The organism is Lysobacter soli, assembly GCF_009755585.1.
GTDB lineage: Bacteria > Pseudomonadota > Gammaproteobacteria > Xanthomonadales > Xanthomonadaceae > Lysobacter_J > Lysobacter_J soli.
Genome location: NZ_CP046603.1, coordinates 2,673,737 through 2,730,798 on the forward strand (window position 1 = coordinate 2,673,737; position 57,062 = coordinate 2,730,798).

Annotated in this window: 52 protein-coding genes and 2 tRNA genes (2 of these 54 running past the window's edge); 27 read left to right on the top strand and 27 right to left on the bottom strand. The window is 67.5% G+C overall.

Annotated elements, in window-relative coordinates; translation table 11 throughout:
• From argC to GOY17_RS12170, 6 genes are all read right to left on the bottom strand, one after another.
• On the bottom strand, positions 1-208 hold the 5' portion of the coding sequence (gene argC, locus GOY17_RS12145; protein ID WP_157030604.1) for an N-acetyl-gamma-glutamyl-phosphate reductase. Its footprint begins 761 nt before the window's first position; 208 of the gene's 969 nt are visible here — the first part of the coding sequence; its start codon is at positions 206-208; the stop codon falls past the left edge of the window.
• Positions 205-828, bottom strand: a complete 624-nt coding sequence (locus tag GOY17_RS12150; protein WP_157030605.1) for a GNAT family N-acetyltransferase — start codon at positions 826-828, stop codon at positions 205-207. Before GOY17_RS12150 ends, argC begins: the two co-directional genes overlap by 4 nt.
• Positions 829-835: 7 nt before the next feature.
• Positions 836-2,158: an acetylglutamate kinase gene (locus GOY17_RS12155; RefSeq protein WP_157030606.1), complete on the bottom strand. Its 1,323-nt coding sequence runs from the start codon at positions 2,156-2,158 to the stop codon at positions 836-838.
• 162 nt (positions 2,159-2,320) lie between these two features.
• Positions 2,321-3,409: an acetylornithine deacetylase gene (locus GOY17_RS12160; RefSeq protein WP_157030607.1), complete on the bottom strand. Its 1,089-nt coding sequence runs from the start codon at positions 3,407-3,409 to the stop codon at positions 2,321-2,323.
• Between the two features lie 82 nt (positions 3,410-3,491).
• Positions 3,492-4,688, bottom strand: coding sequence for an argininosuccinate synthase (locus GOY17_RS12165; RefSeq protein ID WP_157030608.1), 1,197 nt, complete (start codon positions 4,686-4,688; stop codon positions 3,492-3,494).
• 27 nt (positions 4,689-4,715) lie between these two features.
• Positions 4,716-5,726 (bottom strand): N-acetylornithine carbamoyltransferase, encoded by a 1,011-nt coding sequence (locus GOY17_RS12170; protein WP_157030609.1) that lies wholly within the window; start codon positions 5,724-5,726, stop codon positions 4,716-4,718.
• Between the two features lie 13 nt (positions 5,727-5,739).
• Here GOY17_RS12170 and GOY17_RS12175 point away from each other — a divergent pair, with 13 nt between their 5' ends.
• Positions 5,740-5,943, top strand: a complete 204-nt coding sequence (locus tag GOY17_RS12175) for a hypothetical protein (protein WP_157030610.1) — start codon at positions 5,740-5,742, stop codon at positions 5,941-5,943.
• A 141-nt stretch (positions 5,944-6,084) separates the two neighbouring features.
• On the opposite strand, the gene GOY17_RS12180 is transcribed toward GOY17_RS12175, so the two are convergent.
• On the bottom strand, positions 6,085-6,540 hold the full coding sequence (locus GOY17_RS12180; RefSeq protein ID WP_232338419.1) for a hypothetical protein: 456 nt from the start codon (positions 6,538-6,540) through the stop codon (positions 6,085-6,087).
• Positions 6,541-6,741: 201 nt separating this feature from the next.
• On the opposite strand from GOY17_RS12180, the gene cysS reads away from it, so the two are divergent.
• From cysS to GOY17_RS12200, 4 genes are all read left to right on the top strand, one after another.
• On the top strand, positions 6,742-8,109 hold the full coding sequence (gene cysS, locus GOY17_RS12185) for a cysteine--tRNA ligase (RefSeq protein WP_157030611.1): 1,368 nt from the start codon (positions 6,742-6,744) through the stop codon (positions 8,107-8,109).
• 80 nt (positions 8,110-8,189) lie between these two features.
• Complete coding sequence (locus GOY17_RS12190; protein ID WP_115844569.1) at positions 8,190-8,642, top strand: SufE family protein; 453 nt, start codon at positions 8,190-8,192, stop codon at positions 8,640-8,642.
• Between the two features lie 10 nt (positions 8,643-8,652).
• Positions 8,653-9,921, top strand: a complete 1,269-nt coding sequence (locus GOY17_RS12195) for an MFS transporter (RefSeq protein WP_396615201.1) — start codon at positions 8,653-8,655, stop codon at positions 9,919-9,921.
• A gap of 7 nt (positions 9,922-9,928) precedes the next feature.
• Positions 9,929-10,345, top strand: coding sequence for a GNAT family N-acetyltransferase (locus GOY17_RS12200; RefSeq protein ID WP_198173680.1), 417 nt, complete (start codon positions 9,929-9,931; stop codon positions 10,343-10,345).
• Here GOY17_RS12200 and GOY17_RS12205 read toward each other — a convergent pair.
• Together GOY17_RS12205 and dksA are read right to left on the bottom strand one after the other, a co-directional pair.
• Positions 10,342-10,800, bottom strand: a complete 459-nt coding sequence (locus tag GOY17_RS12205; protein ID WP_157030613.1) for a nucleoside deaminase — start codon at positions 10,798-10,800, stop codon at positions 10,342-10,344. The genes GOY17_RS12200 and GOY17_RS12205 overlap by 4 nt on opposite strands.
• Positions 10,801-10,981: 181 nt before the next feature.
• Positions 10,982-12,085, bottom strand: coding sequence for an RNA polymerase-binding protein DksA (dksA, locus tag GOY17_RS12210; protein ID WP_157030614.1), 1,104 nt, complete (start codon positions 12,083-12,085; stop codon positions 10,982-10,984).
• A gap of 276 nt (positions 12,086-12,361) precedes the next feature.
• On the opposite strand from dksA, the gene yidD reads away from it, so the two are divergent.
• From yidD to GOY17_RS12225, 3 genes are read left to right on the top strand one after another with little or no spacing between them, the layout of a single operon-like run.
• Positions 12,362-12,610 carry a membrane protein insertion efficiency factor YidD gene (gene yidD, locus GOY17_RS12215; RefSeq protein ID WP_157030615.1) on the top strand — a complete coding sequence of 83 codons (249 nt, stop codon included), beginning with the start codon at positions 12,362-12,364 and terminating at the stop codon, positions 12,608-12,610.
• Positions 12,595-13,941, top strand: coding sequence for a dihydroorotase (locus GOY17_RS12220; protein WP_157030616.1), 1,347 nt, complete (start codon positions 12,595-12,597; stop codon positions 13,939-13,941). The genes yidD and GOY17_RS12220 overlap by 16 nt, the downstream gene beginning before the upstream one ends.
• 35 nt (positions 13,942-13,976) lie before the next feature.
• Positions 13,977-14,810, top strand: a complete 834-nt coding sequence (locus GOY17_RS12225; protein WP_198173943.1) for a M23 family metallopeptidase — start codon at positions 13,977-13,979, stop codon at positions 14,808-14,810.
• Between the two features lie 331 nt (positions 14,811-15,141).
• On the opposite strand, the gene GOY17_RS12230 is transcribed toward GOY17_RS12225, so the two are convergent.
• The 7 genes from GOY17_RS12230 to efp form a co-directional block, all read right to left on the bottom strand.
• Positions 15,142-16,833 carry a GGDEF domain-containing protein gene (locus GOY17_RS12230; protein WP_181902879.1) on the bottom strand — a complete coding sequence of 564 codons (1,692 nt, stop codon included), beginning with the start codon at positions 16,831-16,833 and terminating at the stop codon, positions 15,142-15,144.
• Positions 16,834-16,976: 143 nt separating this feature from the next.
• Positions 16,977-17,909, bottom strand: a complete 933-nt coding sequence (folE2, locus tag GOY17_RS12235) for a GTP cyclohydrolase FolE2 (RefSeq protein ID WP_232338420.1) — start codon at positions 17,907-17,909, stop codon at positions 16,977-16,979.
• Between the two features lie 141 nt (positions 17,910-18,050).
• Complete coding sequence (locus GOY17_RS12240; protein ID WP_157030619.1) at positions 18,051-18,761, bottom strand: phytoene/squalene synthase family protein; 711 nt, start codon at positions 18,759-18,761, stop codon at positions 18,051-18,053.
• Positions 18,758-19,441: a phosphoglycolate phosphatase gene (locus GOY17_RS12245; protein WP_157030620.1), complete on the bottom strand. Its 684-nt coding sequence runs from the start codon at positions 19,439-19,441 to the stop codon at positions 18,758-18,760. The genes GOY17_RS12240 and GOY17_RS12245 overlap by 4 nt, the downstream gene beginning before the upstream one ends.
• Positions 19,441-20,166 carry a bifunctional 2-polyprenyl-6-hydroxyphenol methylase/3-demethylubiquinol 3-O-methyltransferase UbiG gene (gene ubiG, locus GOY17_RS12250; protein ID WP_386838428.1) on the bottom strand — a complete coding sequence of 242 codons (726 nt, stop codon included), beginning with the start codon at positions 20,164-20,166 and terminating at the stop codon, positions 19,441-19,443. The genes GOY17_RS12245 and ubiG overlap by 1 nt, the downstream gene beginning before the upstream one ends.
• Before the next feature lie 63 nt (positions 20,167-20,229).
• A complete protein-coding gene (locus GOY17_RS12255) occupies positions 20,230-21,573 on the bottom strand; it encodes a TRZ/ATZ family hydrolase (RefSeq protein WP_157030622.1) in 1,344 nt (447 codons plus the stop codon).
• A 226-nt stretch (positions 21,574-21,799) separates the two neighbouring features.
• Positions 21,800-22,366, bottom strand: coding sequence for an elongation factor P (gene efp / locus GOY17_RS12260; RefSeq protein WP_115844530.1), 567 nt, complete (start codon positions 22,364-22,366; stop codon positions 21,800-21,802).
• Positions 22,367-22,484: 118 nt separating this feature from the next.
• Between efp and epmB the strand changes: the two genes are divergently transcribed.
• Together epmB and GOY17_RS12270 are read left to right on the top strand one after the other, a co-directional pair.
• A complete protein-coding gene (gene epmB / locus GOY17_RS12265; RefSeq protein ID WP_157030623.1) occupies positions 22,485-23,510 on the top strand; it encodes an EF-P beta-lysylation protein EpmB in 1,026 nt (341 codons plus the stop codon).
• A 168-nt stretch (positions 23,511-23,678) separates the two neighbouring features.
• On the top strand, positions 23,679-25,751 hold the full coding sequence (locus tag GOY17_RS12270) for an EAL domain-containing response regulator (RefSeq protein ID WP_157030624.1): 2,073 nt from the start codon (positions 23,679-23,681) through the stop codon (positions 25,749-25,751).
• 79 nt (positions 25,752-25,830) lie between these two features.
• On the opposite strand, the gene htpX is transcribed toward GOY17_RS12270, so the two are convergent.
• Complete coding sequence (gene htpX, locus GOY17_RS12275) at positions 25,831-26,727, bottom strand: protease HtpX (RefSeq protein WP_157030625.1); 897 nt, start codon at positions 26,725-26,727, stop codon at positions 25,831-25,833.
• 107 nt (positions 26,728-26,834) lie between these two features.
• On the opposite strand from htpX, the gene gluQRS reads away from it, so the two are divergent.
• The 3 genes from gluQRS (at position 26,835) to phaR (ending at position 29,232) form a co-directional block, all read left to right on the top strand.
• Positions 26,835-27,725 (top strand): tRNA glutamyl-Q(34) synthetase GluQRS, encoded by an 891-nt coding sequence (gene gluQRS / locus GOY17_RS12280; RefSeq protein WP_232338421.1) that lies wholly within the window; start codon positions 26,835-26,837, stop codon positions 27,723-27,725.
• Positions 27,726-27,810: 85 nt separating this feature from the next.
• Positions 27,811-28,551, top strand: a complete 741-nt coding sequence (phbB, locus tag GOY17_RS12285) for an acetoacetyl-CoA reductase (RefSeq protein WP_115844518.1) — start codon at positions 27,811-27,813, stop codon at positions 28,549-28,551.
• Between the two features lie 186 nt (positions 28,552-28,737).
• Positions 28,738-29,232 carry a polyhydroxyalkanoate synthesis repressor PhaR gene (gene phaR, locus GOY17_RS12290; RefSeq protein WP_115844515.1) on the top strand — a complete coding sequence of 165 codons (495 nt, stop codon included), beginning with the start codon at positions 28,738-28,740 and terminating at the stop codon, positions 29,230-29,232.
• A gap of 177 nt (positions 29,233-29,409) precedes the next feature.
• On the opposite strand, the gene GOY17_RS12295 is transcribed toward phaR, so the two are convergent.
• Together GOY17_RS12295 and GOY17_RS12300 are read right to left on the bottom strand one after the other, a co-directional pair.
• Positions 29,410-30,351, bottom strand: coding sequence for a M48 family metallopeptidase (locus tag GOY17_RS12295; protein WP_115844512.1), 942 nt, complete (start codon positions 30,349-30,351; stop codon positions 29,410-29,412).
• Positions 30,352-30,410: 59 nt separating this feature from the next.
• Complete coding sequence (locus tag GOY17_RS12300) at positions 30,411-32,231, bottom strand: SUMF1/EgtB/PvdO family nonheme iron enzyme (RefSeq protein WP_484502628.1); 1,821 nt, start codon at positions 32,229-32,231, stop codon at positions 30,411-30,413.
• 149 nt (positions 32,232-32,380) lie between these two features.
• Here GOY17_RS12300 and rnd point away from each other — a divergent pair, with 149 nt between their 5' ends.
• Together rnd and GOY17_RS12310 are read left to right on the top strand one after the other, a co-directional pair.
• The gene (gene rnd / locus GOY17_RS12305) at positions 32,381-33,481 is read left to right on the top strand and encodes a ribonuclease D (protein WP_157030626.1); all 1,101 of its coding nucleotides are present in this window, start codon (positions 32,381-32,383) and stop codon (positions 33,479-33,481) included.
• Between the two features lie 124 nt (positions 33,482-33,605).
• Positions 33,606-33,681, top strand: a tRNA-Ala gene (locus GOY17_RS12310).
• A gap of 82 nt (positions 33,682-33,763) precedes the next feature.
• On the opposite strand, the gene GOY17_RS12315 is transcribed toward GOY17_RS12310, so the two are convergent.
• Positions 33,764-34,225, bottom strand: coding sequence for a hypothetical protein (locus GOY17_RS12315; RefSeq protein ID WP_157030627.1), 462 nt, complete (start codon positions 34,223-34,225; stop codon positions 33,764-33,766).
• Positions 34,226-34,406: 181 nt separating this feature from the next.
• Between GOY17_RS12315 and GOY17_RS12320 the strand changes: the two genes are divergently transcribed.
• The gene (locus tag GOY17_RS12320) at positions 34,407-35,399 is read left to right on the top strand and encodes a serine hydrolase domain-containing protein (protein WP_232338422.1); all 993 of its coding nucleotides are present in this window, start codon (positions 34,407-34,409) and stop codon (positions 35,397-35,399) included.
• Between the two features lie 4 nt (positions 35,400-35,403).
• Here GOY17_RS12320 and GOY17_RS12325 read toward each other — a convergent pair whose 3' ends face one another.
• The 5 genes from GOY17_RS12325 to GOY17_RS12345 form a co-directional block, all read right to left on the bottom strand.
• Positions 35,404-36,114 carry a M15 family metallopeptidase gene (locus GOY17_RS12325; RefSeq protein ID WP_157031717.1) on the bottom strand — a complete coding sequence of 237 codons (711 nt, stop codon included), beginning with the start codon at positions 36,112-36,114 and terminating at the stop codon, positions 35,404-35,406.
• Complete coding sequence (locus tag GOY17_RS12330) at positions 36,114-37,673, bottom strand: serine hydrolase (protein ID WP_157030628.1); 1,560 nt, start codon at positions 37,671-37,673, stop codon at positions 36,114-36,116. Before GOY17_RS12330 ends, GOY17_RS12325 begins: the two co-directional genes overlap by 1 nt.
• Positions 37,663-38,904, bottom strand: coding sequence for a diaminopimelate decarboxylase (gene lysA / locus GOY17_RS12335; protein ID WP_157030629.1), 1,242 nt, complete (start codon positions 38,902-38,904; stop codon positions 37,663-37,665). Before lysA ends, GOY17_RS12330 begins: the two co-directional genes overlap by 11 nt.
• Before the next feature lie 69 nt (positions 38,905-38,973).
• Positions 38,974-41,844 (bottom strand): TonB-dependent receptor, encoded by a 2,871-nt coding sequence (locus GOY17_RS12340; protein ID WP_483308157.1) that lies wholly within the window; start codon positions 41,842-41,844, stop codon positions 38,974-38,976.
• A gap of 71 nt (positions 41,845-41,915) precedes the next feature.
• Positions 41,916-43,388, bottom strand: coding sequence for a transglutaminase-like domain-containing protein (locus tag GOY17_RS12345; protein ID WP_157030630.1), 1,473 nt, complete (start codon positions 43,386-43,388; stop codon positions 41,916-41,918).
• Between the two features lie 318 nt (positions 43,389-43,706).
• Here GOY17_RS12345 and GOY17_RS12350 point away from each other — a divergent pair, with 318 nt between their 5' ends.
• From GOY17_RS12350 to GOY17_RS12400, 11 genes are all read left to right on the top strand, one after another.
• Entirely contained in the window at positions 43,707-45,107 is a 1,401-nt protein-coding gene (locus tag GOY17_RS12350) for a C40 family peptidase (protein ID WP_157030631.1), read from the top strand.
• 46 nt (positions 45,108-45,153) lie between these two features.
• Entirely contained in the window at positions 45,154-46,251 is a 1,098-nt protein-coding gene (locus tag GOY17_RS12355) for a dipeptide epimerase (RefSeq protein ID WP_157030632.1), read from the top strand.
• A 24-nt stretch (positions 46,252-46,275) separates the two neighbouring features.
• Entirely contained in the window at positions 46,276-47,127 is an 852-nt protein-coding gene (locus tag GOY17_RS12360) for a MurR/RpiR family transcriptional regulator (protein WP_157030633.1), read from the top strand.
• A gap of 13 nt (positions 47,128-47,140) precedes the next feature.
• Entirely contained in the window at positions 47,141-47,923 is a 783-nt protein-coding gene (locus tag GOY17_RS12365) for a L,D-transpeptidase family protein (RefSeq protein ID WP_157030634.1), read from the top strand.
• A gap of 80 nt (positions 47,924-48,003) precedes the next feature.
• Positions 48,004-49,263, top strand: coding sequence for a dicarboxylate/amino acid:cation symporter (locus tag GOY17_RS12370; RefSeq protein ID WP_157030635.1), 1,260 nt, complete (start codon positions 48,004-48,006; stop codon positions 49,261-49,263).
• A 137-nt stretch (positions 49,264-49,400) separates the two neighbouring features.
• Positions 49,401-49,477 (top strand) — tRNA-Arg (locus tag GOY17_RS12375).
• A 23-nt stretch (positions 49,478-49,500) separates the two neighbouring features.
• Positions 49,501-51,033, top strand: coding sequence for an L-piperidine-6-carboxylate dehydrogenase (gene amaB, locus GOY17_RS12380; protein WP_115844470.1), 1,533 nt, complete (start codon positions 49,501-49,503; stop codon positions 51,031-51,033).
• A gap of 69 nt (positions 51,034-51,102) precedes the next feature.
• Positions 51,103-52,161, top strand: coding sequence for a quinone-dependent dihydroorotate dehydrogenase (locus GOY17_RS12385; protein WP_115844467.1), 1,059 nt, complete (start codon positions 51,103-51,105; stop codon positions 52,159-52,161).
• 19 nt (positions 52,162-52,180) lie between these two features.
• Positions 52,181-53,221 carry a UDP-N-acetylmuramate dehydrogenase gene (murB, locus tag GOY17_RS12390; RefSeq protein WP_157030636.1) on the top strand — a complete coding sequence of 347 codons (1,041 nt, stop codon included), beginning with the start codon at positions 52,181-52,183 and terminating at the stop codon, positions 53,219-53,221.
• 54 nt (positions 53,222-53,275) lie between these two features.
• On the top strand, positions 53,276-54,145 hold the full coding sequence (locus GOY17_RS12395) for a DMT family transporter (RefSeq protein ID WP_157031718.1): 870 nt from the start codon (positions 53,276-53,278) through the stop codon (positions 54,143-54,145).
• 35 nt (positions 54,146-54,180) lie between these two features.
• The gene (locus GOY17_RS12400) at positions 54,181-55,305 is read left to right on the top strand and encodes a hypothetical protein (protein ID WP_157030637.1); all 1,125 of its coding nucleotides are present in this window, start codon (positions 54,181-54,183) and stop codon (positions 55,303-55,305) included.
• Positions 55,306-55,336: 31 nt separating this feature from the next.
• Here the strand turns inward: GOY17_RS12400 and GOY17_RS12405 are convergent, their stop codons facing one another.
• On the bottom strand, positions 55,337-56,050 hold the full coding sequence (locus GOY17_RS12405; protein WP_425482267.1) for a phosphatase PAP2 family protein: 714 nt from the start codon (positions 56,048-56,050) through the stop codon (positions 55,337-55,339).
• Positions 56,040-57,062: the 3' portion of a flavodoxin-dependent (E)-4-hydroxy-3-methylbut-2-enyl-diphosphate synthase gene (gene ispG, locus GOY17_RS12410; protein WP_157030638.1), read on the bottom strand. The gene runs 252 nt beyond the window's last position; the window shows 1,023 of its 1,275 coding nt (coding positions 253-1,275); its start codon lies off the right edge, out of view; the stop codon is at positions 56,040-56,042. Before ispG ends, GOY17_RS12405 begins: the two co-directional genes overlap by 11 nt.

Sequence of the window (57,062 nt, forward strand, 5' to 3'; positions counted from 1 at the left end):
ATCCCGGCAGCTCCTCGTTAGACGGCGCGACATAGCGCAGTTCGGGATCGATGCCTTCCACGCCTTCGAACTGATCGGCAACCCGCTGCCCGACCAGTTCGCGCGAGGACACGAACGCGAGTTCGAAATCCGGATGACCGGCGATGAGCCGGATGAGTTCGGCGCCCACGTAACCGCGCGCGCCTACGATGCCAACGGACTTGTTCACGTCCGGTCGCTCCCTTGTTCGTGTTGTTCAAGCCGGTGCCGGAGATTGCGCTTCACGGCCGGCCATTCGGATTCGATGATGGAAAACGCCACCGTGTCGCGCACGCTGCCGTCGGCGTGACGACGATGGCTGCGAAGCACGCCGTCCTGCTTCGCGCCCAGCCGCGCGATCGCGGTGCGGGACGCGTGGTTGAACCAGCTGGTCTCGAAGCCCACGCACACGCAGCCCATCGTCTCGAACGCATGCGTGAGCAGCAGCAGCTTCGCTTCGGTGTTCAGCCCGGTGCGCTGCACGCGCGGTGCGTAGAAGGTGTAGCCGATCTGCACCCGCGGCACCGCCGGATCGAGGTCGTAGAAGCGCGTGCAGCCGACGATCTCGCCGTTCGCATCATGCACCGCGAACACGAGCGCCTTGCCCTGCGCCTGCATCTCCAGCGCGGCGGCGATGTAGCCGTCGACATCGTTCGGCGCCGGCACGTTGGTGAACCACAGGCGCGACAGTTCGCCGTCGCCGAGCGCAAGGCGCAGGCCCGCCGCGTGGTCGGCACGCAGCGGTTCGAGCACGACGTGCTGGCCACGAAGGCTCGGCACGTGGGTCCAGTGGTCGACGTGTGCGCTCATCGCGTCCTCAGTCCTTCAGCGTCGCGGTACGCCCGCCGCTGTGCGCGACGCAGCGGGCGATCTGATCGAAGCTGTCCATGCCGTACCAGAACACCTTCCACTTCTCCTGCTTCAGGCAGCCATCGGATTCGGCGTAATAGAACGGATTGACCGGGTTGCCGTGGCGCGAGCGCCAGAACAGGCGCGGGTTCTGCTCACGCATTACCTGCCATACCGCGCGGCCGAGACCTTCGCCCTGCGCTTCGTCGAGCACGGCGAACTTGTCGAGGTAAATGCCGGCATCCTCGCTGGTGAGGATCACCGCGGCACGATAGTTCTCGCTGACGTAGGCGCGATGCAGCGTCGTGCGCTCGAAGTAATCGGGCAGCAGGCGACGGCCGAACGCCGATTCGATGAGCTCGCGCAGGCGTTCCAGATCGAGTTCGCTCCACTGCGACACCTGCAGCACGCGCTCGCCGCGGCGCACCAGCGTGCCCGAACCCTTGTGCGTGAACAGTTCCTTCGCCAGCTCCGACGGCTTGGTGATCGACACCGACGAAGTCAGCGGCAGCTTGTCCAGCAGGTCCTTGATCTGCTCGATCTTCACGCGCATGCCGCCGTTGATCCACGGCTGCGACATGAGGTGGTCGTATTCGGTCGACAGGTTGATCGAGTCGATCACCTTGCCGTTGTCGTCGAGCAGGCCGCCGGTGCCGGTGAGGAACACGATCTTGTACGGCTGCAACTTCTGCACCAGTTCATTGGCGGCGAAGTCGGCATTGACGTTGAGGATCTGGCCGGACGCGGTTTCGCCCAGGCTCGCGATGACCGGGATGGAACCGGCGCGCAGGCTGGCTTCGATCGGCGCGAGGTTCACGCGCTTCACTTCACCGACGAGGCCGTACGTGTCGCGATCCAGGTAATCGGCTTCGAACACGCCCGAGACAATGGACGTCGCGCGCGCATCGAAGGCCTGCAGCGCTTCGACCAGCTTCAGGTTCTGCGACTGGAACACGCGGCGCACGATGGCGAGCGCTTCGGGCGAGGTGACGCGCAGGCCGTTCACCGTCTGCTTCACGATGCCGGCGGCGGACAGCTCTTCATCGAGCTGCGGACCGGCGCCGTGGATGACGATGGGCGTGAGGCCCACGTCCTGCAGGAACGCGAGCGAGGATGTCAGCGCTTCGAGATCGTCTCGCAGCACCGCGCCGCCGACCTTCACCACGGCGAAGCGCTTGGCGTCCAGCTGCGAAAAGCGCTTGAGGTACTGCGAGATCTCCTTCGCGCTGGCCATGCTCGAAAGCAGGCGCACGATGGTTTGCCTCGTCTGGATGTCGCGGGTGTCGTTCATCTTTGAGCGGATCAGGTGTTGTTCTTGCAATGTCTTCGGGCCGACGGGCGTCGCATCGCGACACCCTCAGGGTCTAGCGCCACATCCCCGCCTCGCCGCTTCACGGCGAGGCCGCCCCCCCTGACTCGAGGGGGCTCCAAAAAGCGGGGGCTCAGGACGTCGTCATGCAGTTTCGAGGATGCGGGTTACCGATTCGGTGTAGCGCTGCAACTGCTCCAGCGCGACCCATTCGTCGGCGGTGTGCGCCTGCGCGATGTCGCCGGGGCCGTAGACGATCGCGGTGAGGCCGGCGGCGGAGAACAGCGAGGCTTCCGTCCAGAAGTCCACCGCGTTGCCGATCGGCAGGCCGAGGGCGTCGGCGAGGTCGCGCGCTTCCAGGCGGCGGTTCTCCGCATCGGCGACATCGCCCGACGGCAGCGACGGACCGCGGAAGGTTTCCTCGTAGCGCTCCACGGCGCCGGCTTCGACCAGCGTGCCGAAGCGTTCGTGCAGCGCGTCGATCGACATCGACGGCAGCGGACGGAAACCGAAGCGCAGCTCGGCGCTCGGCGCGATCATGTTCGCCTTGATCCCGCCTTCCACTCGTCCGATGTTGAAGCGCAGGCCGGTCAGGCCGCCGAAGCGCTGGTGCGCCTGGCTTTCGACGAAATCCAGCGCATGCCCGCCCCAGCGGATCGCCTGGTGCAGCGCACTGGCCTGCATCGCGTTCGCGCCCGACGCATGGCCGGCGACACCGCGGAAGCGCATCAGCACCGAGCTGATGCCGCGATGCGCGAGCACGGCTTCGCACTTCGTCGGCTCTGCGACGATGACGTCCTGGAACGAATGGCCGCTGGCGAGGAACGCCGCGATGCAGCGCGCATCGTTGGCTTCCTCATCGGTGGAGAACAGGAACGCGGCATCGCCGGTCGTGCGCGATGCGGCGGTGACCAGCCCCGCGGCCGCGCCCTTGATGTCGCATGCGCCCAGGCCGATCGCGCGATCGCCGGTGACGCGCAGCACGTGCGGATCGGCGCTCCACGCTTCCGACGAGGGCACGGTGTCCAGGTGCACGTTGAACAGGCGCGTCGGATTGCCACGCACGGCGAGCATCGACACGGCGCCGTCGCCGTGGTCGATCACGTCGATGCGGAAGCCGCACAGCTTCTGGCGCAGGTAGTCGAAGATGCCGCCGGTGCCGATGTCGCGCGGCGGATTGCGGGTATCGAATGACACCAGCGCTTCGAGGTGTTGGAGGGTCTGGTCGAGCATGTCGTCTACGCCGGAGTGAGTGGAGAGTAGTGAGGAGTGAGCATCGCTTAGCTCACTTCTCACTTCTGCAGTTGCCCGCTTCTCAACCCTTCCGGTTGACCTCGGCCCACAGCGTGCTGCTCATGCCGAACAGCTTGATGAAGCCTTCGGCCTCGGCCACGCCCCAGTCGGCCGCCTGCGCGTAGGTCGCGCCCTTGGCGTTGAGGATGTGCTTCGACTCGATGGCCACCGCCGTCACGGTGCCGCCGTTGGTTTCCAGCGTGACTTCGCCGTTCACGGTGGACTGGCTCGACTGCAGGAACGCTTCCAGGTCGGTCTTCAGCGGATCGTGGAAGAAGCCTTCGTACACCAGCTCCACCCACTTGCGCGCGACCTCGGGCTTGAAGCGGTTCTGCTGCTTGCTCAGCACCGCTTCCTCCAGCGCGCGATGCGCGGCGAGCAGCGCGGTCAGGCCCGGTGCTTCGAAGATGATGCGACCCTTCAGGCCGATCGTCGTGTCGCCGGTGTAGAGGCCGCGGCCCACGCCGTACTGCGCGAACAGGCCGTTGAGCCTGGCCAGCATCGTGTGGCCTTCGATCTTCTCGCCGTCGAGCGTCACCGCTTCGCCGTTGACGAAGCCGATCTTCACGCGCAGCGCCTGCGCCGGCCACTCGCTGCGCGGCTTGCACCAGCCCACGGCGCCTTCGCCCGGCGCCTGCCAGCGGTCGATCTCGCCGCCGGACATCGTCAGCCCCAGCAGGTTTTCGTTGATCGTGTACGCCTTCTGCTTGGCGCGCACGCCGAAGCCGCGGTCTTCCAGGTACTTCTGCTCGTAGGCGCGGACTTCGGTGTGCTCCTTCTGGATCTCGCGGATCGGCGCCACGATCTCGTAATCGCCCAGGGCCTTCACGGCCAGGTCGAAGCGCACCTGGTCGTTGCCCATGCCGGTGCAGCCGTGCGCGATGGCCTTCGTGCCCAGTTCGTCGCAACGCTTCAGCGCGGCATCGACGATGAGGTAGCGATCCGACACCAGCAGCGGGTACTGCGACTGGTAGCCCTCGCCCGCCCACACGAACGGCTTGACGAAGCCGTTCCAGATCGCCGGGCCGCCATCAACGGTAACGTGCGAGGCGACGCCCAGCTCGGCGGCGCGCTGTTCAATGAAGGCGCGTTCCTCCGCATCCACGCCGCCGGTGTCGGCGAACACGGTGTGCACGTTCCAGCCTCGCTCCTTCAGGTAGGGAACGCAGAAGCTGGTGTCGAGGCCGCCGGAGAAGGCGAGGACGATGTCTTTGCTCATGTGGGGATCTCTGTGGGGTTCTTCGAATCAGTTGCGGGCGAGCGCGGCCATGATGGCCTTCTGCACGTGCAGGCGGTTTTCGGCTTCGTCGATGGCGATGCACTGCGGCGAATCCATCACCGCGTCGGTGGCCTTCACGTTGCGGCGCAGCGGCAGGCAGTGGCTGAAGACGCCGTTGTTGGTCAGCGCCATCTTCTGCTCGTCGACGATGAAGTGCTTGTACTGGTCGCGGATGGGCTTTTCCGGTTCCCAGTTGCCGAAGAACGGCAGCGCGCCCCAGCTCTTGGCGTAGACGACGTCCGCGCCGCGGTAGGCGCTTTCGATGTCGTGGCTGACGCGGAACGAACCGCCGCTCTCGGCGACGTTATGCTCGGCCCAGCCGATGTAGCGCTCATCGAGCACGTACTGCGGCGTCGGGCACAGCAGCGTGACGTCCATGCCCATGCGCGTGGCGATCGTCAGCGCGGAGTTCGCCACCGCGGTGTTGAGCGGCTTGGGGTGATAGGTCCAGGTGAGCACGTACTTCCTGCCGCGCAGGTCGGACGTGCCGAAGTGCTCCTGCAGCGCGAGGATGTGCGCGAGCTCCTGGCAGGGATGCGTGATCGTCTCCATGTTGATCACCGGCACCGGCGAGTACTTCGCGAAGCTGTTGAGCACGATGTCCTGCCGGTCGTACCGCCAGTCGACGAACTTCGGGAACGCGCGCACGCCGATCAGGTCGACGTATCGCCCCAGCACCCGCGCGACTTCCGCGATGTGCTCCTCGGTGTCGCCGTCCATGACGGTGCCCAGGTTGAACTCGATCGGCCACGCGTCCTTGCCCGGCTGCAGCACCACGGCATGGCCGCCGAGCTGGAAGGCGCCCAGTTCGAAGCTGGTGCGCGTGCGCATCGACGGATTGAAGAACACCAGGGCGATCGACTTGCCCTTCAGCTGGTCGCCCAGCTTGCTGCGCTTGAACTCCGCCGCCTGCGCGAGCAGTGCGTCGAGGCCGTCGCGCGACCAGTCCTGGGTGTTGAGGAAGTGCTTGGGGGTCATCGACTGCGTTCCCGTGAAGAAGATCTCGAAGGAGGTTCGCTGGGCCGAAAAGCAAAAAGCCCAGCGCGTAGGCTGGGCTTTTCGTGTGTCACTTCGCCTGTTGCGAATGGCGCGTGCGACCGTCTACCCAGCGGATTGGCGGGTGTACGGTCGGCGCGCGCGCGAGGTCATCCCCGCCGCCATCCAGGCGGAGGTGAGCACGTCGGCGTCGGCGTAAAGGGCGTTCATGAGGGGGCGAATGCTCGCATGCGACCGGGGCGGGCGCAACCGATTTGTGACCCAACGTGCAAGGAATGGGTCCCCGCCTGCGCGGGGACGATGATCCGGCAAAGCCGCGCGCTTCGCGCCCGGGCCGGATCTATCGGCTCCGCGGCGGCTGCACGACCGGCGTCACGGAAACCCGGATCCGCAGCCGGTTGCCCGGATCGTCCGCCAGGCGCGAGCGGTACTTGGCGCCCTTGTAGGTGTAGTCCACGTCGTAGGCGATGGGACGACGGAACTCGCGTTCGACGGTGACCGGCTTGCAGTCGGGCGTGGCGGCGGGCTTGTCCTGCTTCTCCTCGCGGCCCAGCGCTTCCTTCACCGCGCCCAGGGCGCGCGACAGCTTGGAATCGCCCTTGGCCTCCTCGCACTGCTCCTCGACCGAGCTGGCCTTCAGCGTCTGGTAGACCGGCGTCACGCGCAGCACCTGCGCGTAGTCGAAGCGGACGTTCTCCGCCTGGATGACCGTGGTCTGCGTCGGAGCCTGCTGTTGCGCCTGTGCCGCCGCGGCCCAGAGGACCGCCACGGCCATCGCGGCGACGCGCCCGGACATCGGGGCTGCTTTCGCCGGCAGGGACGGAACTGGACGGGCCATCACGCTCGCAAGGTAGGGAAATGTTCAGAAAGTGTAAGCGGATACGGCGCCGTAGGTCTGAACCTCGCCTTTAGCTTGCCGGCATGCGGCGGCCCGACGGGTCGGGACGCGGCGCCCGGTGCTGCCGCTAGAATGGCCGGCACTTCCGGCGGTAACCCCATGAGCCTGCACCTTTTCAACAGCCTGACGCGACGGGTCGAGCCGTTCGCGCCCCTGAATCCCGACCGCCCGACGATGTACCTGTGCGGGCCGACGGTCTACAACTTCGTCCACATCGGCAATGCCCGCGGGCCGGTGGTGTTCGGCGTGCTGGCCGACGTCCTGCGCCGCCGCTACGGCGGCCTCGACTACGCCCGCAACATCACCGACATCGACGACAAGATCAACAACGCCGCCCGCGAACGCGGCGTGCCGATCGGCGAGATCACCGCCCGCTTCACCGCCGCGTACCTGGACGACATGGCCGCGCTGGGCGTGAAGCCGCAGAACATCCAGCCCGAAGCGACGGCGCACGTGCCGCAGATCATCGAGATGATCCAGCGCCTGATCGACGCCGGCCACGCCTACGAGGCCGAAGGCCATGTGCTGTTCGCGGTCGGCACCTTCGCCGGCTACGGCAAGTTGTCGCGCCGCGATCCGGAGGAACTGCTCGCCGGCGCGCGCATCGACGTGGCGCCGTACAAGCGCGACGCGGGCGATTTCGTGCTGTGGAAGCCTTCGACCGACGACCTCCCCGGCTGGGAATCGCCCTGGGGTCGCGGCCGTCCGGGCTGGCACATCGAATGCTCGGCGATGGCCGCCGCGCACCTGGGCGAAACCATCGACATCCACGCCGGCGGCGTCGACCTGCAGTTCCCGCACCACGAGAACGAGATCGCGCAGAGCGAGTGCGCGCACGGCGGCAGGATCTTCGCCCGCTACTGGCTGCACAACGGCATGCTGAATTTCGGCGGCGCCAAGATGGCCAAGTCGGTCGGCAACATCCAGCGGGTGCACGACCTGGTGCAGCAGTACCCGCCGGAGGCGCTGCGCTTCTCGCTGCTGTCGGCGCATTACCGCCAGCCGCTGGAATGGTCGGACGGTCTGATCGAGCAAAGTGTGCGCACGCTGGACCGGCTGTACGGCACCCTGCGCGACCTAGCCGACGTCGATGCCGAGCCCGCGATCCCCGCTACGGTCGAAGCCGCGCTGGACGACGATCTCAACACCCCGCAGGTAATGGCGGAGATCGCCCGCATCGCCGGCGATGCGCGCAAGGCAGTCTCGACCGACGAGAAGGCGCGCCTGAAGTCCGAACTGCTCGGTGCCGGCCTCGCGCTCGGCCTGCTACAGCAGGATCCGGCGGCGTGGTTCGCGCGCGGCACAGAGGAAGGCGACGATGCGCGCATCCAGGCCCTGATCGACGAGCGCCTCGCCGCGAAGAAGGCCCGCGATTTCGCTCGTGCCGACGCGATCCGCGACCAGCTCGCCGGCGAAGGCATCCTGCTCGAAGACACGCCGCAGGGCGTGCGCTGGAAGCGCGCCTGATCCACCGTCGTCATCCCGGCCCGCCGGGATGGCGACCGACTCACCGTGCCTTGCCGCACGCCGCGTAAAATCCCACTGCAATGAACGCCATCGCTGCCCCCACCAGCCCGTTTCCACTAGAAGCCAGCGCGCGCGACGCGCAGCAGGCGATCCGCGATGAGTTCGCCTTCTTCGGCGACTGGTCGGAGCGTTACCAGTACCTGATCGACCTCGGCCGCAAGCTGCCGGACCTTCCGCCGGAGTGGAAGACCGAAGAACACCGCCTGCACGGTTGCCAGTCGATGGTGTGGATCGTCGCCGAGGGCGATGCGGACCGCCTCGACTTCCACGCGATCAGCGACTCGGCCATCGTCTCGGGGCTGATCTACCTCGCCCTGCGCGTCTACTCGGGGCGCAGCGCGAAGGAAATCGTCGACACCAACGCCGACTACATCGCGGAGATCGGCCTGGCGAAGCACCTGTCGCCGACGCGCAGCAACGGACTGGCCGCGCTGCTCGGCTTCATCCGCGAACGCGCCCGGCAGGCGCTGTGAGCCCGCCCCGGTGAGCGAAGCCGCACCCGCCGACGCCCCCGTTCCGGGAATCGGCGACCTGCTGAGGAACCGCGGCTTCACCGGCCTGATGACGTATCGCCTGCTGGCGATGCTGTCGTACCAGATCGTTGCGGTGACCGTCGGCTGGCACGTCTACGAACTCACGCGCGACGCGTTCGCGCTCGGCCTGATCGGCCTGGCCGAAGTCATTCCCTACTTCTGCTTCGCGTTGTTCGCCGGCTACGCGGTGGATCACCTGCCCCGCCGCAAGCTCGGCATGGCAGCGTGCCTTGGACTGCTGCTGACGACGCTGACGCTTGCCGGCGTCGCGTCCGGCGTGCTGCCGGCGGGCACGTCGTCGTTCGGCACGCTGACCATCTACGCGGCGATCGCGGTGAACGGCGTGGTGCGCGCGTTCCTGGCGCCGGTGTACATGTCGCTGTTCGCGCGCGTGCTCAAGCGCGAGCAGTTCGTGCGCGGCGCGGGCGTGAGCAGCGTGGTGATGCAGTCGGGCCTGGTGCTCGGTCCCGCGGCGGGCGGCCTGCTGGTCGCATGGGGCGGAAAGAGCGCGGCGTACCTGGTCGCGGCTGCGTTCGCGGCGGCGGCATCGATCGCCGTCATCACGATCCGCGTGACCGAACCGCCGCTACCGGCCGAACGCGCGCCGATCTTCAAGAGCATCGGCGAGGGCCTGAACTTCGTCTTCAGGACGCAGGTCGTGCTGGGCGCGCAGGCGCTGGACATGTTCTCGGTGCTGTTCGGCGGCGCGGTCGCGCTGCTGCCGGCGTTCATCAGCGAAATCCTGCACTACGGACCCGAAGCGCTGGGCCTGCTGCGCGCCGCGCCGGCGGTCGGCGCGGTGCTGATGGGCGTATACCTCGCACGTCGCCCATTGCAGCGCCATGCCGGACGCATCCTGCTCATCGCGGTGGCGGGTTTCGGGCTGAGCATCATCGGCTTCGCCTTGTCGCGTGAGCTGTGGGTCTCGGCGCTGATGCTGATGCTGTCGGGCATGTGCGACGGCGTGTCGGTGGTGCTGCGCTCGACGATCCTCCAACTCGCCACGCCCGACCACCTGCGCGGTCGCGTGTCGTCGATCAACGGCATCTTCATCGGCTCGTCGAACGAGCTTGGCGCGTTCGAGTCGGGCGTCGCCGCGCGGCTGATGGGCCTGGTGCCGTCGCTGATCTTCGGCGGCTGCATGACGCTGGCGGTGGTGGGCGCCACGGCGAAACTCGCGCCGAAGCTGCGCCGGCTCGACCTTCGCGACCTGCACTGATATCCGCGTGTCCACGATCGCCGATTCCACCGTGGTGGAAACGCAGCGCATCTGCGTCGGCCTGCAGGCGTTCAACCGCGCCGCCGTCGGCGAGATCGAAAGCACGCCGATCCATCTGGCGGCGAAGGACGACGATGGCGAGCTGATCGGCGGCATCGTCGGCGACGTGCTGCTCGGCTGGCTCGAAATCCACGTGCTGTGGCTGCGCGAGGACGTCCGATCGCAAGGCCACGGCGCCGCGCTGCTGCACGCCTGCGAGCGGCGCGCGATCGAAATCGGCGCGCATTCGGCGCGGCTGGACACGTTCGACTGGCAGGCCGAGGCGTTCTATCGACGCCACGGTTACGAGCGCTTCGCGGTGCTCGACGGATACCCGGACACGCACGAGCGCATCTTCATGCGCAAGCGGCTGTCGACGCGCTAACCGCGCATCGCCTTCCACGCCTCGTACAGCCCGCCTTCGCCGTCCGGTCGCAGCGGCTCGACCGCGAGCGTCTGCCGCTCGGGCGGCAACGCCATCTGCGCATACACAGCCGCCGTGGACAGGCCGAACGGCTCGCCTTCCTCGTTCGAATACGCGTAGTACGCGCGCGTCACGCCGCACAGGTGCATCGCGGCCAGGCACATCGGACACGGATGGCCGCTGGCGTAGACGACGGCGCCGTCCAGCCGCGGCGATTCCGAACGCTGTGCGGCTTCGCGAATCGCCAGCAATTCCGCATGCGCGGTGGGATCGTTCGTCGCATGGATGCGATTGGCCGCGCACGCGAGCACCTTTCCATCGCGCACCAGCACCGCGCCGAACGGGCGGCCGCCTTCGGCCACGTTCGCACGCGCCAGCGTGAGCGCCTCGCGCATGAAGTCGATGGGTTCGGGCATGGCGGGCTCCGGAAGGCGGCGTGATGACGGCGGCCAGCATGCATCGCGCGCGACGCTGGCGCATGGACCGGATCGGTCCGCATCTCCGCTTCGATCCGGCAGTTCGAACCGGAGGGTGGAAAAGAAAAACCCGGCGCGAGGCCGGGCTTTTCGTGTCGCATCGAAAGCGGGGAGCGGTGGATCAGTCGCCCATCTGCTTCTGCAGGTGTTCCCAGCGCTCCTGCGCGTCGATGGTGCGCTCGGCGGTGAGGCGCGCTTCCAGGCGCTCCAGGCCGATTTCCTCGCCCGTGTCGACGCAGTAACCGTAGTCGCCCGAGTCCACGCGCTTGAGCGTGCTGTCGATCTTGCTGATCAGCTTGCGGTAGCGGTCGCGGGTGCGCAGTTCCAGCGAGTTTTCGGTCTCGCGGGTGGCGCGCTCGGCTTCGTCGCCGACATCGCGGACTTCGTCCTTGAGGTTCTCGATGGTCTGCTTGGATTCCTCGACCAGGTCGGTACGCCAGCCCAGCAGGCGCTGGCGGAAGTACTCGAGCTGGAGCGGGTTCATGTATTCCTCGTCGACCGTGGGCTTGTAACCCTGCGGGACGATCGGGCGGCCAGTGGCCTCATCTGTCTGGTACGGCACGACTTTGACCTTGCCTTTCGGCGCGGGAGCCTGCGGCTTTGCGACGACGGCCACGGCCACCTTGCCGGCCGGGCGCGGAGCGGTCTTGGTCGCGGGATTGCTTGCGGCCGCCGCTTTGGTTGCAGGCGCCTTGTTGGATACGGGTTGCGTCACTGGATTCTTTGCGACTTCTGGCTTGCTGGCGACCGGTTTCGCCGTCGGGGATTCGACGGCCGGGCGCGCTGCTGCGGGTTTCTTGACGACGGGCTTGCTCTCCGGCTTCGCAGCCGTGGGCTTGCCTTCCTGGGGGGCGGCCTTCGCCGGCGTGGACTTCACCGGGGGAGCGGCCTTCTTGGCGGGCGCCGGAGCCTGCTTGGCGACCGGCTTGGGCGCCGGTGCCGCCTTCTTGGCGACGACGGGCTTCTTCGTGCTGGCGGCCGGCTTGGCCGGTGCCTTCTTCGCCGCCGCAGCCTTCTTGGCGACCGGCTTGGTGGCGGGAGTCTTCTTTGCCGGAGCGGCCTTCTTGGCCACCGGCTTCTTGGCGGGCGCAGCCTTCTTCGCGGCCGGCTTCTTCACCGCAGTCTTCTTCGCTGCGGGTTTGCTGGACGCGGCCTTCTTGGCGGCCGGCTTGACGGTCTTCTTGACGGCCTTGGCGGCCTTCTTCGCGGTTTTTTTCACTGCCACGAGCGACGTGTCCTTCTGATCCCTGAGGACCTCCGGACGACGGGTCCGAAGGCGGTGTGGAGCACAGCATGCCCCACTTCGTGTCCGCGCAGCATGACATCGCATGCATGTGCCGGACACCGTCCGCGGAGCCTCGATCGTGCTGGTTCCGCGAAGGTCGGACGACCCGGAGATCGACCGAAAACTGGAGCCTTGTGACGGGAAAGCGCGCTGTTATACCCTGCCCCGGCACCTGCGGCAACCGCATATTCAGATGCCTGTCCGCATTAAGGAACCGTGATCGACCGTCTGCTCATCGTGCTGCTGCGAGGCTACAAGCGCTGGATCAGTCCGCTGCTTGGCCCGCGCTGCCGTTTCCATCCGACGTGCTCGGAATACGCCATGCAGGCCATCGCCCGTTTCGGCGCGTTCAAGGGCAGCTGGCTGGCGCTGCGGCGCATCCTGCGTTGCCATCCCCTTCACCCGGGCGGGATCGATCCCGTGCCGGAACCACCCTCCGGGAAAACCACATGCCATCGACACTGATCGTCAACGCCCGCCTGGTCAACGAAGGCCGCGAATTCGACGGCGACCTGCGCTTCGAGGACGGGCGTATCGCCCAGATCGGCACAGGCCTGTCGGCGCGCGCGAACGAATCGGTGATCGACGCCGATGGCCGTCGCCTGTTGCCGGGCATGATCGACGACCAGGTTCATTTCCGTGAGCCGGGCATGGAATACAAGGCCGACATCGCGACCGAATCGGCCGCCGCGGTCGCCGGCGGGCTGACGTCCTTCATGGACATGCCCAACACCAATCCGCCGACGCTCGACGCCGAAGCGCTGGAGAACAAGTACCGTCGCGCCGCGGGCCGCGCGTGGGGCAACTACGGCTTCTACATGGGCGCGAGCAACGACAACCTCGCCGCGATCCAGGCGCTGGATCCGCTCGCCGCGCCGGGCATCAAGGTGTTCATGGGCGCCTCCACCGGCAACATGCTCGTCGACAACCCGGAGATCCTCGATAGCATCTTCCGCGACGCGCCCACGCCGATCATCACGCATTGCGAAGACACGCCGATGATCGACGCCGAACTCGCCCGCTACAAGGCGAAGTACGGCGACGACATCCCGCCCGCGTGCCATCCCGACATCCGCTCTCGCGAAGCGTGCATGAAGTCGACGCAGCTCGCGCTTTCGCTGGCGCGCAAGCACGACACGCGCCTGCACGTTCTTCACATCAGCACGGCCGACGAACTGGCGCTGTTCGAAAAGGGGCCGATGATCCGCGCCGACGGCAGCCGCAAGCGCATCACGGCCGAAACGTGCATCCATTTCCTGCGCTTCGATCGCACCGACTACGCGCGTCTTGGCCACCTGATCAAGTGCAACCCGGCGATCAAGGACGCGAGCGATCGCGAAGCGCTGATCCAGGCGCTGACCGAGGACGTGATCGACGTGCTCGCCACCGACCACGCGCCGCACACGCTGGAAGAAAAGGCGCGTCCGTACACCGGTGCGCCCAGCGGCCTGCCGCTGGTGCAGTACGCGCTGGTCGCCGCGCTCGAACTGGTGCACGAAGGCCGCCTCACCACGTCGCAGGTCGTGCAGAAGTTCGCGCACGCGCCGGCGCAGCTGTTCGACGTGAAGGGGCGCGGCTTCCTTCGCGAGGGTTATGCGGCCGATCTCGTGCTGATCGACGACACGCCGTTTACCGTGCAGCGCGAGGACGTGCTGTCCAAGTGCGGCTGGTCGCCGTTCGAAGGCACGACCTTCCGTTCGCGCATCGCCTCGACGTGGGTCAACGGCGAACTCGCATGGGACGGCCGGCAACTGGTCGGCCAGCCGCGCGGCGAGCGTCTGGCGTTCGATCGATGAGGTTTGCGCAAGGCGTCGCGCTGTCGCTGCTGGCGATGGCGTCGGCGGGTTGTTCCGCTGCACCCGTGGCACCTGTCGCACCGAGCGTCGCGCAGGCGGCCACGGCGAGCGTCGACACGCGCGTGGTGTTCCCGACCTCCGTCCAGCAGGGCTCCCTGGTACTGGGCAAGGTGCCGGCCAATGCGACCGTGCGTTACGGCACGCGCGTGTTGCGTCCGACAAACTACGGCACAGTCGTGTTCGGCATCGGCCGCGATGCGACGGGGCCGGTCAGCGTCGATGTGACCACTGCCGACGGCCGCACGCAGACCGCGCGCATCGCCGTCACGCCGCGTGACTGGCCGGTCGAGAACGTCCGGGGCGTGCCGCCGAAGACGGTCGAGCCGCCGCCGGAAATCGCCGCACGCATCGAGCGCGAGCAGGCGCAGGTCACCGCCGCGCGTGCACGCGACGACGATCGCGCGGACTTCGCGCAGGCCTTCGTCTGGCCGGTGAAGGGCCGCATCAGCGGACGCTTCGGCAACCAGCGCGTCTACAACGGCACGCCGAAATCGCCGCATTCCGGCATGGATATCGCCGCGCCGACCGGCACGCCGGTGCTGGCTCCGGCATCGGGCGTGGTCACCTTCGCCGCGCCGGATCTGTACCTTACCGGCGGCACGCTGCTGCTCGACCACGGCCACGGCGTCAGCTCGAATTTCCTGCACCTCTCGCGCATCGACGTGAAGGTGGGCGATCGCGTGCAGCAGGGACAGGTGATCGGCGCAGTCGGCGCGACGGGTCGCGCGACGGGGCCGCATCTGCATTGGGGGATGAACTGGTTCGATGTTCGCGTCGATCCGCTGTTGGTTCTGGAGCGCACGCAGTAAGAGCCCGTTGTTTACCTGTGTGGCGCGCTGCGGCGCGTTCTTTTCAGCGGCAACTGCAGTGCATCGCGGCGCGGTTCGATGTGCGTGTCGATCCGTTTCTGGTTCTGGAGCGAACGCAATAGGAGCCAGTTGCTCACCTCTGTGGCGCGCTGCGGCGCGTTCCTTTCAGCGGCAACTGCAGTGCATCGCGGCGCGGTTCGATGTGCGTGTCGATCCGTTGCTGGTTCTGGAGCGCACGCAGTAACCACCGATGGTTCACGGTCGCGACGCGCTTCGGCGCGTTCTACCGTGCGCGAACAAAAGCGCCACGAGGCGCGCGGCACGGCAAGCGCTAGGTCACCGTGCTCGTTCCATGCGAGTTCGCCGTGTTCGACACCGGCGTTGCGGCCGTCGTGCGCAGACGCGAGGCCGTGTAGCCGGTCACGCGGTCGCGTCCGGCAGCCTTGCTCGCGTAGAGCGCCGCGTCCGCGCGTTCGAGCAGTTTTTCGACCGTCTCGCCGTAATGCAGTTCGGCCACGCCCAGGCTCAGCGTCGTGTTGAACAGGCGGTTCTCGATGGACAGCGGCCGGCAGTTCACCGCCGCGCGCAGGTTCTCGGCCACGCACAGCGCTTCGCGAAGCTGCGTGTCGGGAAGGACGACCAGAACCTCGTCGCCACCGTAACGTCCGAACAGGTCGTACGTGCGCAGTCGGTTGCGCGTTCGCAGCGCGACGATCCGCAGCGTCTGGTCGCCTACGCGATGGCCGTGCGCGTCGTTGATGCGCTTGAAGAAGTCGATGTCGAAGAACACCACCGACAGCGGCCGGCGCCCGCGGTGCGCGGCCTCGGCGAGCGCTTCCAGTCGTTCGTTGATCGCCGAACGCGTCAGCGCTCCCGTAAGCGCGTCGTAGGTCGCCAGGCGACTCGCGTGGTCGCGGTCGCGACGCATCTGGTGCATGTGGTCGGTCAGGCCGATGGTGAGCACGAGGCCGCCCATCGCAAGGCCGATCGGGAACGCGTATTCCATCCACTCGGGATTGCGCCAGCCGCCGAGCAGTTCGCCGAGTCGAAGCAGCACGAGCACGATCATCGGCGCCCATGAGAGCGCCATGAAGTACGCCTCGCGCTGACGTTCCCAGGCAGCGACCACGCTGGCGGCGAAAGTGGTCACGGCCGACACCAGGAAGACAGAATTCGCCACCCACGGCAGCCAGTTCGCGACGGTACCGAGGTTGGCCAGCAGCAACACCAGCAGTGCGGCGTTGCAGCCGTGGAGCACGCGCATGAAGCGCGGGTGGCGCTCGGGCAGGTTGAGATAGAGCGCGACGAAGCTGTTGCTCGCGACCACGCCCAGCAGGCCGAACATGCGACCGACGCGCGGATCGGCGCCGATCAGCTCCGCGAGCCAGGGCACGGCGCGCACCTCGCCACCGACCGAGGCGAGGTAGAACGCCTGTGCGGCGAGCGTCAGCGACAGGTACGCGTACGTCCGCTCGCCGATACCCACCCAGAAGCCCACCGCCAGCAGCGCGAGCACGACGAGCGTACCCAGCACGAAGGTGCGCAGCGCGACGTGGCGCAGATCCTGTCGATGCACGGCCGCGAGCGGTTCGACGTCGACCGACATGGCCGTCGGCGACAACGCGGTCACGCGGAGGTAGATCGATTCACCCGTCGCCAGCCCCTGCGGGAGCGGGATGACGAGGGCGCGCGTGGAGAACTCGGGGTCGGAATCGGCGCCGACCAGTGCCCGCCGCAGGGGAATCGCGTCGCCGGGACGCCAGACTTCCACGCGGTTGAGGTACGGGAACCGCAGGACGAGGTTCGGCGAATCGGCGGGTTGCACCGCCTGCCGGGCGGTCAGCCGCCACCAGCGCGGGCGTCGGGAGGTCTCGTGGATGGCCTGCCCTTCGACGCTGGCGAAGTCGGTCTGGTGCCGACCCGAGAGCACTTCCAGCGGAACCGGGTCGTCGTCGAGGCGGGACACGTCGAAGAACTGCGCCGACGCGGACGTCGCCACCAGCATGCCGAACGCGGCCATCATGGCCAGCCACCACCGACGAAAGGGTTTCCCCATAACCCGTCTAGGTCCCCGAGCAAGGTCGGGGAGCATAGCGTAATGAGACGACGGTCGCGGAATCGTCCGACGAAGGGCAGCGCCGCCGGGGCCGGCGGTGCCCCGGAAGGTCAGGCGCTGGCGCCCTGCCCGGTCACCCGTGCCAAGGCGTCGTGGGCGTGGAGGCTTTCGAAATGGGAGACCTGGGCGTCGAAGCGCTCGATGCGTGCATCGGCCGACAGGACGGCAGCGACACGACGGGCCGCGTCCTCGCAGAACATCAGGTTTTCGGCATTGAGGCGGGCAAAGGCCTGCTCGTCCTCGCGCTTGACCGCCGTCTGCACCGGCGTGGCGAGCGCGGTTTCGAGGGCGTCGATCAAGGCCGCCAGCGGCACTTCGTCGAACGCCGGGCGCAGTTCGACGCGCACGTCGGCGCGGCTGCGCTGGGCGTGGGGCGTCGCGGCAAGGCCGCGCTCGGAGGCGAGCCATTCGCTCACCACCGCCGTCGACAGCGGGCGCGCCGCAGCGAAATCCTCGGCGAAGCGTTCGGCATTGAGCTGGCGCGAGAGCGCCGCCGAGGCCGGACAGGTGCTGGAGTATTCGACCGAAAATGCCAACGCCAGGTGCAGGTGGCCGTCGCGCAGGGTGGCGTCGATCTCGACCGGATAGCGCTTCCACCCGGCGTTGTCGCTGGCGAGCGCGCGGCGCAGCAGCAGTTGTTCGTAGCGCAGCACGAGGCGGGCAGAGGTGGAAATCCCGCCCTGCTTCTCGACCAGCGTCTGCAGCACGCGGCGCAGGCCGGCGGGCGTGACGGTTTCGCTGGCGAAGGCGTTCTGCAGTTGCAGGTACATGCGCGACATGTGGATGCCGCGGGCGTTGGCGTCCTTCAGGTCGACGCTGACGTCGACCGAGGCGGCGACGGTGATCGCCTCGCCATCGGGCCCGGCCACGCGGAGCGGCAGGGCGATGTTGGACATGCCGACCCAGTCGAGCGGTCGCGCCGCGGCGGCGGCGTCGAAGGCGACATCGGGAAGACGGCGCGGAGTGGTGGAAGTCGTGGTCACGGCGGACGAGATGGGGTTGGCGCGGGGGAGCGCAAGCCGGGCCATTGTAGCGGCCGCATCCGGACGGTCGGCCGGACACGTTGCAACAGTCAGTTTCGAGGCGTCGCCACGCCTATCGCGACGATAGCCCCGACATGGCGTTCACGCACGCGCCCCGCGCCAGGCGGTCCACAGCGCCGACCAGGGCGGCAAAGGCTGGGAGGCATCGCCGCGTCGCAGGCGCTGCCGTGCGAGCGCATTCCATACGCGGCGCGGACGGCCGGCATCGCCACGCGGCCAATGCGCGAGCAACTCGGCGGCCCAGGCGTGCGTCGTAGCACCCTCGCCTGCCCGGGCGATCACGCTCATCGGCACCGCCGCCTCATTCGTATGTGCGAGTCGCGCCTGCAGCAGCCCGGCCTGCACGACCGAGACGCTTGTTGGCGTCGAATCGAACAACGCCGTCTCGATGTCCGCCACCGCCTGCGCGAACGGTGCGAGCGCGGCAAAGGCCTCGTCGCGATCGCGCGGGCGTTCGCGGCTCTCGCGCAGCGACGGAATCGCCGCGCCCAGCGTGGTCCATGGCGCCGGAAGCTTCTGCAAGGCCAGGCCGATCGGGTGACGGCGAATGCCGCGCGACCAGCCCTGCAGTTCTTCCATCCACCACGCGAGCTTCGCCTCGCCCGGGCGCGCATCGCTGCCGCCCCAGGCGGCATCGGTTAGTTCCTGCTGCAGGGCTGCCCATGCGAGCGCGACCTCGCGCTGCTCCGGCGGTACGAACGCCTGCGCAACGGCCCATTCCGGCCACCGCGCGCGCCACTTGTCGAGGAAGCTGTCGAGCGCTTCGTCGCGCGGGGGTGCGGCGTCGTTCATCGCGTGCCCGGCCACGCGTCGGCGGCGATGAGCTGCGACGGCACGTCGATCATGACGTCGCCCTGCCAGGCGATCGGGTTGTCCTCGTCGAGGCGGTAACCCCACAGCGCGATCACCGACGGCATGCCCGCGGCGCGCGCGGCGATGATGTCGCGCTCGTCGTCGCCGACGTAGACGCACTGCTCCGGCGCCACGCCGATGCGCTCGGCCGCGACGATCAGCGGCAGCGGATCGGGCTTGCGCGCGCTCAGCGAGTCGCCGCCGATCAGCACCGCGCAGCGCTGCTCCCAGCCCAGCACGGGCATCAGCTGGCGCGCGAGATACTCGGGCTTGTTGGTGACGATGCCCCAGATGCAGCCGGCGTTTTCCAGCGCTTCGAGCATCGCGTCGACACCGTCGAACAGCGTGCCGTGATGGCCCAGCGCACGCTGGTAGCAGTCGAGGAATTCAGGAATCCAGCGCTCGCGTTCGTCATCGGGAACGTCCGGGAAAGCCGCCGCGACCATCGCGCGCGCGCCCTTCGAGACGTGCGGACGCAGTTGTTCCAGCGGCATCGGCGGCTGCCCGCGCGCGGCACGCATCGCGTCGATCGCCGCGACCATGTCGGGCGCGCTGTCGAGCAGCGTGCCGTCCAGGTCGAACAGCACGGCCTTCGGGTATGCCACCGCGTCGGCAGCCATCAGGCGGCGTCCGGCTTCGACGCGCAGGCGAGGTAGTTCACGTCGGTACGCGAGATGACGCGCGCCGCGTTGCGCCACGGTTCGTACATCAGGCCGCTGACGTCTTCCAGCGCCAGGCCAGAGGCACGCAGCCACGCGCCCAGCTCGTGCGGCTTGATGAAGTCGCGGTACTGGTGCGTGCCGCGCGGCAGCAGGCGGGCGATGTATTCGGCGCCCACGATGGCCAGCGCAAACGCCGCCGGCGTGCGGTTCAACGTCGAAAGGAACAGCTTTCCGCCCGGGCGCAGAAGCGTCGCGCACGCACGGATGATCGAACCCGGATCGGGCACGTGCTCGAGCATCTCCATGCAGGTGATCGCATCGAACTGGCCGGCCATTTCGTCGGCGAGCGATTCGACCGATTGCAGGCGGTAATCGACCTTCACGCCCGATTCCAGACCGTGCAGGCGAGCGACCTTCACCAGTTCCGGCGCGAGATCGAGCGCGGTGACCTGCGCGCCTTCGCGCGCCATCGCTTCGCTGAGCAGGCCCGCGCCGCAGCCGACGTCGAGCACGCGCGCGCCACGCAGCGGCGTGCGCGCGGCGACGTAGCCCAGCCGCGCCGGATTGAGCGCGTGCAATGCCTTCTGCGGGCCTTCGGGATCCCACCAGCGCTGCGCGAGCGCGCCGAACTTGTCGAGCTCGGACTGGGTGTAGTTGGTGTCGGTGGAAGTCTGGGTCGTCACACTAATTCTCCAGGTGCGTCGTTCCCGCGAACACGGGACCGACGGACAGTGCGGTCGTTGGCGTCACGTCAGCCGGATCGCCGCGATCCGCTCGCGCCACTGCCGCGCGTTGGCGACGAGAGCGGCGGCGTCCATGTCGACGAGCATGCGTTCGCGCAGTTTCGCGCGTCCGGCGATCCACACATCGCTCACGTGGTGGCGGCCGGTCGCGTAGATCAGCTGCGAGACGACGTGGTGCAGCGGCTGCGTTTCAATCTGGCCGAGGTCGACGCAGACGACGTCAGCCTGCTTGCCCGGTTCGATCGAACCGATCTTCGCCTCGAAACCGAGCGCGCGCGCGCCGCCAAGCGTGGCGGCATGCAGCGCGGTGGCGGCATCGAACGCGGACGCGTCTTCAGCCACGGCCTTGGCCAGCAGCGCGGCGGTACGCGTTTCGCCGAACATGTCGAGGTCGTTGTTGCTGGCGCAGCCGTCGGTGCCGATGGCGACGTTCACGCCGGCCTTCACCAGCTTGCCGACCGGGCAGAAGCCGGAGGCCAGCTTGAGGTTGGATTCCGGGCAATGCACGACGCTCACGCCGCGCTGCGCGCACAGCGCGATCTCCGCGTCGGTGAGCTGCGTCATGTGCACGGCGATGAGGCGGTCGTTGATCAGGCCGAGGCGATCCAGCCGCGCGATCGGGCGCTGGCCGAGCTTGGCGTGCGATTCGGACACTTCATGCGCCGTCTCGTGCGTGTGCAGGTGCACGGGGATGTCAAGCTGGTCCGACAGCATGCGGATGCGCTCGAAGTTTTCGTCCGACACCGTGTACGGCGCATGCGGCGCGAAGGTGGGGGCGACCAGCGGATCGTCGCGCCACTGGTCGTGCACTTCGCCGGCGCGCTCGAAGTATTCCTCGCTCGTCTTCGCCCACGCGGTGGGGAAATCGATCACCGGCAGGCCCACGCGAGCACGGAAGCCGTGCTGCTTGTAGACGGCGGCCTGCACGTCGGGGAAGAAGTAGTTCTCGTTGGCGCAGGTGGTGCCGCCGCGGAGCATCTCGGCGATCGCCAGCGTGATGCCGTCCTCGATGAACTCCGGCCCCATCACCGCGCCTTCCACCGGCCAGATGTGGCCCTGCAGCCACTCCATCAGCGGCAGGTCGTCGGCGATGCCGCGCAGCAGCGTCATCGGGTTGTGCGTGTGCGCGTTGACCAGGCCGGGGATCAGGGCGGCATCGGGACGCGATACGGTCTCGGCAGCATCGAAGCGCGCGCGTGCCTCGCGGGTCGGCAGCACGGCGACGATCTCGCCATTGCGCACGGCCACGGCGTGATCCTCGAGCACCACGCCGTGCGGTACGACCGGGACCACCCAGCCGGCTTCGATCAACAGGTCGCAGGCTTCGGGGGTGCGGTCGTGGGTCATGCGGCCTCGCTTTGTCTGCTCCCTCCCCTGCCTGCAGGGAAGGGTTGGAGAGGTGTTGCGAGCCGGGTTGCGGCTCGCACGTTCCAGGATCGCTTGCCCATGTTGCGGCAAGCGCGTCGGCGGGCGGGAAGAGGACCTTCGGGCCGCGCGACAGCCTGGATCCCGGCCTTAGCCGGGATGACGATCTGGCAGACCCGTGGTCGCGAGGCGGCCACGGGTCGGATCGTCACTTCACGCGGCTGACGTACTCGCCCGAGCGCGTGTCGACCTTGATGATTTCTTCCTGGCCGACGAACAGCGGCACGCGGACCACCGCGCCGGTTTCCAGCGTCGCCGGCTTGCCGCCACCGCCCGAGGTGTCGCCACGGACGCCCGGATCGGTCTCGGTGATCTTCAGTTCGACGAAGTTCGGCGGCTGCACGGCGATCGGCGTGCCGTTCCACAGCGTGACCACGCACTCTTCCTCGCCCTTGAGCCACTTCTCGGCGCCGCCCATGCCGGCCTTGTCGGCCTGCACCTGCTCGAACGACTCCTGGTTCATGAAGTGCCAGTACTCGCCGTCCGAATAGAGGTACTGCATGTCGGTGTCGACGACGTCGGCCTGCTCGACGTTGTCGGTGGCCTTCATGGTCATTTCGACCACGCGGCCGGACTTGATGCTGCGGTACTTCACGCGCGTGAAGGCCTGGCCCTTGCCCGGCTTGACGTACTCGGTTTCGGTGATGATGCACGGGTCGTTGTTGACCAGGATCTTCTGTCCGGTCTTGACGTCGTTCATGCCCAGGCTGGCCATGAGTGGAACTCCTGCGTAGGTGAATAGGTGTCGCCCCCGCCCGGACGTGGGCGGGAGGCTAGAATGTCGGGCTGTTGTGCCCGGCCGATGGCCGCGGCGCAAGGAAAACCGGTCCGCCATGATACCTGCTGCCCCCGCCCCTCTTCACCCCGCCCCCTCCCACGCCGCCTCGCCGCGCTGGCAGAAGCTGTGGCGCGACGCTGTGCGCGACCCGCGCGAACTGCTGGCGATGCTGGGACTGGACGCAGACGGGCTGGGCATGTCGGACGAGGCGGCGGCGCAATTCCCGCTGCGCGTGCCGCACGGGTTCGTTGCGCGCATGCGCCACGGCGATCCGCACGACCCCCTGCTGCGCCAGGTGCTGCCGCTCGATGCCGAGATGCGCCCGATGCCCGGCTTCAAGCTGGACGCCGTCGGCGATGGCGCGGCCAAGGCCGGCCACGGCGTCATCCGGAAATACCGCGGCCGGGCGCTGCTCATCGCCACCGGCTCGTGCGCGATCCACTGCCGCTACTGCTTCCGGCGCCACTTTCCCTACGCGGAAGAAACCGCCGCGGCGGCAGGCTGGCGCGAGGCGGTGGCCGCGATCGGCGCCGATGCCTCGATCGACGAAGTCATCCTATCCGGCGGCGACCCGTGGTCCCTGGCCACGCCCAAGCTGGCCGAACTGACCGACGCGCTGGCGGCGATCCCGCATCTGAAGCGCCTGCGCGTGCACACGCGCCTGCCGGTCGTGCTGCCCGAACGCGTCGACGATGCACTGGTCGGCTGGCTCGCCGCGCTGCCCTGGCCGGTCACCATCGTGCTGCACGCCAACCATGCCAATGAGTTCGACGGGCAAGTCGACGGGGCGCTCGCCCGTCTTCGCGGTACCGGCGCGATGCTGCTCAACCAGGCCGTGCTGCTGCGCGGGGTCAACGATTCGGTCGATGCCCTGGCCGCGTTGAGCGAGCGCGGGCATGCCGCGGGCGTGCTGCCCTACTACCTGCATCAGCTCGACCGCGTGCAGGGCGCGGCGCATTTCGAAGTTCCCGACGACACCGCGCTACGCCTGCACCGCGAACTGGCCGCCCGCGTGTCCGGCTACCTGGTGCCCAGGCTCGTGCGCGAAGTCGCCGGCGATACGGGCAAGCGTCCGCTCTGACGACGCGTCGGGGGCGCCGCGTCGCCCGAGTTAACAGCGCCTGCGCGACGCCGGTCTCAAGTTCGAGGCGTCCGGGTCGCTAAATCGTCATATCCCCCAGTTCGAACTTGCGTGAATGGACTGAACGCTCCCGTTCATGTCATAACTTGCGTTCGGGGAGGTGACGCAATGCAATTCGGTAAAGACACGGCGCTGCGCCTGCTGATCGTCGACGACAGCGTCGAGGCAGCCGAGGCCATCGTCAGCGGCCTGCGCAACAGCGGTATCGCCGTGCGCCCGTCGCGACCGGAAAACGAGAACGAACTGGCCTCGCTCATCGCGAGCCAGACGCCGGACCTGGTGCTCGCCGCGCGCGAGGCGACGCTGGTCCCGATCACCAAGGTCATGCAGGCGGTCGACGCCAGCGGCAAGGACCTGCCGGTGCTGATGCTGCTGGACACCGTGGACGACTCCCGCCTGATGGAGATGATCACGCTCGGTGCCCGCGGCATCCTGCTTCGCCGCAGTGGCGAGCACGTCAACGTGCGGGTTCGGCAGGAGTGGGCGGATCTCGAGGCGCGCCGTTCGCAGCGCCGGCTGGAAGCGCAGATCCGTGAGACCGAACGCCGCTGCGACGCGCTCATCGACTCCTCGCGCGAGCCCATCGCCTACATCCACGAAGGCATGCACATCCGCGCCAACCCGGCGTACCTGGAGATCTTCGGCTTCGAGTCGTTCGAGGACATCGAAGGCATGTCGCTGCTGGACCTGATCGCCCCGTCCAAGGTCGAAGGTTTCAAGCAGCTGCTCAAGCAGATCAGCAAGGGCGAAGCGCCGCCCCGCCACGAAACCGAAGCGCGCGCGCTCGACGGCAGCGGCTTCCCGGCGGTGATGGAATTCACGCCCGCGACGTACGAAGGCGAACACTGCCTGCAGGTGATCCTGCGCCGGCAGGAGGTCGACCCCGAGCTCGCACGCGAAGTCGAGGAACTGCGCCAGCGCGACCAGGTCACCGGCCTGTTCAACCGCGCGACGTTCCTGCGCTCGCTGGAAGACACCGTCGCCGACGCAGCGCAGAACGCATCGCACCACGGCCTGCTGCTGATCGAACCGGACCACTTCAACCGCCTGCTGCAGGACATCGGCCTGGACGCAGCCGACGCGCTCGTGTCCGCGATGGCAGATCGCCTGCGCACGGCGCTCGGGGCCGACCATATCGCGGCGCGATTCGGCGAGCACCAGTTCGCCGTACTCGTGCCCAATGCCGACCACCGCAGGGTCACCGGTCTGGCCGAGACGCTGCGTGTCGCCTTCGCCGACCACGTGCTGGAAACTGCGGATCGCTCGGTCAGCACCACCGTCAGCATCGGCGGCGTGCTCATCGGCGAGAAGATCGCCAGCATCACCGCGGTCCTCGGCAAGGCGAGCCAGTGCCTGCAGTCGGCCAGCGGCGTGGGCGGAAACCGTACCGAGCTGTTCGACCCCGGCGCGGCCGATCGCGCCGAGGAAGAGCGCGTGGAAGCGTGGGTGCAACGCATCCGCGAAGCGCTCGACGCCGACCGTTTCGTCATGGAGTACCAGCCGCTCATCGCCATGCACGGCGAGCCGCTGGAGATGTACGAGGCCTACCTGCGCCTGCAGGGCGAACACGGCGAACTCGTGCCGCCGCTGGCCTTCCTGCAGATCGCCGAGGAACACGGCCTGCTTTGGGAAATCGACCGATGGGTGGTCGGCAAGGCGATCTCGGTGATCGGCGAGCGTTCGCGCGCCGGCCGCCCGACGACGGTGCTGGTGAAGATCACGCAGGCCTCCCTGCAGGACAACACGCTGGCGCAGTTCATCCAGGAGAAGCTCGCCAAGCACGGTGCCGACGGCAACCTGCTGGTGCTGCAGTTGCCCGAATCGAAGGTGTTCACGCACCTGCGCGCGGCGCAGGAATTCCAGGCGCAGGTTGCGCAGTACGGCGTGCGCGTGGGCCTGGAGCAGTTCGGCGTGGGTCTGAACTCGTTCCAGCTGCTGACGCACTTCAACGCCGCGCTGCTCAAGATCGACCGCAGCTTCATGGAAGACCTGGGCAGCAACCCGGCCCATCAGGCGCGGCTCAAGGAAATCGCGGAAAAGGCGCGCGAACAGGGCAAGACCACCATCGCCGAGTTCGTGCAGGACGCGGCCAGCATGAGCGCGCTGTTCGGCGCCGGCATCGACTACGCGCAGGGCAACTTCCTCGCTCCGCCGGGGCCGGCGATGGATTACGAGTTCTGATCCATCTGCAACGTGTCGCAGTAAAAAGCCCGCCTTCCGGCGGGCTTTTTTTCGTTTCGTCGACCCGGCAGTTTCGCAATCAGCTCACGACCGTTCCGCGCACCTGCTCCATCGGCGCGTTCTGCAGCGCGAGGATGCGCTCTTCCAGCGGCGGATGGGTCAGGAACAGGCGGCGCAGGCCGTGGCCCACCGCGCCGCTGATGCCGAACGCCTGCACCGTCTTGGGCAGCGTGCTTTCGCCATAGGTCATCGACAGGCGCTGCAGCGCGGCGATCATCTTGTCGCGTCCGGCCAGGCGCGCACCGCCGGCATCTGCGCGGAACTCGCGATGACGCGAGAACCACATCGCGATGATGCTGGCGAACAGGCCGAAGATCATGTCCAGCACGAACACGATGGCGAAGTAGCCCAGGCCCGGGCCGCCTTCGCGATTACCGCTGAGATAGCTGTCGATGACGCGGCCGACGACGCGCGCCAGCACGATGACGAACGTGTTCAGCACGCCCTGGATCAGCGCCATCGTCACCATGTCGCCGTTGGCGACGTGGCTGACCTCATGCCCGAGCACGGCCTCGGCTTCGTCGCGGTTCATCGCGCGCAGCAGGCCGGTGGACACCGCAACCAGCGAGTTGTTGCGGCTCGGGCCGGTGGCGAACGCGTTGATTTCCGGCGCGTCGTAGATGGCGACTTCCGGCATCTTGATGCCGGCCGCTTCCGCCTGGCGACGCACGGTATTTACCAGCCACTGCTCGGATTCGTTGCGCGGCTGTTCGATCACGTGCGCGCCGGTGGAGCGCTTGGCCATCCACTTGGAGATCATCAGCGAGAACAGCGAACCGCCGAAGCCGAACACCGTGGCCATCACCAGCAGGCCGGAGAACTGCTGCGGATTCACGCCGAGCACCGACATGACGATGCTCAGCAGGATCAGGACCGCGAAGTTGGTCGCCAGGAAGAGTAATACACGCTTGAACATGATGGGAACCTTTTGCGCCCCACGGGCGCGACATGCAGGAAAAATGTGGCACGCTGCCGTTGAATTCAAGTGAAATCCGCAACCAGCCCTTTGCCTGACGAGCTCTTGTGATCGCGCCTATCGCACCATCGGGCTACCGCGGCCGTTTCGCGCCTTCTCCGACCGGCGATCTCCATTTCGGTTCCCTGCTCGCCGCCTTCGGCAGCTGGCTGCTGGCGCGCCACGCCGGCGGCCGCTGGCTGGTGCGCGTGGAGGATCTTGATCCGCCGCGTGAAGTCGCCGGCGCCGCTCGTCGGCAGCTCGATGCGCTGCGCGCATTCGGGCTCGAATCCGACGAGGAAATCGTCTGGCAGAGCCGGCGTTCGACCCTGTACGAGGCTGCGCTCGAGACGCTGCTGCAGGACGGTCGCGCCTTTTACTGCCATTGCAGCCGCACCGACCTTGCCACCGTGGCGGGGGTCCATCGCGCGTGCGTCGCGAGCCGGCTCCGTCCGGATCCCGCGGTTCGCCTGCGCGTGGACGATGGCAGCGTGGTGGCGTTCGACGACGCGATCGCCGGCCGCATCGAACAGGACGTGGCGCGTGAGGTCGGGGATTTCGTGCTCCGTCGCGCCGACGGCTTCTGGGCGTATCAGCTCGCGGTCGTGGTCGACGACGCCGACCAGGGCATCACCTACGTCGTGCGCGGCGCCGACCTGCTGGATTCCACGCCGCGCCAGATCCTGCTCCAGCGCGCGCTCGGCCTGCCGACGCCGCGTTACGCGCACCTGCCGCTGGTGCTGGGGCCGGACGGGCGCAAGCTGTCCAAATCCAATGCAGCGCAGCCGGTGGATGCGGCCGAGCCGGTGGCCACGCTGCGCGCGGCATGGGCGCGCCTCGGGCAGGCGCCGGATGCGCTGGCCGACGCGCGCGACGTGCCCGACCTGCTCGCGCGCGCCGTGGCCTCGTTCGATCCCGGGCGCATTCCGCGGCACGACGCCGGACCGCACGAAATGTAATGAGCGGCCCGCACGATGGCCGCCGCCTTGCCTCTAGAATCGATCCAGGCCGCGCGCCATGCGGGCCTGCCCAGGAGATCCCCACATGCAGTCTCGCGTCGCCCTCGTCACCGGCGGTACCGGCGGTATCGGCAGTTCGATCGTCCAGCGCCTCGCGGCCATGGGCCATCGCGTCGCGACCAACTACCGCGACGAAGGACGTGCGCTCGCCTGGCAGTCGAAGATGCGCGAGCGCGGCGTCGACGTGGTGCTGGCGCGCGGCGATGTTTCATCGCCCGAGGAAGCACAGTCGCTGGTAGCCGACATCGAGCGCGACCTCGGCCCGATCGAGGTGCTGGTCAACAACGCCGGCATCACGCGCGACTCCACCTTCCACCGCATGACGCCCATGCAGTGGAACGAGGTGATCGGCACCAACCTCAATTCCTGCTTCAACGTGACCCGCCCCGTCATCGAGGGCATGCGCGAGCGCAAGTGGGGCCGCATCGTGCAGATCAGCTCGATCAACGGCCTGAAGGGCCAGTACGGGCAGGCGAATTACGCAGCGGCGAAGGCCGGCATGCACGGTTTCACGATTTCGCTGGCGCGCGAGAACGCCCGCTTCGGCATCACGGTCAACACCGTCTCCCCGGGCTACGTCGCCACGGACATGGTGATGGCAGTACCGGAGGACGTCCGGGCCAAGATCGTGGCGGAAATCCCGACGGGCCGCCTGGGCTCGCCGGACGAAATCGCGTACGCGGTGTCGTTCCTGGTCGCCGAGGAAGCGGCGTGGATCACCGGCTCGAACCTCGACATCAATGGCGGCCACCACATGGGCTGGTAACGGCGCGAGCACGGCGACGATGCTTTAGCCGCCGCCAACGCTTTCCCGTTTCAGCCGGCGTTACCGGTCGTGACGACGCCGTCCCCATTCACCGCACCGACGCCCGGCAACCGTGCCCGGCGGCAGTTGCAAGCCCCGGCCCGCTGCGCCATGCTGCGAAGCATCACGATTTAGAGCCGAAGCTCCATGGCCTCGATGCGCGTCATCAAGAAGTATCCGAACCGACGGCTCTACGACACCGAGATTTCGAGCTACATCACCATCGAGGACGTGCGACAGCTCATCGTCGACGGCGAGGAATTCGAGGTGCGCGACGCCCGCAGCGGCGAAGACCTCACCCGCCAGGTGCTGCTGCAGATCATCGCCGAGCACGAACAGGACGGCGAACCGGTCCTGTCGACCCAGCTGCTGAGCCAGATCATCCGCTTCTACGGCGACTCGCTGCAGGGCTTCATGGGCAGCTACCTGGAGCGGTCGATGCAGGTCTTCCTCGACCAGCAGCAGCAGTTCCGCAACCAGATGGGCGGCATCCTCGGCCAGACGCCGTGGGCGCTGATGAACCAGCTCACCGAGCGCAACCTGCAGATGTGGAACGAGTTCCAGCGCAACCTGTCCGGCAACGTCGGCCAGAGCACCACCCCGCCGCCGAATAAGGCGAAGGGTGGAGAGCAGAAGCGCTAGGTCAGTCCCCGGATCGGGGATTCGGGTTTCGGGTTTCGCAGAGCCTCGCCGGAGCCGTCATCCCGGCGAAAGCCGGGACTCCAGGCCCTCGGCCTGACCGGCACGCCTAGCCCGAATTCGGCTTGCGCCGAGGTAAGGGACTAACCGAACGGGCGAACCGGTTCGAACCGCCCGCCCTCACCGCGCCGCCGTAGCCGCCTTCGCCCCGGCCCCGCAGAACTGGGCGCGGAACTGCTCCGCCTGCGGCATCAACGACTGCAGCACCTGGATGCGATTGGCCGGGTCCGGATGCGTCGACGCGAACTCCGGCGGGCGCTCGCCGCCACCCAGCTCCGACATGCGCTCCCATAGCGGGATCGCCGCATGCGGGTCGTAGCACGCGGCCGCCGCGAGCATCAGCCCGACCTTGTCCGCCTGCGTCTCGTGATTGCGGCCATACGGCAGGATGAATCCGTACTGCGCCCCGGCACCCAGCGCGGCCATCACGGCTTGCTGCTGTTGCGGGTCCATGCCGCCGATGGCCATGCCGGCGGCCATCTGCCCCATCTGCACCAGTTTCTGCTGCGCCATGCGCTGGCTGCCGTGTCGCAGCAGCGCGTGGGCGATTTCGTGCCCCATCACGACGGCCATCGCGTCGGCGTTCTGGGCGATCGGGATCAGCCCGGTGTACACCGCCATCTTTCCGCCGGGCAGGCAGAACGCGTTTGCCTGGTCGGACTGGATCACTGCGACGTCCCACTGGAACTGCTGGTGGTCCGTCGGCGTCTGCTGCTGATTCTGCGCGGCGAGGGTCGCGGTCACTTCGGGCACGCGCTGGATCAGCCGCTCGGCGATCTGCCGGATCTGCACGCTCGCCTGCGAGTCAGGCGGCAGCAGCGCGCCCTGGGCATTCGCATCGCCCAGCACCTGCTGGAAGGCCTGCGCCCCCAGCTGCACTTCCTCGTCGGCGGTCGTGCCGTAGTGGGCCTTCTCGCCCGTGTACGGGTCCACACGGGCATTGCCGAACCACTGCCACGCCGCGTACCCGGCGAACAGGATCAGGATCCACCAGCGGATCCCGCCGAAGCCGCGCCGGGGCCGGCCCTGCTGCCGCGCACCGCCGAAGGGGTCTGTCCTCATCCGCATCTCCTGATTCAATCGCTGGCCAGTGTGTCGTCGCCGCGCAACCGGATCGATGATCAGATGTCGCGCACCACCCGGAACCCTATCCGCGCGGTCGTGTTGTTGGCGTCACTGCCCTGTCGCCAGGCCGAACGCAGTTCTTCCGGCGCGCTGGCCCACGAGGCGCCCCGTACCACCCTCGAACGGCAACCGGGATTGATCCAGGCCTCGCCACCTCGGGGCGCGCGGCGGAACGTGTCGTGCCAGCAGTCGGCCACCCATTCGCTCACGTTGCCGGCCATGTCGTGCAGCCCCCAGGCGTTCGCGCGGTAGGTCGCGACGGGCGCCGGGCCCCAGTTGCCGTCGCCATAACCGGGGAACGCATTGCGCCAGCGGCGGCCGCTCGGCGAGACGTCCAGCGCGCCGGTGAAGTTGCCCGCCCGCGGCGGCGGCGCACCGTTGCCCCACGGGAAGCGACCGCGATTGCCGGCGCGCAGCGCGTATTCGAACTCGGCTTCGCTGGGGAGCCGGTAGCGCTGGCCCGTCTGCGCCGACAGCCATTCCGCATACGCCATCGCGTCCTTCGCGCTGACGTGGATCACCGGCATGTCGTCGCTCGCGGGGCGGCCGGTGTAATCCGATTGCCAGTCGACGCCCCGACGCACGAGGTTGCCGCTGCGCTCGTCGTAGGCGGTCGAATAGCCGCGGCGGCTGGCGCGCGCGCGATGTTTGGTGGCCTGCATGAAGCGGCGGAATTCGCCGACCGTGATCTCCGTCCGCGACATCGCGAAGCCGCGGTCGAAGCGGATGTTGCGCGCGGGGCGTTCGGATTCCTGCCCCTCGTTTTCCTCCGAGCCCATGCGGAACGCGCCATGCGGAACGACCACCATCTGCGGCCCGCGAACGGCGCCCTGCATGGCGTCGGTGAACACCTGCCCTGGACGGAAGAGGCCGTAATGCGTGGCCAGGTCGATGCGCTCGCGAAGCTCGCGTGTGGCCGGGTCGCCTGCCGGTGCGATGCGCAGCATCACGGCGAGATGGCGCCGCGCCTCGTCGATGCCGCCCTGTCGCGTGAGCGCTGAAAGTCCCGCATCGCGCAGCGCGTTGATGCGGACGATGCGCTGCATCGCCAGGCGCGCGCGCGCGTCTTCCACGCTCGGTGCGGGTGGGCGCACTTTCGCGGCGATGTCGAGTTCACGCGCGGCGCCGACGTAGTCATCGCGATCCGACGCCTGCTCGGCGCGGCGGATCAACGCGCTTTCGACCGCGGCGATGCCCTGGTTGGCGCGCATGTCGCCAGGGCGCAACTCCAGCGCTTCGCGGAAATGCGTGAGCGCTTGGTCGGGCTCACCGGCGACGCCGAGCCGGCCTGCATTGAGCGCATCCTCGCCCAGGCGGTTGGCTTCCTGCGCTTCGTCGGCGCGATCGAGCCGGGCGAGGAATTCGACGATATCGACGTTGCCCGGCGCGACGGCGCGCGCGACAGCGGCGATCTCGTGGGCGCGCCGCAGCGATAGCGGATCGCGGTCGAGCTGTTTCAGCGCGTCGTCGCCGTTGGCGACCAGGCGCTTGAGCGAGCGGTCGAAGCCCACGTTGGCGGCAGCGTCCTCGGGATCGAACCGGCGGAGCGCGTAATAGAGCGGAATGGCGTCGTCCGCCGTGCCGAACAGCCGTCCGCGCGACAGCGCCTGCGCGGCTTTTTCCTTGAGTTCGGCGACATTTTCGTCGGTGACCTGCACCGCCGGTACGCGCCACGGCGGCACGGGCGACACCGCCTGGTCGGCGCTGATGGTGACGATGGGCGTGTGCGCCGCGGCGGCATCGCCCTTCGGCGAGGACGCATCGCGTGAGCATGCTGCCGCCAGTGCCATCGCGGCGATGCAGGCGGCCAAAAGCACTGCGCGCAAACGTCCTCCTCGCCTCCGGGGCAGATCGTGCTGGTGAGCAATGGGGCCCGGCCTTCACGGCCCGCGATGCCGGGAGCCCCGAAAGTAGGCTATTGTCGCCCGCCCCGGCAACCGCCGACCACTCGCCATGCATCGCTGACATGCCCGTCGCCTGGATCACCGACCCCGCCGCATTGCGGGCCCGCTTCGCATCGAAGCCCGCGCGCATCGGCCTGGACACCGAATTCATCCGCGAACGCACCTACTGGCCGCAACTGGCGCTGGTGCAGATCGCGATCGGCGATGCCGACGGCGAGCCGGACATCCTGCTGATCGATCCGCTCGTGCCCGGCATGCTGGAGGCGTTGACGCCGATCCTCGCCGACGAGTCGATCGTCAAGGTCATGCACAGCCCGAGCGAAGATCTCGTCGCCTTCAAGCACGCCTGCAAGGTCGTGCCCAAACCGCTGTTCGACACGCAGCTGGCGGCAGCGCTCGCGGGCGTCGGCGGCGGCCTGGGTTACCAGAAGCTGGTCGAACAGCTCACCGGCATCGCCCTTGCCAAAGGCGAGACGCGTTCGGACTGGCTGCGTCGTCCGCTCTCGCCGTCGCAGCTGGAATACGCCGCCGACGACGTGCGCCACCTGTTCGAAATGCACGACCAGCTCGACCGCAAACTCGGCGAGCTCGATCGCCGCGAATGGCTGGCCGAAGACGCCGCGCGCACCGCGCAGAACGCCGAGAACGAAGCGCCCGAGCGCTGGCCGCACGCGACGATGCGCAGCGCGCAGTTCCTCGATCGCGCCGCGCAGCTGCGCCTGTTGCGGCTGCTGCGCTGGCGCGACGTTTACGCGCGCGACAACGATCGCCCGCGCAGCTGGATCCTCGACAACGAACTGGCCGTCACGCTCGCGCGTACGCCGCCGATCGATCGCGCCGGGCTGCAGCGCACGCTCGATGCGATTCCGAAATCGCCGCGCCGCCTCGCCGACGCGCTTTGGTCGGCGCTGACCACGCCGCTGCCCGACGAGGAAGACGCGCCCGACGCCGTGCAGTCCGAGCAGCGCGACAAGCAGCGCCTGCGCAAGCTGCAGGACGCCGTCGCCGCGCGCAGTGCCGAGCTGGGCCTGCCCGACGGCGTGCTCGCCTCGCGTCGCTGGCTCGAAGTGCTGATGGACCAGGGCGAGTGGCCCGAAGCGCTCGCCGGCTGGCGACGCCGCGCGCTCGAGCCGGGACTGGCCCCGCTGCTGCAGGCGTCCTGACGGCTACGGCGCTGCTTTGGGCTGAGCAATCGGCGGCCCATGCAGCCAATCGCCGACTTCGAGGCCCGTTGCCGGATCAGGGGCTAGCGTGCCGCCGCATCGCCCGCTAGAATTTGCCTTTCGTGGGGCGGTAGCTCAGCTGGGAGAGCGTCGCGTTCGCAATGCGAAGGTCGGGAGTTCGATCCTCCTCCGCTCCACCACTCATCCAGCCAGGACAGCGCGTAACGCCTCAGGCGTCACGCGCTGTTCTGCTTTTCGGGGTTCGAAACGCGGCGCAGTGCCTCAGCCGGCTTTCTTCCCGCGGAATTCGGCCACCACTTCCTGCGGCGTCGGGTTCGCTTTCGCCTTTCCGTTGACGTAGACGATCGGCACCGGACCGTTCATCACCGAAGTCACGCGCGTGGCTTCCTCCGGGGAGGTCAAGCTGTTGTAGCTCGCGTGGTCCGTGCGCACGTAGGCGATGCCCTGCCTGGACAGGTGACGAACCAGTTCCTCGGTGCGACGCGCCGCGTCCGACGTGCAATGCTCCGGCGCGAACACGATCACCCCGCGCGACGGCACGCCGTCGGGCATCGGGATCGACTTGAACCCCTGCGTGCTTATGCCGCCAGCGTCGCCTGCCGAGCCGGTGTGCTCGGCGACCCATGCGCCGGGATCCACGCGGCCGCTGTCGATGTAGGTTTTCCACACGCCGACACCGGCCAACAACACCAGTGCGCCGGCGCACGCCTTCATTGCGTTCATCGTTCCCCTCGCGATATGCGGCACCGTCCCGCCGCATCGTTCCCTGTGCGGCATGACCGCAACCCGCTTCGCAGCCTCGCACACCGCGGCCCGCTGCCGCTACCATCCGTCGATGCGCATACATCACTGGCTCACGGGCGCCGTCCTGCTCCTCGCCGGTTGCGCGAGCGGAGGGACGCGAATGCAGCACGAGATCGACGCGCTGATGCGCGACTACCAGGGTGACGTACCCGGCGCCAGCGTGCTCGTCGTACGCGACGGCCAGCCAGTCGTGCGACGCTCGTACGGCATGGCGGACCTGAAACGACACGTCGAAGCCTCGCCGCAGACGAATTACCGCCTCGCGTCGGTGAGCAAGCAGTTCACTGCCGCTTCGGTGCTGCTGCTCGTCGAAGACGGTCGCCTGAAACTGGACGACCCGATCAAACGCTATCTGCCCGGCCTGCCTGCCGCGGCGGATGGCATCACGATCCGCTACCTACTCACGCACACTTCCGGCCTGATCGATTACGAAGACGTGATGGATCCCGCCGACACGCGGCAGGTGCACGACGCCGACGTGCTCACGCTCCTGCAATCGCAGGACCGCACCTACTTCGCGCCCGGCACCGGATACCGCTACAGCAACAGCGGCTATGCACTGCTCGCGCTGATCGTCGAACGCGCCTCCGGGCAGCGTTACGCGCGATTCCTGCACGACCGCATCTTCCAGCCGCTGGGAATGAACGACACGGTCGCGTACGAGGCCGGCGTCTCCGAGGTGCCGCATCGCGCCTACGGTTACAGCCTGGAGAACGGGGCGTGGATGCGCACGGACCAGAGCACGACCAGCGCCGTGCTCGGTGATGGCGGCATCTATTCGTCCATCGACGACCTGAGCAAGTGGGACGCCGCCCTCTACGACGAGCGGCTGCTGCCATCGAGCCTGCTGCGCCAGGCGTTCACGCCGGCCACGCCGACGGACGATCCGCAGGTCGAATACGGCTTCGGATGGCGCATCACCGGCGAAACGCTCTGGCATTCGGGCGAGACCATAGGTTTCCGCAACGTGATCGTACGCTGGCCGAAACGCCACCTGACTGTCGTGGTGCTCACCAATCGCGACGCCCCGGAGCCTTACGAGACGGCGAAGAAGATCGGCGCGCTGGCGATGCGCGAGGCCGCGACGAACTGAGCGCTCACTCGATCGGCACGTCGAAGAAGGTCTTCGGTGCGGGTTCGGGGTCGAGCGTGTAGTGCCACCATTCCATCGGATAGTTGCGCAGCCCCGCCTCGCGCATTGCGTCGCGCAGGCGATCGCGATTGACCCGCTGTTCAGCCGTGACGCTCGGCGAATCGGTGTTGGCGAGCGTATCGAAGAAGTCGAAGTCGGTGCCCATGTCCAGCGGCGTGCATGAGCCTGGAGCGCCGCAACGCATCAGCGTCAGGTCGATCGTCGCGCCACGGCTGTGGCCGGACGTCGGCGAGATGTAGTCGCCCAGCAACGTGCGCTTGTCCAGCGCGGGATAGAAGCGCGCCTTCGTGCTTTCGTCGGCGTTGTTGGCCCACGCGACGAACGCACGCACCGCGCGTGCGGGCCGGTAGCAATCGAAGATGCGAAGGCGATGACCCTGCGAACGCAGCGCGGTTTCGGCGCGCTGGATCGCTTTCGCCGCCGGTTCGAGCAGATAACAACGCGGCGCGCCGTAGCCGTCCACGACCGCGCCGGTGAAGTTGTTCCGTCCGGCATAGCGGATATCGAGGTCGATGTCGGGAACAAGTGTGCGGATATCGACAAGACCTGCTGAATGCGGCGTCATTGCCGGCGAAACATCCATCCGCGCGGGCGTTGCGCAACCTGCGAACGCGAGCAGGCAAAGTGCGGACACGACGTGCGCCAGCGACCGCATCAGGGGCACGCTCCCACGCGTTCGAACGCCAGGTCTTCGTAGTCGTAGCTGAAATCGGCCTGCGGATCGACCTTTGCCAGCCGCATGCCACTGCCGTCGAGATCGAGCCAGGCTTCGGCGTCGACGCTCGGATCGTCCCAGTCGATGAGCCAACGCTTGCCGACGCGCTGCACGACGCCATCCAGCAGGGGCGACTTGCTCGCGCGGAAACGCACTGCATCGCCGTCGCGGCACAGCGTCGCCTCGCCGAACCACGGGTCGCGGTACGTGCCCAGTTTCGGCAATAGCTCCTTCACGGTCGCTGGGCGACGACGCGAGGTGTCCGGCGCCTTTTCCGTGACCGGGCGTGCGGCGTCCTCCTTGTCGATGAGGCTCGCGTAATGCGCTACCGACAGGGCTGGGTCGCCGGACGTATAGCGCTTCACCAGCACCTGTGTCAGTACGGTGCGCGCGTCCTCGCCTTCGCCATTGATCAGGATGACGAAGCCCGCGCGCTTGTCGGGCAGCATCGTCACCGCCGAATACATGCCCATCAGCGTGCCGGTGTGCGCGACCTTGAACACGCCGTCCACGTCGGCGAGCCGCCAGCCGTAGCCATACGCGGAAAAATGGCTGCGGTCCCATTCGCGCATGCGTTTCGACACCGGCATCGGCATCTGCGGCGCCCACAGCGCCTGGCGTTGTTCCTGCGAAAGCCACGCCTCGTTCTTCGGGTCCGGCTTCAGCCAGTTCGCGGTCCAGCGCAGCATGTCGTCGAGGCTGCACCGCACGCCGCCAGCCGGATCCATCGTGGTCGCAGGGATGATGTCGCCGTCGCTGCGCACGGGCACATTGCGTTCGCCTTCGCGCCGGTGCGGCTGCGCGACGTTGCCGACTTCGATGCGATTCCACTGCCCCACCTGACAACGCGTCATGCCGAGGGGCTCGAACACTTCGCGCCGCACGAGCGCCTCGTACGGCGCGCCACCTGCCGCCGCGGCTACTTCGCCCGCAACGATGTACATCAGGTTGTCGTAGTCGTAGCCCGAGCGGAAGCTGCGGTACGGCTTCAGATAGCCGAGCCCGTGGATGATGTCCGCGCGCGTGAACGTGTTGGGCTCCGGCCACAGCATCAGATCGCCGGCGCCCGCGCGCAGGCCGCTGTTGTGGATCAACAGGTCGCGCACCTGCATCTCGCGGCCGACCCACGCGTCGTGCATGCGGAAGTCCGGGATCCATCGGGTCACCGGATCGTCCCAGCGCAGTTTGCCGGCATCGACCAGTCGCGCGAGCGTCGCGGTCGTCATCGACTTGGTATTGGACGCGACCTTGAAGAGCGTCTTCGAGTCGATCCTGTCGCCCTCGCCTTCCACGAGTTCGCCCGCGGTGCGCGAATACACGACGCGTCCGTCCTCGACGATGCCCAGCGCCAGTCCAGGCAAGTGGTATCGCGAGAACACCTCGTCGAAAATCGCGTCCACGGCCTTCCGGTCGGCCGGCGCTTCCGCCGCAGCGCCCGAGCCAGGTAGCCATGCCACGCATAGCGAGAACGCGATGGCGAGGATGCGGTCAGGTCTCATGCCATGCCTGCGGGAACTGTTCACCGGCCATCATCTCCGTGATCGTCTGGCGCCGCCTGATGATGGCGTAGCGGCCGTCGTCGAGCAGCACTTCCGGCGGTAGCGGCCGGGAATTGTAGGTGGACCCCATCGACGCACCGTACGCGCCGGCACCGCCGATCATCAACAGGTCGCCCGCCTCGCAGCGCGCCAGCACCCTTCCCTGCGCAAAGGTATCGCCGGTCTCGCACACCGGGCCAACCACGTCGTAAGCGACGTCCGGCTCGTCGCGGCCGTGCATCGGCACGATCTCGTGCCACGCATCGTAGAGCGAAGGACGAAGCAGGTCGTTCATCGCGGCATCGACGACGAGGAACTGGCGATCGGTGCCGTGCTTCACCCGGATCGCCCGCGTCACCAGCACGCCCGCTTCGGCGACGAGCCAGCGCCCGGGCTCCAGTGCCAGCGTGCCCTTGAAGCCGGCGAACGTGGCGCGCACCAGCGATGCGTAATCGGCGATGTCCACGGGCATGTCGACGCCGGGGCGATACATGACGCCCAGGCCGCCGCCGATGTCGACACTCGCGATCGCGTGGCCCGACTGCAACAGTTCGCGGCGGAACGCCTCCACCCGCTGTAGCGCCTGCCGGAATGGTTCCAGATCGAGGATCTGCGAACCGATATGCGCGTGCAGCCCGTCCAGCTGCACGTGATCGAGCGCGGCGCATTCGGCGAACCACCGCCGGGCCTCGTCGATGGACACGCCGAACTTGTTCTCAGCCTTGCCGGTCGAGATCTTCGCGTGCGTGCGGGCATCGACGTCCGGATTGATACGCACCGCCGCTCGCGCGCACACGCCGCGCGACTGTGCCCTGCGCTGCAGAAGATGCAGTTCGTCGGCCGACTCGACGTTGAACCGCCACACCCCAGCCGCGAGCGCCGCATCGATCTCGTCGGCCGTCTTGCCGACGCCGGAAAACACGATGCGTTCGGCAGGAATGCCAGCCTTCAAACTGCGCTGCATTTCGCCGAACGACACGATGTCCGCGCCGACGCCGTGCTGCGCCATCAGCTGGAGTATCGCGATGTTCGAATCGGCCTTGACGGCATAGCAGATGCGTACGTCGAGCCCGCGGAAAGCGCCGTGCAGGCTCGCGATGCGGTCACGGATCATCTGCGCCGAATAGGCGTAGAACGGTGTCTGGATCTGGCGCGCGATCGCGTCCAGCTCGCCCGGAAGGAAGTTCGACAAGGCAGGACCCTTGCGTAGGCCAAAAAAAAGACGGCGGACGGCACGAGGCCGCCCGCCGCTCGAGGGACATCAATAGCTCAGCGACAGGATGAACTGCGCGTTGCGCGGTGCCTGGAAGGCGGTCGGGTTGCCGAAGAACGGATTCATCAGGCCCACGCCCTCCTCTTCCTGCAGCGTTTCGTTGCGCTCGATCACCGTCTGCTCGTTGAGCACGTTGTAGACGGCGAACTTGGCGTTGAGCTTCACCGGGCCGAGCGTGGTGTTGTAGGCCACGCTGAGGCCGAGGTTGTACGTCCACGGCAGCGTGTCGTACGCACCGCGACGCGAGAGGCGCCACTGGCCCTGGTCGGTGTAGCACAGGCTCGGATCGCTTTCGCAGATGTAGTGCGTCAGGAACTCGTTGTCGTCGTACGGGTTGCCCGCGCCGTACTCGCTCATCGGGCGACCCGACGCCGCATCCAGCGTGGCGCCGATGGTCCAGTTGTCGGTGATGGCGTAGTTGCCGCGCAGCTTGATCTGGTGGCGATGGTCGTTCGGCAGGTAGCCATAACCGCCGATCTCGACGAACGGATTGTCGAAGGCTTCGGTGCGGCCGGAGTCGGCGAAGTCGGTGTCCGAATTCACCGGACCCTCATAGTTGCCCTTGCTCATCGACCAGACATAGGTCGCGTTGAACGCCCACTTGTCGTCCCATGCGCGATCGAGCTGCAGTTCGATGGCGCGATAGGTGCGCTTCGGGTTTTCCCAGCCGATCATCGTGCCGTCGCGCAGTTCCCAACCCGTCTGCGAGGTGTCGATGGTGACGAAGCCATCGCTTTCGCCATCGCAGTCGGTGTCCGTGTAGTAGGTCAGGTCCTTGCCCGGATTGGCCATCACGAAGCCGCTGTCGCCGCAGCTGTTGACCACTTCCATGTCGTCGATCGCGTTGTGCATCTTGCGATAGGTGCCGCTCACCCCCCACGACCACTTCTCGCCCAGCATCTGCTGGAAGCCAAGGATGAACTCGTCCTGGTAGACCGGATCCATGTCCTTGTCGACCTCGCCGCGGAAGTCGGCCACGCTGCCGTCGCCCTGCGAATCGTCGACAGTACCGATCTCCGCGCCCAGGCCCGGGATCGGGTTGTCGCCAGAGGCGAAAGTGCCGTCCCAGAAGTAGAACCGACGGGCGTCGAGGAACGGGCCGGCCTGCTTAATGTTGATGACGTTCGCCACCGGCAGGAAGTAACGGCCGGCGTTGCCGAAGACCTTCGAGCGGCCATCGCCGTTCAGATCCCACGAGAACCCGAAGCGCGGCGCGATCATGTCGTTGAGCTTGATGTAGCTGTTGCCCGCCGCGTCCTTGTTGTCGAAGCTCTCGATGCGCACGCCCAGGTTCAGCAGCAGGTTCGGCGTGACGTTCCAGTTGTCCTCGATGTAGTAGGCCTCGTTCTCGGTCTCGAACGTGCCCTGGTTGGCGACCTGGCGCGTGCGGACGTACACGGTGCCCGCGGGCACCGTCACGCCGTTGACGCGCGCGCCGGCATTGTTCACTTCGTAACGCAGTCCGTCGCCCGGATAGCGGCTGCTGTAGTCGGACGTGTTGTTCTCGTGGTCGGCGCCGAATCGCAGCAGGTGGTCGCCCAGGTTCCACTCGAAATCCAGGCGCATCGCCTCGCGCGTGTCGGTGCGGTCGATCACCGAGGTGTTGCTGGTGCAGCCGATGAAGGAGGTATTGACGCGCTGGTCCTGCACGAGGCTGCAGCGGTCGTCGTTGACGCCGATCGCCGAGGCCGAGCGCTCATTCTCGCCGTACATCGCCTTCATCGAGAACGTGTCGGTGAAGTAGCCGGTGTACGTCGCGGCCCAGTTGTCGCCGCCGGTCTTGTTGATGATGCGGTTGCGGAAGTCGCCGCGCGTGCCGGCGTCCGCATCGAAACCGAACACGTCCTGCGTGGTGTCGTTCTTGTCGGAGAAGCCGAACACTTCCAGCAGGTTGGCGTCGTTGATCTGCCAGTCGACCTTCGCGCCCCAGAAGTCGTTGTCGCCGTGGTTCTCGAAGAAGTTTCCGCCGCCGTCGTCGGTGTTCTGCGAGTCGAGGTCACGCTTTTCATAGATGCCGAAGAAGAACAGGCGGTCCTTGATCAGCGCGCCCGAGCCCCAGACGGAATAGTTGTTCTCGTCGGAATCGTCCCAGCGCGTGTAGAGCGTCGGCGCGTAGTTTCGGCCGTTGCCCTGCCACAGGCCGTCGATCACGATGTCGGCACCGGCATGGAACTCGTTCGTGCCGCGGCGCGTCACGGCGTTGATCACGCCGCCCGTGCTGCGGCCGTATTCCACCGAATAACCGCCGGTCTTGATCTGGAATTCCTCCAGGAACGAGAACGGCAACGAAGAGAAGCCGACGCGGTTGTAGAAGTCGGTGACGTTCAGGCCGTTGATGTAGACGGTGTTCTCCGCCACCGACGAACCGCCGAACGAGATGCCGCCGAACTCGCCGCGATTCACGCCCGGCGCGAGCGTCGCCACGTCGATGATGTCGCGCTGCACCGGCAGTCGCGCCACTTCCTCGCGGCTGATGTTGGTCGCGATCTCAGTCGAGGTCACGTCGACGGCCGACACGACGCGCGAGCCGATTACCTGCACCGCCGCCAGGTCCGTCGCCGAGCCGCCTGCGGCGATGTTCAGCGTCGTCGCGTTGCCCAGGCTGATGGTCGTCTGCGCCGGCTGCGACAGCGCCTGACCGTCCGCGACCACTTCGACCTGGTACTCGCCCACCGGGAGAAACGGAAAGCGGTAATTGCCCGAGTCGTCCGCGCGCACCGTGCGCACGAAGCCGGTGGCCGGATTGCGCACCGTGACTTCGGCGTTCGGCGCGGTGCGACCGACCAGCGAACCGTCGGTGTTGGCGGCGTGCGCCTGATTCAACGACAACGCCGACGTCAGACAGACGCCCAACGCCATGCACAACGCGGTCCTACGAAACCCCATGCTCTTCATGTCCCCTCTCCACGGTGAAGGTGATGCGCGACGCGCTAGCGCGACGTCCCGCCGGCGGGCAGTACCTTTGCTGCAAAGCTGTAATCCCACTGGTCGAAGTAGAGGTTGCCCCCTGCCCACTCCACTTCGCCGCGTTGCGAATCCACGGTCTCCGACCGCACGTGCTGCTTGGCCGGCACGAAGTCCGTGCTGATGTCGTCGTTGAAGGCGATCCGGTAGGCATCCAGGCCGCCGAGATAGAACCACTCCACTTCCGGATCGCGCGCGCCCTTGAACTGGCCGGTCGTCACGTCCATCGGCACCCAGCCGTACGGCGCCAGGTACAGCGCGCCCCAGTCGTGCAGGTTGTCGTAGTTGCCGTCGGAATAGACCATGCCCGACTGCCAGCGCGACGGAATGCCGTTCAGGCGCAGCAGCGTCATCAGCAGCAGCGTCTGCTGGCCGCAGTCGGCATGGTTTCCGCGCAGTGCGTAATCGCTGATGTTGGTGATGGTCGAATATTCGCGCGCGCCGCCCCAGGGAATGTCGTCGACTGCCTGGAAGAGCTTCTGTGCGATGCGATACGGATTCTTTTCGTCGCCGACGACCTTCTTCGAGAACGCGCGCATTTCATCGGTGAACACGATGTGCGGCGGGCGCTGGGCCAGGTACGGGGCGAGGTCGGGACGATCGCCAAGCGGCGTCACCTTGGCCGGGTCGATGACGTGGTGCTCGCCGAAGATCGTCAGTTCGTAGTCGATCTTGAACGTCGTCGGCAGTCCCGCCACCGCAGGCTTTTCGAGGTACACGGTGCGCTGCAGCGTCGACTCGGGCGCGATCTGGTGCTTCACCGGCGCGCTCGACAGGAAGCGGATGTCTTCCTGCCGGCCCGGCAATGCCCGCGGATACGGAATCCATGCACGCACCGTCTCGCCTGCCGGCACCGCATCGGCATTCACCGTGATCGATTGCGTCACGTGGATGCGTCGTGGCGCGACGCTGCTTTTCCCGGTGCGCTTCGCCTCGGCGACGGCCTCGTCGTGGTAGGCGTTGGCGTTCTCCATCGGCCCGTCGTTGCGCTGGAACGGCGTCGCACGGCGCGCCATCGCCTCCGGGCTCACGCGGAACAGGTTCGATACGGAACGGTTGAAGTACCAGGGCGTTCCGTCGATCACCATGTGCTCGAGCAGGTCGGCCTTCGTCCAGCGCTGGAATTCGTCCTCGCGCAGATCGGGAACCGACTCGCGAAGCTTCGCCCGCGCCTGTTCGGCCGACAGCGTGAAATCGAGCCGGATGCGGCGCATCCGCTCGCGCTGGAATTCGAGGTCGGCACGGGTCCTGTCATCGAGGCCCGGCTTCGCGAGTGCAGCGTCGATCTGCGAGGTAGCGCCGCGGAAGTCGCCCGCGTCGATTCCAGCGACAACCGCGGGCAAGGGATCGGTGGAGGAGATGGCGGCATCGGTCGCGGCGATCGCGCCGAGCGCAAGGACGGCGGCGAGCAGGACGTGCCGGCGGCGCGTCCGGGGCATTGGCGATCGAAGCGGTAACCGAAGATCGTCCACGCGGGCCACTCATGAGAGGCGTTTCACCGCTGTGTAACATGAGTGGAGTACCCGGTCAATAATTTATTCTTGACTATCAGATCGAAAGAAGTATCTATTCTCCTGAACCGGCCCGCTGCCCGTACGGCGGCTCATGAGGGGGACGCGATGATCGAGGACGTTCTGGCCGCCGGCCGCGATACGACCCATGGCGCGCCGCGTTCCGCCAGCCCGATGCCGGAACTCGCCGGCAACGCCCCGGTCTTGTCTGCAGGCCCTCGCCCGGCCGTTCACGGATTCCGCTCCATGCGCCTTCGCACCGTCCTCTTCGCATCGCTGCTCTCGATCGGCCTGCTTTCCTCGGCCCACGCGTACGAGCGCAACTGGACCATTCCGGCCGATACCGGCGTCATCGGTGTCGAACAGGCCCAGCTCGATCCGTCATGGTGGGTCGCGCGGCAAGGCCAGCCGGATCGCGTGATCCTCGACGCGCAGGCCATCGCCGCGCAGAACGCGAAGCTGATGCAACTGGACGACAGCATGTTCGATCTCGACGCGCTGCCAGCGTCGCTCGACCGCGTCCGCGTTGCGGCATGGATCGAAGGCTTGTCGAAGCGCCCGACGCGCACGCTTTACGACGAACGCGGCCGGACGATCGCGAACGCGGACCTGGACGCGATCGTCGACAACGTCAACCTTGCGGCGATTCCCGCCTCCCAGCCGACGCGCTTCGGGCTGGTCGTGCATCGCGCCGACCTGCGCACGTTCCCTACGCGCACGCGGGTGTTCAGTTCCAACGACGACCACGATATCGACCGCTTCCAGGAAAGTGGCCTGTTCCCGGGCGATCCGGTGGCGATCGTGCACGAAAGCCGCGACGGCCAATGGCTGTTCGTGGTCAACACGCGGTACGCGGCGTGGATCGAGAAGCGCCTCGTCGCCGAAGGCCGTCGCGACGAGGTACTGGCCTACGGCAAGCGCACGCCGTTCCGCATCGTCACCGGCGCGCGCGCGACGACCGTGTACACGCCCGAGGAACCCGGTGTTTCCGAACTCCAGCTCGACATGGGCGTGCGCGTTCCGGTCATCGCCGACTGGCCTGTCGGCAAGGCGGTGAACGGCCAGCACGGCTACACGTCGCACGTCATCGAACTGCCGGTGCGCAACGACGATGGCTCGCTGAGATTCGCGCCCGCGCTGCTGCCGCGTCGCGAACCGACGGCTGACGCGCCGCTCGCGCTGACACCCCGCAACCTCATCCAGCAGGGCTTCAAGTTCCTCGGCGAGCGCTACGGTTGGGGCCACAGCTACAACGCGCGCGATTGCAGCGGCTTCGTCTCCGAGATATACCGCAGCATGGGCGTGCAGCTGCCGCGCAACACCAGCGACCAGGCGGTCAGCCCGGCACTCAACCGCATCGCGTTCGACGAAAAGGACAGCCATGCCAAGCGCATGGCCATCGTGCGCGAACTGCAGGTCGGCGACCTGGTCTACATCCCGGGCCACGTGATGATGGTGATCGGCAACCTCGGCGGCGAGCCGTACGTCATCCACGACACCACCGGCCTCAGTTTCGCCGGATCCGACGGCCAGACCGTTCGCGCGAAGACCAACGGCGTCACTGTTTCGCCGCTCACGCCGCTGCTGTTCAACGGCAAGCAGACCTTCGTCGATCGCATCACCAACATCCAGCGGATCCGGCCGTAAGCCGCGATCCGCCGCACACCCGCCCCCACATTCCAGAACGACAAGAATGAAGATCACGCAGATCCGGTTCGGCATGTTGCGCGTCCCGCTGAAAACGCCTTTCAAGACCGCGCTGCGCACGGTCGAGGCGATCGAGGACATTATCGTCTGCGTACATACCGACACCGGTCACGTCGGCTATGGCGAAGCGCCGGCAACGGCGGTCATCACCGGCGACACGCACGGCTCCATCGTCGAGGCCATCAACAAGTTCATCGCGCCGCGCCTGATCGGGCAGGAAATCGCGAACCTCAACCGCATCACGCAGCTGATCCAGACCGCGCTGGAGAAGAACACCAGCGCGAAGGCGGCGGTGGAAATCGCGGTGTACGACCTGTTCGGCCAGCTGTACGGCGTGCCGCTGTACAAAATGCTCGGCGGCGGCGATCCGGTGATCACCACCGACATCACCATCAGCGTGGACTACATCGAGAAGATGGTCGCCGATTCGCTCAGCGCGGTGGATCGCGGTTTCGAATCGCTGAAGATCAAGGTCGGCAAGGACATCGGCGTCGACATCGAACGCGTGAAGGCGATCTACGCCGCCGTCGAAGGCCGCGCCCTGCTCCGCCTGGACGCGAACCAGGGCTGGACCGCCAAGCAGGCCGTGCACGCGATCAACATGCTCGAAGACGCCGGCGTGCGGCTGGAGCTGGTCGAACAACCCGTGAAGGCGCAGGACCTGGACGGCATGAAGTACGTCACCGAGCGCGTGCACACGCCGATCATGGCCGACGAAAGCGTGTTCGGCCCGAAGGAAGTGATCGACCTCATCCGCATGCGCGCGGCGGACATCATCAACATCAAGCTGATGAAGACCGGTGGATTGTCCAACGCGATCCGCATTGCCGACATCGCGGCGCTGTATGAAGTGGAATGCATGATCGGCTGCATGCTCGAAAGCAGCATCAGCGTGGCGGCCGCGGTGCACCTCGCGGTGGCGAAGTCCAATGCGATCACCAAGGTCGATCTCGACGGCCCTTCGCTTTCGGCGTTCAACCCGGTCGATGGCGGCGTGCTCTTCAACGAGTCGGAGATCTCCGTCACCGACGCGCCGGGCTTGGGCATCCGCGAGATCCGCGGGCTGGAAATGCTGCCAAACTGACGTCCCTTCGGATCCGGAGTCCGCATGTCGCCGCTGCTGAAGATCCGCTCCGAACGCGACCAGATGTCGGCGATCGAACGCCGCATCGCGGATTTCCTGCTCGAGAACTCCCACCTGCTGCGCGACTACTCGTCGCAGCAGCTCGCCAACGCGCTGGGCATCAGCCAGTCGAGCGTGGTGAAGTTCAGCCAGAAGCTTGGTTTCAAGGGCTATCCGGACCTCAAGTACTCGATCGGCCAGGCGGTCGCGCGCGGCGATGGCGCGGACGACGGCGGGACCAGTCGCGAAACGCGCGCGGACGATCCGCACGCTGCGCTGGCCGAAGACCTATGGCACCTGAAGGCGCTCGCCGAAGCCGAAACGCGCCTGATCAATCCGCCGGAGAACATCGACGCGATCGCGCACGCCATCCTGAAGGCCGGCAAGGTCTTCATCATCGGCCTGGGCGAGGACGGCATCCCGGCGCGCGCGTTCGCCACGCGGCTGTCGATGCTCGGCATCGTCACGGTGCACTACGTCGACGCCATCCTGATGCAGGCCGGTGTTTCCAGTGCAGCGCCGGGCGACGTGCTGATGGTGTTCTCCGAGCACGGCCGGCAGCCGACGCTGTGCCAGATCAGCCATCTCTTCCGCGAGCGCGTCGGGCGTGTCGTCACGGTAACGCGCCACACGCCCAATCCGCTGCGCGCGCATGGCGATGCCGCGCTGCTGGTGTCGGCGCACGACGAGCGCCGGCACATCGAGCCGCTGCTGTATCAATCCGCGCTGCAGCACCTGCTCGACCTCATCTTCGTCCTGCTGTGCGATGCGAGCGAGGAGCGCCGCCTCCAGCTCGACTTCAACTTCGAGCGCATGCAGGATCTGCTCGATCACTGATCCGGGGTTCTTCATGCAGATGGCGGCATTCGTTCGCAGCTTCGCCCTCGTCGCGCTTGCGGCAGTCACGGCTTGCGCAGGCCTGGGCTCCAGGCCCATTGCGACGACGCCGTGGAAGGACGCGCAACAACTCGTACTGGTCACCACCGCCGACTGGAACGCCACCACCGGCACGCTGCGCCGCTACGAGCGCCATGGCGGCCAGTGGCGTGAAGCAGGCGAGCCGACGCCGATTACCGTAGGCCGCAGCGGTTCGGCATGGGGCGTCGGGCTCCATCCCGCACAAACCGACGCGCCGCAGAAACAGGAAGGCGACGGTCGCGCGCCGGCGGGCGTGTTCCGCATCGGAACTGCGTTCGGCTATGCCGACACGGCCTCGACCGCCTGGCCCTACCAGGGAATGAGTGCATCGGACTGGTGCATCGACGTGCCCGCCTCGCCGCTCTACAACCGCATCGTCGACGCCAGGCAGGTTGGCGACGCTGCCGTCGAAGGGTCGAGCGAGCCGATGCGCCGCGACCTCCACGCCGGCGGCGACGTCCGCTACAAGCTCGGCTTCGTGATCGAGCACAACCCGGGCAACCGCAGCGGCGCGGGCAGCTGCATCTTCGCCCACCTGTGGCGCGCCCCGGGCGAGGCCACGGCAGGCTGCACCGCGATGCCGGAACCGGCGATGCGCGAGCTGCTGGCATGGCTCGACCCGCGCCGTAAACCCGTGTTCGCGTTATTGCCCGATAACGAACTGGAACGTCTGCATGCGGCGTGGGATCTCCCCGCGCCGACGCCGCTGCACTGAAAATGTCGCGCCCCGTGCCATCCTCTGCGCGGCTGCGCGAGGATGGGCCTCGACGCACAGACCCGGAAACCCGATCCCCGATGTCGAACACCGCCCGCGTACTCCTCGGACTCTTCCTCGGCGCCGCCATCGGCCTGTCGCTCGCGTGGATCGACCCGGTACTGGCCGGCAAGGTCGCCGACTTCGTGCAACCGGTCGGTCGCCTCTGGCTCAACGCCCTGCAGATGACCGTGGTGCCGCTGGTCGCGGCGCTGGTGGTGATCGGTGTGAACAACGCGACGGACGCCGCGGCTTCCGGCCGCACCGCGCGCAAGGCGATCGTCACGTTCGTGGTCATCCTGGCCGTCTGCGCCGCGTTCGCCGCGACGGTGGCGCCCATCCTGTTCTCGTTCGTGCCGCGACAGGAGGGTCTGGCCGAATCGCTGCGAGCCGCGACCGCCGGCGCGGCGCAACTGTCGCTGCCAAGCTCGCTGGCCGAATGGTTCGCCGGGATCATCCCCGCCAACGCACTGGCCGCGGCCGCGTCGAGCGCGATGCTGCCGCTGGTGGTGTTCGCGCTGTTCTTCGGCTTCGGCCTGACCAGGATCGAGGCCGGCCGCCGCGCCCGCGTGCTCGAACTGATCCAGGGCATCGCCGACGTGATGATCGTCATCGTGCACTGGGTGCTGTGGGTGGCGCCGATCGGCGTGTTCGCGCTGGTGCTGGCCGTGTGCGCCCGCGTGGGCCACGGCATGATCGGCGCGTTCGGCTGGTACATCGCCATCCTCTGCACGATGTACCTGCTCGCGACGGCGCTGATGTACCCCATCGCGATCATCGCCGGCGGCGAGCGCCTGCGCCGTTTCGCGGCGGCGATCGCGCCCGCGCAGGTCGTCGCGGCCAGCACGCAGTCCTCGCTGGCCTCGCTCCCGGCGATGATCGAATCCTCGCGTGAGCGCCTGGGCCACCCGCTCAGCGTGACCTCGCTGGTGCTGCCGATGGCGGTGTCGCTGTTCCGCATCACCAGCCCGATCCAGTACATGGGCGTGGCGGCGTTCATCGCGTGGGCCTACGGCGTGGACCTGAGCATCGCGCAATGGGCCGCCGCGGCGGCGCTGGCAGTGGTCATCAGCATGGGCTCCGTGGGACTGCCCGGCCAGGTCAGCTTCATGGCGACCAACATGCCGGTGACGCAGGCGCTTGGCCTGCCGGTCGAGCCGCTCGGCCTGCTGCTGGCGCTGGACACGATTCCGGACGTCTTCGCGACGCTGGGCAACGTCACCGGCGATCTCACCGCGACGACGGTGGTGGCGAAGGGCCAGCACGATCCGGTGAATCCGGACCTCGGCGAAGACGGCTGACGCCGCGCGTCATCGAGCAGTCGCCACGAACGGCCGGGGATCACGGCGCTTACGGCGATTCGCAGGCTTTTCCGACGCTGGATCGGGCGCCTTCCCGGCCCGATCCGCACGCGTTCATGCGAAAATGCCCGCCTCATGGCCCCGTAGCTCAGCTGGATAGAGCGGTCCCCTCCTAAGGGACAGGTCGCACGTTCGAATCGTGTCGGGGCCGCCACTGTCGCAGTAAAGGGAGCCGCCATGACCCACCCCGTCCTCACCGCCCTTGGCCTGAACGCCGCCGAATCCGGTACCTATCTCGGCAACGGCGAGTGGTCCGGCACCCGCGATGCGGGCGTGCTCGAGTCGGTGAACCCGACCAACGGGGAGGTGCTGGCGAAGGTCCACGCGTCGTCGCAGTCCGATTACGACACCATCGTCGAGCGCGCCCAGGCCGCCTTCAAGGTGTGGCGCACCACCCCGGCTCCGCGTCGCGGCGAGGCGATCCGCCTGTGCGCCGACGCACTGCGCAGGCACAAGGACGCCCTCGGCTCGCTGGTCGCGCTGGAAATGGGCAAGTCCAAGCCGGAAGGCGACGGCGAAGTGCAGGAAATGATCGACATCGGCGACTTCGCCGTCGGTCTGTCGCGCCAGCTGTACGGCCTGACCATGCATTCCGAGCGCCCCGGCCACCGCATGTACGAGCAGTGGCATCCGCTCGGTCTCGTCGGCGTGATCTCGGCGTTCAACTTCCCGGTCGCGGTGTGGGCCTGGAACTCCTTCATCGCGGCGATCTGCGGCGACATCACGATCTGGAAGCCCTCGCCGAAGACGCCGCTGTCGGCCGTCGCATCGATGAAGATCTGCAACGAGGCGCTGAAGGCCGGCGGTTTCCCGGACATCTTCTTCCTGTTCAACGACGCCGGCACCGAGCTCGCTTCCAGCTTCGTCGACGACAAGCGCATCCCGCTGATCAGCTTCACGGGTTCGACCAAGGTCGGCCGCATCGTCGGCGAGCGCGTCGCGCGCCGCATGGGCCGCTCGCTGCTGGAGCTGGGTGGCAACAACGCGATCATCGTCGACCCCACGGCCGACCTGAAGCTCGCCATTCCGGCAATCGTCTTCGGCGCCGTCGGCACCGCGGGGCAGCGCTGCACCACGACGCGCCGCCTGTTCGTGCACGAGTCGATCTACGACGACGTCCTCGCCAAGCTCGTCACCGCCTACAAGCAGGTGGAGAAGAAGATCGGCGATCCGACCGATCCGGCCAATCTCATGGGTCCGCTCAACAGCCGCGACGCCGTGCAGGCCTACCTCGACGCGATCGAACAGGCCAAGGCCGCCGGCGGCAAGGTCGAAACCGGTGGCGCCGCCATCGAGCGCGCCGGCAACTTCGTGCTCCCCGCCATCGTGACGGGGCTGTCGAACGACGCGGACATCGTGCAGCACGAGACCTTCGCGCCGATCCTGTACGTCATGAAGTACCGTGACCTGGCCGACGCCATCCACATGCAGAACGACGTGCCGCAGGGCCTGTCGTCGGCGATCTTCACGCAGAACCTGAAGGCGGCCGAGGCATTTTTGTCGGCGGCCGGCTCGGATTGCGGCATCGCCAACGTCAACATCGGCACCAGTGGCGCGGAGATCGGCGGTGCGTTCGGCGGCGAGAAGGAAACCGGCGGCGGTCGTGAATCGGGTTCGGACGCCTGGCGCGCCTACATGCGCCGCCAGACCAACACGATCAACTACTCCGACGCACTTCCGCTGGCGCAGGGCATCAAGTTCGACCTGTAGGAGCTTCCGTCCATCCGCGTTCACACCCGCATACGGTTCTCGACCCAGGCCACCCTCCAGGCTGACTGAATGTACGGACTCGCCCGCCCCTTCCTGTTCGGCCTGGACGCCGAAGCCGCGCACGGCGCAGCGCTCAACGCGCTGGAAGTGGCGTACCGCACCGGCGCCGGCGCACTGCTGTCGCGGCGTCCCACGCCGCTGCCGACGCGCGCGTTCGGACTGACGTTCCCCAATCCGGTCGGCCTGGCTGCCGGTCTGGACAAGAACGGCGCGCACATCGATGCGCTGATGGCGCTGGGGTTCGGGTTCGTCGAGATCGGCACCGTCACGCCGCGTGCGCAGGAAGGCAATCCGAAGCCGCGCATGTTCCGGCTACCGGAGCACGAGGCCGTCATCAACCGGCTGGGCTTCAACAATGGCGGCGTCGATGTGCTGGTGCGTAACGTCGAGCGGGCGAAGCGGCGCCACGGCCTGCTCGGCATCAACATCGGCAAGAACAAGGACACGCCGAACGATTCGGCGGAGGACGACTACCTGTTCTGCCTGGAGCGCGTCTATCCGCTCGCCGACTACGTGACGGTCAACATCTCCTCGCCCAACACCGCGGGTCTGCGCGAATTGCAGGAAGAGCAGGCGCTGCGACGCCTGGTCGGCACGCTGCGCGAGGCGCAGGAACGGCTTGCGGGCGTCCACGGCCGGCGCGTGCCGATGCTGGTGAAGATCGCGCCGGACCTGACCGACAACGACGTCGAGGCCGCCGCGCGCGTATTGGGCGATCTGCATGTGGATGGCGTGATCGCCACGAACACCACGATCTCGCGCGTGGGTATCGAAGGCTCGCCACTGGCCAACGAAGCGGGCGGGCTGTCCGGAAAGCCGCTGCTCGGCCAGGCAACCGCGGTGTTGCGCATGATGCGCACGCGCCTGCCGGAGTCGATTCCGATGATCGGCGTGGGCGGCATCCTGTCCGGCGCCGATGCCGCGGCGAAGATGGCCGCGGGCGCGACGTTGGTGCAGTGCTACACCGGCCTGGTGTATCGCGGGCCGGCGCTGATCAAGGAATGCGTCGAAGCGATGCGTCGCCGCAAGGAAGCCCCGAGTCGCGGCAACATGCCGCCGATCGTATGAGCCGCGAACGCACGTCCCCATGACCGACCCCATCCGCGTGCTGCACGGCGCGCCGCTTCGTTCGCGCAACACCTTCGGCGTCGCCGCGACTGCGCCGCTGTTCGCAGAAGTCGCCGATGCGACCGCCCTGCCTGGCCTGTTCGCACGCAGCGAGTTCGCCGGCCGCGCGCCGCTCGTGCTTGGCGGCGGCAGCAACCTGTTGTTCGCGGGCGATCCCGACGTCCCGCTGCTGGCGCTCACCGGACAGGACGTGCGCATCGTGCGCGACGAAGGCGACATGGCCATCGTGCGCGCGGACGCCGGCGTCGCGTGGCACGGGTTCGTCCTGCGCATGCTGGACGAAGGCTTCGCGGGACTTGAAAACCTGTCGCTGATTCCCGGCACCGTCGGCGCCGCACCGATCCAGAACATCGGCGCATACGGCGTCGAGGTGCGCGAGTTCATCCATGCCGTCGAAAGCTTCGAACCCGCCACCGGCCGCGTGCATCGCTTCGACGCCGGGCAGTGCGCGTTCGCCTATCGCGACAGCGTGTTCAAGCACGAACCCGACCGCTTCATCGTCACCGCCGTCGAATTCGCGCTGCCGCGCACGCCGGCGTTGAAGCTGGACTACGCCGGCATCGGCGACGAACTCATCGCGATGGGCATCGCCTCGCCTACGCCGCGCGATGTGGCGCAGGCGGTCATCGCGATACGCCGACGCAAGCTGCCCGATCCGGCCGTGCTCGGCAACGCGGGCAGTTTCTTCAAGAATCCCATCGTCTCGGTGACGCAGGCCGAAGCCTTGCAAGCCGAACATCCCGGCATGCCGGTGTTCCGCGGCAACGGACCGGAGACGCGCAAGCTCTCGGCCGCCTGGTTCATCGACGCCAGCGGCTGGAAGGGCCATCGCGACGGCGATGCCGGTGTCGCGCCCACACACGCGCTGGTGCTGGTGAACCACGGCAACGCCAGCGGCCACGAATTGCTCACGCTGGCACGACGCATCGCCGACTCGGTGCGCACGCGCTTTGCGGTATCCATCGAGCCCGAACCGCGCATCGTCGGCGCGAGCTGGTAAGGAGTTGCAACGGTGAGCGAAGCCCTGCCCCATCCGCTTCGCGCCGCGGGATTCATGCTGGCCAGTACCTTGTGCTTCGGCGTGATGGCGATCGCGATCCGGCTCGCGTCGCACACGCTCAGCACGGTGGAAATCGCGTTCTTCCGCAACTTCTTCGGCCTGATGACCGTGCTGCCGCTGGTGATGCGCATGGATCCGGCGGCGTTGCGAACGAAGCAGCTGCCGCGCTACTTCGTGCGCTGCGTGATCGGCATCTTTTCGATGCTGTGCGGCTTCTGGGCGATCGGCCACCTGCCGCTGGCGCAGGCCATCTCGCTGTCGTATTCCTCACCGGTGTTCGTGACGATCCTGGCCGCGGTGATGCTGGGCGAGACCGTGCGCGGGCGACGCTGGGCCGCCGTGGCCGCGGGTTTCATCGGCGTACTGGTGATCGTGCGGCCGTTCTCGCATGAATTCACCGGCGGCACGCTCATTGCCCTGCTCGCCGCGGTGCTCAGCGCGGTGGTGGCGATCCAGATCAAGCAGCTGGCGCGCGTGGACGCCGCCAACACGATCGTGCTCTACACCTACCTGTTCTGGGTGCCGATCTCGCTGATTCCGGCGCTGTTCGCGTGGGAATGGCCGCAGGGCATCGTGTGGCTGTGGGTCATCGGCGCCGGTTTGTTCGGCACGGGCGGCCAGGTGCTATGGACGCATGCGCTGAAACTCGGCGAAGTGTCGGCGCTGACGCCAATCAGCTTCATCCAGCTGCCGCTCGTGGCGCTGGTCGGCTGGCTCTGGTTCAACGAATCGGTCGACGTCTACACCTGGATCGGCGCCGGCATCATCCTCGCCGCGAACGCCTACATCGCCCATCGCGAAGCCGTGCTGCTGCGCAGACACGCGACGACGGCACCAGTCGAGGCCGCCAAGCCCGGCGAGTAAGCCGGCCTCGACAGGGTCTGACCCCATTCCCTACGATGACGGCACGAACGGGGGAAATGGACATGAGAGCAGGGATTGCGGTCGCCGCACTGACGGCGCTGGCGCTATGCGCGTGCGATGGGGCTATCGAAAGTTTGCGCGGACACGACACCGCCGTCAGTCGCCCCGCTGAAGTGCGGTCGTCCGACAACACTCCCGCCACGCCGCCCATGACGGTTTCGGACGCCGCGCCGCCTCCGCCGGCCCCCGACAGCCGACTGGTACCGTTCAACGTGGACGCGCCCCGTGCAGACGCCGACGCAAGCGCGCTGCGCTGCGAGTTCCCGGGTCTATCGTTGCCGCCCAGGTTCGCGGTTTACGCCGCTGGTGCCTACTCCGGTCGCAAGCTGGACTACCAGATCGACCAGAGCGGACACCAGGCGACGCAGATCGACGTCGCCGTCAGCGAAGACGCCCTGCCCGTGGTCCTGATGCTGGGCGCTTACGAACCGACCGTATGGAACATCGGCTGGTCGCCGCGCACGCGCATCGTCGCCGTGCTGGTGAGCGGCTATCACCGACAGGCCATCGCCGGCCTGCCGTCGTCGGTGCCGCGCATCAACAGCAGCCATGACAACAAGGGGCCGTGCGGCTCTTTTTACGTGACCGAGGAGCAACTCGCCACGCTCAATCCGATCGCCCGTCGCGTGTTCGGCCAGCCGGTCACCCGTGCCTTCATTGCCAACAACGGTTTCGTTGCGGTCGGCAACGGCGGCACGTCCGGGTTGCTCACCGATGCAACCCAGCCGCCGGGCGGGTTCCGCGATCCGGATGCGCCGCTGGCGGGCGAAGCCGGCCTGCGCGATGCCCTCGCCAAGGGGCTGCTCCGCGAGGCGCGCGAGAGCGACCTGAGCGCCTGGCACTCGGCCTACGACGCCGCGAATCTCCGCGATGCCCCGCCGGTCAGCGGTGCACGGCCGTCGCGCGTGTCGGGCGGCATGCTGCACAACGCCTATGTCGTGGTGCGCCCGATGCGGGTTCCAGCGGGCCTGTATGGCGCGCATTCGGCCACGTTCATCGTTCCCCGCGGCGTGCAACGACCCACCGGCGAGCTGGGCCATTCGCGTATTTTCGACTGGAACACCATGACCTGCGCCGGCGCGACCTGCAGCATGGAGTGAGCGCCCCGACGCTGCGCGAATCGCGCTGCGCTCAACCCGATCCAGGTACACGGGCGCGCCACGGCCGCCCGTGCACCCGATACACCGACAGGAAGACCACGGCGACCCACGCCATCGCGACCGCCCAGCCGGCCACGATGTCCGACGGGTAATGCACGCCCAGATACACGCGTGACAGGCCGACCAGGACCACGAACGGCACCATCAGCGCGATCACCGGCCAGCGCCAGCGCGTCGACCACGCCAGCAGCACCAGCACGCTGGCGAGCGTCATCGAGCCCATCGCGTGGCCGCTCGGGAAGCTGTACGTGGTTTCCGGCGCGATCGACTCCCACAGCGACGGCCGGTCGCGTGCGAAGAACAGCTTCGCGCCGACGTTGAGCAAGCCCGAACCGCCCAGCGCGATCGCCGCGAACACCGCCTCGCGATAACGCCGGAGCACGGCCAGCACCAGCACGAAGGCGATGTCGAACGGCACCACGCCCCACGCGTAGCCGATCTTCGAGACGAACACGAAGAACTCGTTGAATCCCTCGCGCGCCATGGCGTGCGCGAAACGGAGAATCGGCTCGTCGAACGCGATGGCTTCCTGCTCGTGGATCTCGTCGGCTAGCTCGCCGAAGACCCACAACGGCAGCAGCAATCCGACGAAGACCAGCCCGAGCAGCAGGCCGTGACGGCGCAGGTGCCCCGCGCCGTAGCGCAGGACGCTCGCAACGGCGCTGTCGCCGGATTCAGCCGCCACGCGCGGCGTCGACTCCGAACTTGCGCTCGACGTACTGGTCGATGAGCGCCACGAACTCGTGCGCGATGTTCTCGCCGCGCAGGGTCACGGTCTTCTCGCCATCCTCGAACACCGGCGCCGACGGCGCTTCGCCCGTGCCCGGCAGCGAAATGCCGATGTTCGCGTGGCGCGATTCACCCGGGCCGTTGACGACGCAGCCCATCACCGCGAGCGTCAGGTTCTCCGCGCCCGGGTGGCTGATCTTCCACTCCGGCATCTTCGCGCGCACGTGTTCCTGCACGGTCTTGGCCAGTTCCTGGAAGAAGGTGCTGGTGGTGCGGCCGCAACCCGGGCACGCGGTGACCATCGGCGTGAACGCGCGCAGGCCCATCGTCTGCAGCAGTTCCTGCGCGACGATGACTTCGTTCGTGCGCGACTGGCCCGGCTCGGGCGTGAGCGAGATGCGGATCGTGTCGCCGATGCCTTCCTGCAGCAGAACGCCGAGCGCCGCGCTGGAGGCGACGATGCCCTTGCTGCCGATGCCGGCCTCGGTCAGGCCCAGGTGCAGCGCGTACTTGCCGCGGCGCGCGAGCTCGCGATAGACGGCGATCAGTTCCTGCACGCCGCTGACCTTCGCGCTGAGCACGATGCGGTCGGCCGGCAGGCCCAGTTCCTCGGCGCGGACGGCCGAATCCAGCGCCGAACGGATCAGCGCCTCGCGCAGCACTTCGGCCGCTTCGCGCGGTTCGGGCAGCGCGTGGTTCTCGTCCATCAGCTGCGCGGCGAGCGCCTGGTCGAGCGAGCCCCAGTTCGCGCCGATGCGCACCGGCTTGCCGTAGCGGATCGCCAGTTCGATCAGCGTTGCGAACTGGCTGTCCTTCTTCTTGCCGAAGCCGACGTTGCCCGGGTTGATGCGGTACTTCGCCAGGGCCTCGGCGCACGCCGGCTCGGCGGTGAGCAACTGGTGCCCGTTGTAGTGGAAGTCGCCGATGATCGGCACGTTCACGCCCATCATCGCCAGCTTGTCGACGAT

Bases quoted from the DNA above. Each gene is read 5' to 3' on its own strand.
- GOY17_RS12150 (WP_157030605.1), bottom strand. From the start codon at position 828: ATGAGCGCACACGTCGACCACTGGACCCACGTGCCGAGCCTTCGTGGC.
- GOY17_RS12155 (WP_157030606.1), bottom strand. From the start codon at position 2,158: ATGAACGACACCCGCGACATCCAGACGAGGCAAACCATCGTGCGCCTG.
- GOY17_RS12160 (WP_157030607.1), bottom strand. From the start codon at position 3,409: ATGCTCGACCAGACCCTCCAACACCTCGAAGCGCTGGTGTCATTCGAT.
- GOY17_RS12165 (WP_157030608.1), bottom strand. From the start codon at position 4,688: ATGAGCAAAGACATCGTCCTCGCCTTCTCCGGCGGCCTCGACACCAGC.
- GOY17_RS12170 (WP_157030609.1), bottom strand. From the start codon at position 5,726: ATGACCCCCAAGCACTTCCTCAACACCCAGGACTGGTCGCGCGACGGC.
- GOY17_RS12180 (WP_232338419.1), bottom strand. From the start codon at position 6,540: ATGTCCGGGCGCGTCGCCGCGATGGCCGTGGCGGTCCTCTGGGCCGCG.
- cysS (WP_157030611.1), top strand. From the start codon at position 6,742: ATGAGCCTGCACCTTTTCAACAGCCTGACGCGACGGGTCGAGCCGTTC.
- GOY17_RS12190 (WP_115844569.1), top strand. From the start codon at position 8,190: ATGAACGCCATCGCTGCCCCCACCAGCCCGTTTCCACTAGAAGCCAGC.
- GOY17_RS12205 (WP_157030613.1), bottom strand. From the start codon at position 10,800: ATGCCCGAACCCATCGACTTCATGCGCGAGGCGCTCACGCTGGCGCGT.
- GOY17_RS12220 (WP_157030616.1), top strand. From the start codon at position 12,595: ATGCCATCGACACTGATCGTCAACGCCCGCCTGGTCAACGAAGGCCGC.
- GOY17_RS12225 (WP_198173943.1), top strand. From the start codon at position 13,977: ATGGCGTCGGCGGGTTGTTCCGCTGCACCCGTGGCACCTGTCGCACCG.
- GOY17_RS12230 (WP_181902879.1), bottom strand. From the start codon at position 16,833: ATGATGGCCGCGTTCGGCATGCTGGTGGCGACGTCCGCGTCGGCGCAG.
- GOY17_RS12240 (WP_157030619.1), bottom strand. From the start codon at position 18,761: ATGAACGACGCCGCACCCCCGCGCGACGAAGCGCTCGACAGCTTCCTC.
- GOY17_RS12245 (WP_157030620.1), bottom strand. From the start codon at position 19,441: ATGGCTGCCGACGCGGTGGCATACCCGAAGGCCGTGCTGTTCGACCTG.
- GOY17_RS12255 (WP_157030622.1), bottom strand. From the start codon at position 21,573: ATGACCCACGACCGCACCCCCGAAGCCTGCGACCTGTTGATCGAAGCC.
- efp (WP_115844530.1), bottom strand. From the start codon at position 22,366: ATGGCCAGCCTGGGCATGAACGACGTCAAGACCGGACAGAAGATCCTG.
- epmB (WP_157030623.1), top strand. From the start codon at position 22,485: ATGATACCTGCTGCCCCCGCCCCTCTTCACCCCGCCCCCTCCCACGCC.
- GOY17_RS12270 (WP_157030624.1), top strand. From the start codon at position 23,679: ATGCAATTCGGTAAAGACACGGCGCTGCGCCTGCTGATCGTCGACGAC.
- htpX (WP_157030625.1), bottom strand. From the start codon at position 26,727: ATGTTCAAGCGTGTATTACTCTTCCTGGCGACCAACTTCGCGGTCCTG.
- phbB (WP_115844518.1), top strand. From the start codon at position 27,811: ATGCAGTCTCGCGTCGCCCTCGTCACCGGCGGTACCGGCGGTATCGGC.
- phaR (WP_115844515.1), top strand. From the start codon at position 28,738: ATGGCCTCGATGCGCGTCATCAAGAAGTATCCGAACCGACGGCTCTAC.
- GOY17_RS12295 (WP_115844512.1), bottom strand. From the start codon at position 30,351: ATGAGGACAGACCCCTTCGGCGGTGCGCGGCAGCAGGGCCGGCCCCGG.
- rnd (WP_157030626.1), top strand. From the start codon at position 32,381: ATGCCCGTCGCCTGGATCACCGACCCCGCCGCATTGCGGGCCCGCTTC.
- GOY17_RS12315 (WP_157030627.1), bottom strand. From the start codon at position 34,225: ATGAACGCAATGAAGGCGTGCGCCGGCGCACTGGTGTTGTTGGCCGGT.
- GOY17_RS12320 (WP_232338422.1), top strand. From the start codon at position 34,407: ATGCAGCACGAGATCGACGCGCTGATGCGCGACTACCAGGGTGACGTA.
- GOY17_RS12325 (WP_157031717.1), bottom strand. From the start codon at position 36,114: ATGCGGTCGCTGGCGCACGTCGTGTCCGCACTTTGCCTGCTCGCGTTC.
- GOY17_RS12330 (WP_157030628.1), bottom strand. From the start codon at position 37,673: ATGAGACCTGACCGCATCCTCGCCATCGCGTTCTCGCTATGCGTGGCA.
- GOY17_RS12340 (WP_483308157.1), bottom strand. From the start codon at position 41,844: ATGGCGTTGGGCGTCTGTCTGACGTCGGCGTTGTCGTTGAATCAGGCG.
- GOY17_RS12345 (WP_157030630.1), bottom strand. From the start codon at position 43,388: ATGCCCCGGACGCGCCGCCGGCACGTCCTGCTCGCCGCCGTCCTTGCG.
- GOY17_RS12350 (WP_157030631.1), top strand. From the start codon at position 43,707: ATGCGCCTTCGCACCGTCCTCTTCGCATCGCTGCTCTCGATCGGCCTG.
- GOY17_RS12355 (WP_157030632.1), top strand. From the start codon at position 45,154: ATGAAGATCACGCAGATCCGGTTCGGCATGTTGCGCGTCCCGCTGAAA.
- GOY17_RS12360 (WP_157030633.1), top strand. From the start codon at position 46,276: ATGTCGCCGCTGCTGAAGATCCGCTCCGAACGCGACCAGATGTCGGCG.
- GOY17_RS12365 (WP_157030634.1), top strand. From the start codon at position 47,141: ATGCAGATGGCGGCATTCGTTCGCAGCTTCGCCCTCGTCGCGCTTGCG.
- GOY17_RS12370 (WP_157030635.1), top strand. From the start codon at position 48,004: ATGTCGAACACCGCCCGCGTACTCCTCGGACTCTTCCTCGGCGCCGCC.
- amaB (WP_115844470.1), top strand. From the start codon at position 49,501: ATGACCCACCCCGTCCTCACCGCCCTTGGCCTGAACGCCGCCGAATCC.
- GOY17_RS12385 (WP_115844467.1), top strand. From the start codon at position 51,103: ATGTACGGACTCGCCCGCCCCTTCCTGTTCGGCCTGGACGCCGAAGCC.
- murB (WP_157030636.1), top strand. From the start codon at position 52,181: ATGACCGACCCCATCCGCGTGCTGCACGGCGCGCCGCTTCGTTCGCGC.
- GOY17_RS12395 (WP_157031718.1), top strand. From the start codon at position 53,276: ATGCTGGCCAGTACCTTGTGCTTCGGCGTGATGGCGATCGCGATCCGG.
- GOY17_RS12400 (WP_157030637.1), top strand. From the start codon at position 54,181: ATGACGGCACGAACGGGGGAAATGGACATGAGAGCAGGGATTGCGGTC.